We start from the raw sequence: 45,758 nt of genomic DNA on the forward strand, positions 1-45,758 counted from the left end.
ATAGAGAAATCGAGTATTGATTTTCTTGCTTAAAATCTGAATGACTAAAAAAGGTAGATTATTCAAAAATTACTTTCGATGAATTAAAAAAACTAATACACCAATACATAATTTGATATAATACAAAACGAATGCAATCTGTTTTAGATTGAAAATCACCTCAGCAATATGCAGAGATGATACAATATTAATTTTCTGTTAATTTTTATGTCCTTGTTTAGGTTGGATAACACTTATATAAAAAATAAGATTTTAGAAAATACAGCTAATGGTATCGATATTGATATAAGTGGTGTTAAGACAAAATCCGATTTATATATTAAAACAAGCATTATTTTTAAATCCATTTTATTTATTTTATTATTATGTTACTCAATATTATTTATAGTGATTATTGATCCAGATTATAATGTTTTAGGTATTTTAAAGCACCGAGTAAACTTTAATCCTATATGACTCTTTATTACATTAAACACTCTTCTCTTATTTTTATTTATCAGTTGGTTTTTTAGAGGCGGAAAGGCATCATTCAATATAAATGACACTTTTGAAAAATGAATTCAAAATAAATATAAAGATTTTTTTATAAAACAAAAGCACGATGAAGAACAAGAAGAATATTTAAAGTGAAAGCGTCCATCAGAAGATGAAAAGTTATAAAAACTTCCTACATAGGAAGTTTTTTACTAATTTACTAATTCTCTTCATCTAAATTTATTTATGCCAAGTTTTTTAAGTTCTTTGATATTAGAAATAAATACTGCAATACCTGCTAATAAACCAACTAATGCGATTGCTAATGCAATACTGATAATAATTCTATATCCTTCTAAACTAGTATGGAATCCGTTATATGGTGTGTATGCTTTTCCGATAGCTGATGACATTGGATAAAATCATGCATCTAATGAGAAACCAATAAATGACATAACTCCTACTGATGAAGTATAACTACCTTTTTCAATATGGATTTCATTAAGTTGAGCATATCTTAGTGTTGCCATAGCTCATGTTAGTGAACCAATAAACATAAATAATAGAATACTTAATACAATAATTAAGGTATTAGCATTTTGAATGTATCCAATCAAGATAATAACAACAATAGAAGCGATTGCTAATCCTGTCGAAATTACCAAAAACATAATATATGAACGTGTTTTATCTGCTCAACCACCAATTACTCAAGAAATAAAGATTCTAAATCCATACGAGATAATTCCGGTTAAAATAAATGAAATTCATCCTGGTGCCCCATATTCATTAACCAGCATTTGTAAAACATAATAAGGAAAAACAGTTTGGAAAGTGTACATTCCCATTAAAAACACTGATAATGCTCATAGTTTTCAATTCTTAAGTTTCTTAAATCCTTCTTTTAAAGATGCTTTAAATTTTACTCAAGAAAACTTTTCTTTTGGTTTGTTTGGATCTGCTACCACTTTTTCTATTGGTCGTTCTGGAACCAATAACATTACCAAAATTGCAACTAAAATCAAGAATGCTACTACAATAAAGATATAAACAGCAAATGGAACACCTGATGATGGAACTTGGTTTTTGCTTAATTTTCCAATTCAGAATGTTGCAATTAAGAATCCTAATGCTCAAATTAAAATAAATCCGATGATTCCGTTAAATGAACTTTCTAATCCATATGCATATCCTTGATTTTCTTTTTTAGCTTGTTGTGACACAAGCTTTCATAACGGACTTCAGAACACCAATGTCGATGTTACTCCTCAAAGTCCTCATATAACTGCATATTGTGCAAACAATGAAGCTCTCAATGCTGCTGTTTGTTGATAACTTCTTTGATTAAGCAACAAGATCGCAAACCACACTGCGATAATTGCTGTCGAAATAATCGCAATAAACAACAATCATCTGGAACTAAATTTGTTTGCTAAGAATCCGCCTGGAAGTTGGGTAACTAAAGTAACTATCCCGATGATTGCGATTAATATTGCAACTTGATCTTCTCGGATACCTAAATATAAGTTAAAGTTAGGAATAATATTTTTAAGATAGTAAGGTACTGCTATCACAAAAACATCAGCAGCGGCAAGAATAATTAATGCAACAATTTGCTTTCAGGTAAATTCTTTTAACCTATTTAGCATTTTACTCCTTTCTAATTTTATAATGAATTTTATTTAGCTAAATAAAATTCAGATAGAATGCTAAAGTATTTCACAAAGTCTTCTAAAAATGATACATGTCCTGTATTTTCAATAACTTTAACTGTAACATTTTTAGCATGTGCTAAAAAGTATGTTTTTGTTTTTTCACAATTAATAATCATATCATTTGATCCTAAAACCAATAATGTAGGAACTTTAATACTTTCGATTCCTGCTTCAACAGCATTGTGTAAACTTTCTTCAGCAAGTGAAAAACCTAGTTTCATTACATGTGGGTTGCTTGCTGCACCAGATTCAAAATATGCTCTTTGTTGTGCCTCAACACTAGGGTCTTGTAATGCTTGTAAATACACAGGTGATAAAGCACCTAACAGTGTCTTATATTCATCAAAGGTTTGTGGGGCAAACAATTTAAAGAATTCTTCTTTACGTTCTAATAAAGTCTTATTCATCGGTGAAACATAAATCATTTTAGCAAATAATTCCGGTGCTTTTTTGTATGCAAGTGAAATGGTTCCACCACCCATTGAATGTCCGATTAAAACAACATCTTTTAAATTGTTATCTTTAATGAATTTAATTAATAAGTCCGCAAATGAATCAACACTTACTTCATCACCATTTTTAGGTTCAACCATATTGTTGCCCGGAAATGCTAATGCATAGTAATCACTAAGTGTTCAGTGCTTCATAAATATATCGTGCAGTTCTGGATTTGAGTTAAATCCATGAACGAATATAATTGGGTTTTTTGGTTGATTATTATCCTTAACAACTAATGGATAATCATATTTTAATGTTTTCATAATCTCCTTTATAATTTAAATAACACATTTATGGAAATGTTTTTATAATAAACATAATTATTATACATTTTTTTAATAATTAGGTTGTTTATTTTTTATTTATTTTCTAAATATATTAATTATATTTTATTTTTTCCACACCTTATTGCAACTAAAAGAAAACTAGGTTAATAACCTAGCTATTAAATACTAATTTTCAAGTTTTCTTCATTTGTAATCTGTTTTACCAAGTCTTTTAAGTTCCAAGGTATTGCTTAAAAATACTATTACACCTGATAAAAATCCTAAGAATGCTACTGATAAAGCAACTAAGATAATGATACGATATCCTTGTAAACTTGGATTTGGTGTTCCATCGGTTGTAAAATGTTTTCCAATACCTGCTAAAATAGGTGAAAATCAAGCATCTGATGATGAACCAATAAATGACATAATACCAACCGATGAAGCATAGGTTCCTTTTTCAATATGAACTTCATTAACTTGTGCATAACGTAATGTAGCCATCGCTCACACACAGGTCCCAATTACAACAAATAATAAACTACTAATTCCAATTACCACAAAAGAACTTTTTATATATCCTATTAAAATGGTTCCTGCAAGCGAAATAAGTGCCAATGTAGTAGCGATAATTAAAAATAATGTATATGAACGGCTTTTATCTGCTCAGATTCCGACTATTCAAGAAATGAAGATTCTTAACACATATGCTATCAAACCAGTTAGTATCAATACCAATGTTTGGGGTGCATGATACTCATTTGTCATCATTTGCAGAGCATAAAATGGAACCACCGATTGGAAGATGTACATTCCCATTATAAAGAAAGCTAATGCTCATAATTTTCAATTGCGAATTGATTTTCAAAATGAAAATAATGATGATTTAAATTTTGCATATGTAAATGGTGTTTTGGGTTTATTTGATTTTTCTCTTGGTTTTTCAGGAACAAAAAATAAGGTAAGCACAGCAATTGCTAATAAAAATACTGCTAAAATAAACACAAAAACTGAAAACGGTACACCTTGATTGCTTGCTGGATTTTCTTTAACTACTGGGTATCATAATTTAATAAATAAAAACAATAACACTCATACAAAAATAAATCCAATAATACCATTAAATGAATTAACTACTCCATATGCAATTCCTTGATTTTCCTTAGTTGCTTGTTGTGAAACAAGTTTTCAAAGTGGTGCTCAAAAGATTAGTGTGGAACTTATACCCCATAATCCTCAAATAATTGCATATTGTATATATAATCCTTCATTATTATCATAAGTATAATTTTTAGTAGTTAATAATGCAGCCCCGAATCAAAATGAAATCAAAGCAGTAGTGACACAGGCTCCAAATAACAGTCATCTCGAACTATATTTGTTTGCTAAAAAACCGCCTGGTAGTTGAGTCAATAACTTAACTATACCTATAATTGTTATCAAATTAGCAAGTTGATCCTCACGGATACCTAAGGTTTGGTTAAAGTTTGGGATAATATTTCTAAGATAATACGGAATTGCAATAACAAATACATCAGCAGCAGCTAAAATCGTTAATGCTATTCATTGCTTAGGGGTGAATGATTTAAATCTCGCAAACATATTTTCCTTTCTTGTAAGAAAATAACATAATTTTATGTAAATGTTTCTATATATGCAAATAAAATTATATAGTATTTTCGAATATGTAAGATTTTTTGAGTTGATTATAATTAAAATTATGCAAAAACATTGCTTTGTGGTATTTTTTTGCATAATTTTATGGTATTTCTTTTCTTAGGATACCTTGTTTTTAAAACGAATTTTAAAACCAAAACAAACACATAATTTTTGAATATAAATCTACCTTATATGATATAATAAAGAAACTAAGGAGAAATATGACAATTAAAAACAAATTATTCTTTATTTCTTCAAGTGTTTCCGCATTAGCACCAATTGCTTTAGTTGTATCTTGCAATTCAGGAAGTCATAAAACTGGTGATGAAGCAAAAAGAGAAGTAGCAGATCAAATATTAAATAACTATGAAAATATTTATAAGAACAATAATACATTATCTTCATTAGGTGTAAGTGGAGTTTCATTTAGTATCGATGCTGAAACTAAAGAAGAAGTAAGAACAGAAGTGATAAAAGATTTAGCCGGTAAAGATGATGCTTTTGTGCAAAAACTTATTGAATATCTAAAAGATACAAAAGAAGCTACATCAGCTTATATATCAGGAAATACACCAAATGCAGCAAGTGGAGTAAGTAAACTTCAACAAAAATACGGGAGCGATGCTGTTCAACTTATGACAACAATATCTAATATATATCTAAAAATTACTCCAATTATCACTAAATCACTAACCAAAAATATTTCTGGTAGTTTGAATTTAGGATAAGTAAATTATAAATATTACTATTTAAATAAGGAAAATATGACATTAAAACGAAAATTTATTTCTTCTTTTACTGCTGCTTCTGTTATAATACCTGTTACTTTAACAGTTGCCTGTGCTCCGATATACAATAGTCAAGAAGCAAGTAAAAAGTCACATCAAGGAACTACAAACGAAGAAGATATTAGACAGATCGCTAAAAATAATGAAAATATTAATGTTATAAAGCAGAACCTTGCTCAAAAATTTACTACATTAATAACATCACAAAGTTCTAGTATTAATAATTCATTAGGTATTCATATTTCTTTTCCTGCTGACTTAACTAATGAAATGAAACAGGCTGCTCTTGAGGGGTTACAGCAAGTTAACGATATTAATGAATTAAAAAGATTGGAATCTTTTATTGAAGATACCAAAAGTTTATCTCATAAAATTACTTCTTCTGCTTTAACAGGTAATATTGACCTTAATAAAATTCAAAATGAAGCAAATGCTTTAGAGAAAAAACATAACACACCCGAAGATAAAAAAATATTAGAACTATATTTAAACATTATCTCTAAAATGAATTCAAGGGTGTCTCAATGAGCAAGAAGTAAATCAAACTCAATCCCTAATACTTACTCTAATATAAATAATTATGGTTCATATGGTTCAAATATTTATGGTTTAGATTACAGGTAAAAAACTGTTTTTTATTTATAAAAAGTAGTATTATATATAAGTATTCAGAGGTTGTAATGTCAACTAAAAAGAAGTTATTTTGAATTACTACATCAGTTATTTCTGCTGCAACAACATCAGCAGCAGTTATTTTTAGTATAAATTCAAATAACGAAAATAATTTTATTACAACAAAGACAAATATTTTTAATGATAAAGGAACTGGTGTTAAAAAAGACGATGAATCAAAAATGAAAGATTCAAAGGCTGATATTATCAAAAATCCTAAAAATACCGAAAACCATAAACTTCCTGATTTAGAACCTATTAATAAAAGACTAGAAGTTAAATTTACAACCAGAAAGGAAAATCTACTTGCTCAAATAAGTAGGACTTTACAACAACAGCTTGTCTCATACCAAGCAAATATTAATAATGAATCATCAAAAGATTTTTTAAGTGAAATTCACAGCAACTTAGTAAACTTAGAACCAAAAAATGTGGATAACTTAGTTAAAATTTGAAATAAATTAATTACTTTTATCAATAGCACGGAAGTTAAGACACCACAAAATCTAAACGATGAAATCACCAAATTAAAGCAAGAATACAATAATCTGTATAAACAAGAATTTGAAGTATTTGAGAATATTATAAGCAAATATAATGTTATTATTTCTTTAAAATATAAAGAGCAACAAAAATTACACAGTTTTCCTGTCGTTCCAGATAATCCTATTAGTGATACTAAACAAAAACAACCAAGCGACAATAAAAAGATAAATAAAATAACAAAAAAATTACACGAAGAAAACATCAAAGAATTTATAAATGAGTATTTAATCTTTAGAACTTACAACCATTTAGAATTACTTAAAAATTATAAAGAGCAAATTTTTATTACACTTATCAAAATTATTAAACAACTTGATGCAAATGATGTTATTTTAAAACAAGCAATAATGCTTATGAAAGAAATTTCAAATAATATTTCAAAAGTTGCTGATTCAAAAGATGCGGATTATAAAAAGAAAGAAAATGCTATTTTAGTTAATCTAGTTCAAAAACACCAAGAGGCATTTTTATTCTTACAAAAAATAAATCCTATTTATTCCAAAATAGTTAAAATTATTAATGAAAATCAGAATCCAAAAGATATAGACAAAATAAGTTAGATGAATTTAATCCATAGTTATAACTATGGATTTTTGTAAAAAATGAGATTTTATAAAATTTATCAACTTATTATGTTGTTTATTATATAACTAAGAAGAAAAGATTAATATAAAGTAAGACGCTGGGTTGGTACCACAACGGTGTCCTACTTTAGTGAATTTGGACAATAAATTGATATCAAATTATTGGTAAAGTTATATAGGCTGCACATATGTGAAGTTTTTAAAAAAAATAACAAGCAAACTTGTTATTGGTCAATTATTTGAAATGGAGCGAGTAAAGGGAATCGAACCCTCATAGTCAGCTTGGAAGGCTGAAGTTCTGCCATTAAACTATACTCGCATCTTTATTTACTATTTAATTATAGCACTAAGAGTTTTTTTTCAAAGAAAAAAATTATTTATTTTTTTAACTTGCTTTTTGTTAAAATATTTATATATTATCTATTATACATAATTTTAGGAGAATAATGGGCTTTTTTAAGAATTTAATCAATAAGGTTTTTAAACGAGATAAAAAAACAATTGAAGAAAAACAGCAAGAAATAGAGATCCAAAAACAAAAAGAAATTATTAATAGTGAAAAATTTAGAAAATACGAAAGTGGCCTTTCAAGTAGTTCAAATTTTGGTAAGCAACTTCTCGAGATTCAAAATCGACATTTAAAAATTGATGAAGATTTTTTTGACGAATTAATGGAGCTTTTAATAATGTCTGATATCAATTCTTCATTAGTTGATGTTATGCTTGAAAGAATTAAAAAGGAGGTTAAAACCAATAATATCGATGATCCAAAGCTTATTGGTGAAATAGTTGCTGATCAAATGTTTTTAATTTATACAAATGATTCAGTAACTAATACACAATTAGATTATCAAGACAACAGGCTAAATGTGTTTATTTTTGTCGGAGTAAATGGTTCTGGAAAGACTACTTCAATTGCTAAGATTGCTTATAAATATATAAATGATGGTAAAAAAGTATTAATCGCTGCTGCTGATACATTTAGAGCAGGTGCAGTAAATCAATTAGGAATTTGAGCCGAGCGTATTGGTGCAGATATTATCAAACCAACTAAGAATGGTGAGGACCCTGCTTCTGTTGTTTATAAAGCATTAGAAAAAGCAAAAAATGAATCATACGATTTATTAATCATTGATACTGCTGGACGCTTACAAAGCAAGGTAAATTTAATGAAAGAATTAGAGAAAATGGTTGGCATCATCAAGAGATTTGAACCATCAGCTCCACATGAATCATTGCTTGTTTTAGATGCAACTACAGGACAAAACGGATTATCACAAGCAAAAAGTTTTAAAGAAATTGCTGATTTAACTGGTATTATTTTAACTAAAATGGACGGAACTTCTAAGGGTGGAATTGTTTTATCTATAAAAGATGAATTTGGTTTATCAGTTAAATATGTTGGTTTAGGTGAAAAACTAACTGACTTACAAGAATTTGATTTAGAGTTATTTATCTATCAGATGACTAAGGATTTAATTAGTGTCTAAGAAGAGTTTAGAGAGTTTAACAAAATACAGTAAATTATTTGAAAAATATCGTAATTTTTTAACACAAAATCAACAACAACTGTTTCAGTTATATTTTTATCAAGATCTCTCGTATGCAGAAGTTGCTGAAATTGTTGCTACAACCAGAACATCAGTTTATGATACAATTAAACATACCTTACAAAAACTTGATAAACTGGAAGAAAAAATGCATTAAAAGCAAGGGAGCTTCTTCCTTGCTTTTATAATATTTAAACTGTTTTAATAACTACTTCTTTTGAATAATGTTCACCTTTAAGGTTGTCTCTTTCAACATGAATAATTTCAATTTTTTCATTTCCTTGTGTATGCAAGCCATGTTTTTGTCCACGACGGAAACCTTTAATTAAACCTTCTAATTCTTCTAATGAATTAGCTTTTGCAATGACTTCATTGCTAGATAATAATTTTGCTTTGTATTTATACATTTTATCTCCGTTTCTATGTATATTATATTATATCTTAGCAAAGATTGGATTTATAACAACAAATAATTAAGATAATTTAACTAAGATTACGAAAATAATATGAAAATAAAATTTTTGTTTGTGTAAATATAATATAGAATTTATCTATGAAAAAGAATAAACGAATATTTTGATTACTATCATCATTAGCAACTGCACCTATTTTAGCAGTTGCTTGTGCTAATAAAACGCAAGAAAAACCAAGAAAAGAAATTAAAGAAACTCCGATTGAAATAAAAAAACCTGTCGATACACCACCTAATCAACAACCCAACAATCCATCAAAAAAACAAGGTAATCCAGAAAATCATGAACCTAAAAATGATGAATCATCAACTCCTAAACCAAAAACCCCAGTTTCAGATAGTCAACAGCAGCAACAACAACCAATTGATAAACCAAAGAACGATGAGACTTCAAAAGATGTTAAAACACCAGATAACTCAGAAAACAAAACTAATACCGATTCAAGTAAGCAAAGCGAACAAGAAATAAGAGAAATCCAAAAGCACCCTGATACATCTAAAACTAACCCACAGCAATCAATAATGAAAAATGATTTTTCTGATGTTATAAACTTACAAAAAAATATCACTATAACTAATGCAAACAAATTCTACAAAGAACATGATTCTGCTGCAGCATGATTAAAATTAAAAACTGAAAAAAGCAATTTACTTAGCATACTAAATATTAATAATGAACTACAGAATAAATATAATGTAGCATTTACTGATACAAATAATGATTTTTATACAAACCAAAATAATGGAACAATAAATAATATTGCATTAACATTTACTACTAAAAATCCAAATATTGAAGAAAAAACTTTAAGATTCAATATAAATGGTTTTAAAGTAAATAATTCTACATCAAAAACAAACCAAAAAGAAAGTTTTTTAAGCAAAAAAACACTTACCGATAAGGTAACTAGACTATTTCCATCGTTGCTTGCTTATATGTTAATGTATTCAGAAGATCCAAATAAATATAATGAATTACAAATGCAGGCAAAAGAAGATGAAACAATTATTAATTTTGAACAACTATTTAATAAAAATACTAGCTTATTTACAAATGGGGTGGCTTCCTTAAATGATTCATTAAAAACACAGTTTTTAGAAAAAAATAAATCATTAGAAAACTTATATGAATATAAAATTACAGGTGTTAAATTCAACGATGAAGCAGGAACCTTAGGAATTCAAGTATTAATCAAAAATCAACATGATAATCATTCAAATGAAGCAAGTATTAATCAAGAATTTGAATTTAATGGTTTAAGAAAACTACAAAAAGATGTTAATATGCAAAACGATATAGTTTCTTACTTTATTACAGCAGCAGACTTAACATCAATTATTACACAAAACAATAATTTAAAACAAACAATTGACAAGCATAAAAATCCTAGTGCAGATATAGATATCACAAGTGAAATAGGTGACGTGCAACTTGCTCTTATCACTAAAAAGATATTTGATAAATTATTAGTTGATGTAACTGATCCATTAGGTGCATATAAAGTGAAGTATGCTTCATTAAACACTAAAAATTACATCGGTTTACAACAAGGATTTGTGTTATATCCATACTTTAGTAGACTTAATCAAAATATAAATAGTTCCGCATCTGATAAAACAATTCAAAATATGAAAGTTATAATTAAAAAATCAACTACAAATGGATACAATGTAACTTTTAATTTTGATGTTATCACACCTATAGGAGTAAGAAATTCATATAGTGATCTTTCTGATAACGGCTATGATGAAGAAAAAAATATTGTTCATCACGTAATTGGTTCAGTAAGATTGGATGCACTTGAAAAACGCTAAATCTGTCTTTTCAAAAAATACTAGTATTTTAAAATATTCGTTAGCTATTACTAATGTAGGTTTATGAACATCTGAATTAGATTTAGTTAATAAGTGATTTAGAAATAAGCAAGAAAATTTACTGGATTTAGGTTGTGGAGCAGGTAGAACATCATTTAATCTACAAGAATTAGGATATCAAAATATCTATGCTATTGATATTTCAAAAGAAATGGTTGATACAGCATTGCAAATAGCAAAATTGCTCCCTAATAATACAATTCGATTTAAATATATGGATGCTTGTGATTTAATTTTCCCAAACAACTTTTTTGAATATACTTTCTTTTCTTTTAACGGTTTTATCGGAATACCATCTGAAAAATCTCGTATTCTGGCATTAAAAGAAATTTATCGTACATTAAAACCAAACGGAATCTTCATCTTTACAGCACACCTAAGAGATGAAGAAAAATATAGACAAAGATTAAAACTAGAAAACATTCAACAAACTCAGGAATTTAAAATTGAAAGCAAAGGAGACTTAATTTTTAAAAACGAAGATGGTTTTTATGATTTCTTTCACCTTTATAATAAAGATGAACTGGTTAATTTGCTAACTGAAAATGGTTTTGAAGTCATTTCTATAATAAATAGAGATGAAAGTTATAACGAAACAAAAGAAGTTATAGAATTTGCTGATAATACTTACTTTTGAATATGTAAAAAAGTTTAAACCACTAGTGTGGTTTTTCTTTTATCGCTTGCTCATAGATATTTTCGATATCCTTAAGAGTTCTTGTAATTTTTAAATCCTCTAATTTAAAATCTACTTTATAACCTGATCCTGTTGCCCTTTTACTTGTTTGTTCTTTGCCTCTAAAATGAATATTTTGAATCTTACCATTAATTTTTACTGTCCCGTATTTTATAACTAAATCATTTTTAACTTTTTGCAAACCAAACTTAAAATCATCTTTATGGATAAAACTTATATATAAGTCATTTGGTGCAATATCCAAGAATGCTATAACATCCCAAGACTTATTTTCTTTAATCCCTTCATGTTGAAATTTCTTACTAACATCCAAGGTAGCGGTTTTTATTTCGATTTTAACTCCATCTACTACTATATCTCAATCACCGAATCCATCTTGTTGATAGATAACTTCCTTATTTAATTCCTTAAATATAGTTGTAAAAAACTTTTCTCCAACTCTACCTCTTTGATCAATTTGGATTTTTCTTATACTTGCAAATTTATCCGTTAATTTTCAAGGATGCTTATTAATTTCTTCATCAATTAATTCAATCAATTCTTCATAAATACTTTTAATCATTTTTTATCCGTTCTTCAATAGCATCAATAATAAGTTGTGTTCTAAGATTATTAGCAGAGTTTGTCGATTTAAAACTTTTAGATTTTCAATCAACACTTTCAATTATTTTTTGTATTCTTTGTTTTTCTTTTAAAATAACAATACCATATCCTCGATTATGTGGTAATTTAGAAAAACTTGTTTCTAAACTAACTTCTGAAAATGTTGTAGATGGTAGATAATAATCACACTTATCCAACATTTTAACATTTCTTTTTGAACTCGGTGTAGAGCCATTACTTAAAGAATATACTTTTATCCAGTCACTAACTTTTTTGGGTGGTTTAATTGGTTTTACACTATGAGATGGTAGTTTTGTTCATATCTGAAAAATACTTTTAACATTAATAATCTTGTTATTTGGATAATGAAATTTGTCATCATTTACCTTAAATTCTGCTGCTAAATAAAAATTCTTGTTTATTCTTAGCATCGGTGATCCTTTACCATTAGAATTAAAGAGTGGAGGTAAAATAAAACATATAAAGTCACAAAATTTTGCTGCATGATTGATAAACTGTAAAGCAAGTTGTCCACGAAGTCCAAAGGGTGGATTTCCAATAACAATGTTTCTTTCGTTTTTAGGATAATATTCTAATCAATCCTGTTTGATAATACTCTCTATTTGTGGTTCAATATCAAATGCATAAGTTTGATTAAATAATTCCTTAGGAAAATTATTAGAAAAACTCCCATTTCCAGCCGATGGTTCTATTAAGTCATATTCTTTTAAGTCTATATCATAGTGTTTTTTAATAAATTTAACCGTTTTTTCAATCATTTGTTTAGCAACCTTTACTGGCGTAAAAAACTGATCCATATTTTTATAATACTGCTGCTCATTAAAATCAGCTTGATATTTATGATTTAAAAGTTTATTTATATGGTTAAAGTAGTTGCTTGGTACTTCTTGCTTTAAAATTCAACGATTTATTGTCCCAGTATGTAGGTTTCATAACTTTGCTATATCATTTATCGAATGTAAATTCAATATTTCGCTTTTGAATACATGGTATAAGTGTTTTTTATCCATATTATTTTAATCCTAATAATTTATCCACACGATCTAGCAAAGAATCTAAATCCTTTTCTTTTTCTTTAACTTTTTCTTCAGATTTTTTTATATTTTCATCGTGTTTTTTTATTGTTTTAACACTAAAATCACTTAATGGATCAATATTTTCTTGTTTCTGAATATCATTGATAAAAATATGCTGAATATTATTAAGATCAATATAACCTGTTTTTTCTTTTGATTCTATATATCCTAAGTATCTAATTAAATTATGTTCTATGGATTGGATTAGTAATTCTTGTTTTCTGCTAATATTTGCAACTTTGATATTAGCACCTAATTCCTTGATTCCTGCTATTTTTTTTCCTTTTATTGATTTAGATGTTATAGGTAGTTTTGAGCCCTTTATTTTGCTTCAATAACCTTGTTTTGAAACAAATAAATATTCATCTTCTAAATTAATTATTCTAAAATCACTAACTTTATCACTGAGTGACAAGTAAACACCTTTTATCCCTTTTGCTTTGGTTCCATAAGTATTAATTTCTATTTCAGGATAGCAAGTTATTAGTGATTCATCGGAAACTATTAAAAGATGGTTTTGGTTATTTGATAAATAAGCACCAAGCATAATATCATTATCAATTAAAGACATTGCTACATAAGTTTTATTAACTCTTTGGACAGCAAAATCACTTAATTTGGTTCTTTTGAAAAATCCGTTTTTGCTTCCAGTGACAATAAATAAATCAGAATTTCAATCTGCTACTTCAATCACAGAGATAATCTTTTCATCTATTTTAAGGTTGAAAAGTTCTTTTAAAGATGTTCCATAATCTTTTCATTTATTTTCAGTTATTTTATGAATAGGTAGAATTATGTAATTACCTAAATTAGTAAACACTAGTAAATTATGCATTGTATTCATTTTAGATATATGAATAATGTTGTCATCTTCCTTAAGATAATAATTGCTTAAATTATTATTTTCTTGTGTTTTTTGACTAAATCTTTTAATATAGCCATTTTGCGAAACACAAATATAAACATCTTCTTCTTTAATTAAGTCGGTTTCTTTATGTGAAAAATCAAAACTTTCAGTTTCTATCAAGGTTTTTCTCGGACTAGCAAACTCTTTTTTAATTTCATTAAGTATTTTTATAATAAAATTATTAAATTTTTGTGGATCACTAAGCAGTTGTTCAATATGAGCAATTTCTTTTTCTAAATCTTCTTTTTCTTTTAAATATGCCTGTTTATCTGTCTTACTTAAACGGTATAATCTTAACTCAGCAATTGTTGTTGCTTGAATTTCACTAAATGCAAAATAATGCATCAAATCTTTTATCACACCTGCTTTTGAACCTTCTGATTGACGGATAACTTTAATAACTTTATCTGTAATTTCAGAAACTTTAATAAAACCTTTAACAATTTCTAAACGTAATTTGTTCTTTGTTAAATCATATTGCAATGTCTTGGTTTTTATATTCTTAACTTGCAATGAATAACTTTCAAGCATATCTAATAGAGATAAAAGTTTAGGTTGATTGTTTTGAATTACAGTATTATTATATGAATAAGAAACCTTAAGTTGTGTTTTTTGGTATAAATATGATAACACACTTTGTTCATTAACACTTGGGTGCATCGTAATAAGAATATTTATTCCATTTCGATCAGATTGATCCTTAATTTCAATTACCCCATCGATTTCACCTTTGTTAATTAATAAATCAATTTCATATACCAATGCTGATTTAGCAACTCCATAGGGAATCTGTGTAATTTCTATATACTTATAATTATCTTTTGTATATAAATTACATTTACTATATAAATGTATTTTTTCTTTTGGATTATTACCAAATTCAAAAGCATCATTAATCCCTTTGATTCCTTTGATAATCCCACCTGTCGGAAAATCTGGTCCAAAAATGTATTTTTGAACTTCTTTTAAGGTTATATAAGGCTTTTTGATTTTTGCAATAGTAGCATCAATGACTTCACCAAGATTATGTGGTGGTAAATCAGTAGCCATACCAACAGCAATTCCTTTTGCTCCATTCACTAATAATGTAGGGAAAATTGATGGTAGCACAGCAGGTTCTTGCTCACTATCATCAAAGTTAGGAATAAATGCAACAGCATTCTTTTTTAAATCATTTAAAATATATTGACATACTTTTGATAATCTTACTTCGGTATAACGCATTGCAGCAGCAGGATCATTATCTACTGACCCGATATTCCCATGCATATCAAGTAACGGAATATTTGATTTTCAAGACTGTGACATATTAACCATCGCTTCATAAACCGATGAATCACCGTGTGGGTGGTATTTACCAATAACATCACCTACTACTCTAGCTGATTTTTTATAAGGTTTATCATAATCAAGACCTAATCCATACATTGAATATAAAATCCGTCTTTGAACGGGTTTTAACCCATCTTTAATATCCGGTAATGCTCGTTGTTGGATAACATATTTTGCATAGCGACCAAATCTTTCTGCCATTATTTTATCTAATGATTCATTGATTATTTTATCTATAATTGCTTTTTCAGTTGCACTCATATAACTCCTTAATTCTTTAATTATATAATTTATTCATGTATTTTATTAAAAACAACAATTCCATAGAGTTGTTGTTTTTATGTAAGTCTTTGCTTAATTTTTATCTAGGTTTTTTCTTTTACCTAAAAAACCAAAGATCTTTTTCATTCAACTTGGCATCGATTCTGCATTTGGATCTGGTTCGCGAAGCAACAAGGTACCAAGTACAGAAATCAATCCAAAGACAATAATTAAGATAAACTGAATTATTGAATATTTAAGTGTATTTGGATCAACTTGTCCTGCAGCAACTGGATTTACACTCTTACCAATTAATGTAACAGCTGAAATAATAATTAATCCAACTGTAAACATTAAGTATCCAAATCCTCAAATTAAACTAAACATTCAACCAATGGTTTGTGGATCACGTTCTGGATATTCGTGTGGTAGATTAAGCATAACGCCTTGAATTCCTCAAAGACATAATCCAGTGATAAATGCAAAAATGTAGAATATTACTTGTGAACCAACACTACCATTTGAAGGAACAATTCATTTGGTAAATACAACCATTGAGAATATGTAAAATAATATTCCGAATGTTAGAGCAAATACTTGATAAAGTTTACGTTTTAATTTAAATCTTGATCAAAGCCCGATTGTAATAGGACCTAAAAACACTGCTGCTCAATAAATAACTAATCAAATATTTATTAGTTTTTCTAAAGGAGCAGAAGCAATTTCTTTTGTTGCTTTATCAAAGTTTCTAAGTGTTGTTAAATCAATAAATAATCTTTTAGATAAAACTTGTGGAAGTACTACTGCGCATAATCATCCACCATAAACTAAAATTCAAATGTATGTTTGCTTTTTCTTCAAATACATTCATAAAAATACGAATGGATTAGGTTCTTTTGCTCGCTCTTGTGCTGTTTTAATTCCGAATCTAGAACCAACAAAAATGAAAATAAGCAATGGTATAATGTTTAATGCACTAATTACAGTAAAAATGATTTGTCATGCACTTTTTACATCATTAGGATTTGCTGCCAAAAATGTTACAACTGTAATAATTGAACCAAGAGGGAAGAATCAAATTCCAAATTGTGAAACTATTGATTTAGTTTTTGTATTAAAGAATCTAGCAACAACTGGCTGAGTAAGAATTATCAACATTGTTCCACCGATAGCCATCAAAGTTCTAAAGATAACAAAACCTACATATCCACCTTGAGAAGCCGGAAAAATTCATTGCGCTGGAATACCTATTAAAGTCAAAATAAATGCTATAATAACTGTCCAACGATGTGCTAATCTAGTTAAAATAACAGCAACTAATATTGAACCAATCCCGCGACCTATCGTAATACCTCAGTTAGTTGCTTGATTAGTTAGCTGAAATGCAGCATTATTTTCTATATTAAAATGTCCTAGAACTCCAGGTGTGCCTTTTCCGCCGCCATTGAGCAATCCACTAAAACCAAAATTTACAACAAACAGTGTATAACCAAAAGAAATTGAAATTCATAATAATAATCCATAGAATAACTTTTTCTTAGGTGACATACTTTCGATGTTATCTAAATGTAACATCTTTAATATCGTTTGCATAATACACCCTTTCTGAGTCTTAAACTCTATTAAATTATAAATTGAAAATTATAAATTAAAATATTTTTACATATTTATAATATTTATTTTGCATATAATGTAAAAATATTTGCACATTTATTAGTCTGTTTTATTTTTAAGACTATTATTTAGCAAAAACTGGATTTAATGTGGATAACTTCAAAGTTATTCACAAGTTGATTCAATTTATATGAATATAATTTAGATAAAATAAATTATTGTATAATTAAACAAATATAAGGTAAGGTATCAATGAAATCGAAGCAAAAATTATGATTTTTTATTACATCAGGAATATTATTATTTGTCTTAATAATTGTCCTCTTAATAGTCTTTATTAAATTGCAACCACAAAAATGACATCTTATTTTAATAGTTATTGCTCTTTTCTTTTCTTTAATCTTAATTACTTTGATTTTATATTTTGCAATTATTAACTTTGCAAAATCACGTGAACTAGTAAAGCATTCCTTTAATCGTTTTGTTGAAAAAATAATGACTAATAACTCAATTGGTTTAATTATTTATGATACCTCTGCTGAAGTAATTTGGATTAGTGAATTTATTAAAAATAACTTTCATAATGATTTCATTGGACTAAAAATTACAGATGCAATCGAAAAAATTGATGCAAGTGTTAAAGGTAAAATTAAATATAATAATCCAGAAAATATAATTTTACAAAACAATAATAATTATTATGAAGCACAATTTTGACCATTAGATAACACAGTTGTAATACGAGATACCACTATTAAAACATTATACAAAAAAGAACTACACGAACAAAAACCAGTTATCGGTGAATTGGAAATAGATAACTACAGCCACTACCAATCAGTTTTCTCTGAAGAACAACTTTTTAAAATTAATAAAGTTATTATTGATGCATTAAACGAATCGGTCGAAAAATATAATTTAATTTATCGTCAATATACAAATGGTAAATTTATTATTCTGACTAATGAATTATCTTTAACAAAACTTAAAGAAACAAATTTTGAAATTTTTACTAAAATCAATGATCGACTTATTGATAAAGAAGTTACAAAACTTTCTGTTTCTTTAGGCTTAGCAGTAGGTTGAAGTTCATTAGAAACAAAACTTTCACAAGCAAAAAAAGCACTAGTACAAGCTCAATCACGGGGAGGGGATCAAGTTGCAATCTTCTCTGATATTAGTAAACCACAGTATTTTGGATCATACACCGAAATATTTGCAAATAAAAATCGAACCAGAATTAGTGGTTTAGCACAAATTATCGCAAATAAGCTTAGCGATGATAAAATTAAAAATGTTGTTATTTATGGACATAAATGAGCAGATTTAGATGCAATCGGTTCTGCTTATGGAATATATACAATTGCAAAAGCTTTTCAAAAGGATGCATATATTTCTATTACGACTATGGATAATACAACAAAAAATTTCTTACAAGCAACCAAAAAAAATAATTTATTTATCAAATCTACACAAGCAAATAATTTAACATCTGAAGATTCATTGGTTTTCCTAGTAGATAACTCTGACCCTGAAAGAACAGATAACATTGATGCATTAGTTAATACAAATCGTGATAATGTTTTTGTTTTAGATCACCATAGACTAGGGAAAACTATTGATTTTTGTCCAAAAAGCAATCTATATGTAGATACAACTGCATCTAGTGCATCCGAAATAGTCACCGAAATATTAATGTTTTTATCTTATAAAGTTGATGTTAACAAAGAAGTGGCACAGTGGCTTTTAAATGGTATTTATTTGGACACATCACAGTTTTCTAAGTCAGCATCAAAACGCGCTTTTGAAGCGGCTGCATGATTAGAATCGAAAGGTGCTGAACCAAATATTAGTGGTGAACTTTTAAAATATGATGATGAAACAGCAAAAAAAGTAAAAGCATTATTAGAAAACATTCTTGAAATTAAAGATGGATATTATCTTGCTTATTCAAATCAAGAAGCATCCAACGATGTTATTTCGATAGCCGCAAATGAAGTACTAAAAGTGCGTGGTCGTCGTGCTTCATTTGTAGTAGGTAAATTACCTAATTCTAAAAGATATAAATTAAGTGCGCGTGGAATTGATACAAATGTGCAAGTAATCGCTGAAATGGTTGGTGGTGGTGGACACTTTACAACCGCGGCGGCTGAATCTGAAGAAGATTTAGAAACATTCGCAAATAATATAAGACATGCAATTACCGTTGCTGAAAGGACATAATATGAAAATAATTTTATTAAAAGATTGTAAAGATGGTAAAGCTAACACTATCATCGATGTGGCACCCGGATATGGAACAAATTTTTTAATCCGTAAAGGATTAGGTGTTGCATTTAATATTCAAACACAAGCACAATTAGAAAAGAGACTTAATGATTTAGTTGCTAACGAACACGAAAATCGCACCAATGCATTAAGACAAAAAGAAAAACTTGAAGATATTACTTTAAAATTTCAACTAACAGCAAATATTGATGCCAATTCAAGCTTAAATGTACATGGTTCAGTTTCTACAAAAGATGTTGATAAAGAACTCAAGGAACTAGGATTTAAACTTCCGAAGCATTCATTACAAAAAATTCATTTGGTTTCCGAAGGAAGTCACGAAATCGATGCTATCTTATACAAAGACATTGTTGCTAGAATAAAAATTCAAATTATAATCAATGTTAAGAAATAAATTTAAAAAACCTTTTTATAAAAATTTTGAAGATCTGAAAATTAAAGCCTACAATAATACATTATTTGCTGATAAGAGCGTTGAACGTGAAACGCTTGCACTTATTTTAACAGATGATGAAAAGCAACATTTGGGTTGTGATTATTTAGATATTGACGACTTTTTTATTCCTGAGCATAAGCAACTTTTTGACTTAATCAAATACAAACGTAGCAAATCTTCTCCTCATCCTACTTTTTACGGTTACATTGAATTGACTGAAACATTAGAATCTGATGTTTCACTAAGAAATCGTTATTCATTAGTAAATGAAACCTTATTAAGTTCCCTTTCTACACAATTTAATAATCAATCTAATTTTAATTATAATGTTGAAAAACTAATTGAATTAACCCGTTTACGTGCATTAGAAGTTTTTTATGGGGAAAGTTTACAAGCATTTAAAACTAATAACGAAATTTCTTGGGAAAACTCATTAAATGACTTTGAAACATTTATTCTTACACATAATGAGCGGGGATTAAAAAACAGTTCGTTTATTTCATTAAATGATGCAACAGATAGTTTTATTGAAAAACTTGAACAAATGATTCAAAGTGGTGATGTTGATGCAGCATCAGTTTTTAGTGGTTTTGATGCAATTGATCAATATACCAAAGGATTCAAACCAGGTCAATTTATCGTATTAGGAGCCCGTCCGGGGGTAGGAAAGACTGCATTAGCATTAAACATTGCCAAAAATATTACAAAAGACCCAAACAAATCATGTGCTTTTATTTCACTGGAAATGCCCGTGCATGAATTAGTTTCACGTTTTTATGCATCTATTTCAAATATCGAATTGAATAAATTACAAAACCCTAAATTTTTAAAGCACGATGACTTTATGAAATTACGAAATATCGCTGCTATTACCAAGGAACAGTCTAATTTATATTTTGATGATGTTGCTACAAGCAAAATTCAGGATATCATTTGAAAAATAAAGCAACTGAATAAAGATTTAAATGGTGGTTTAAGTTTTGTAATTGTTGATTATCTGCAACTAGTCAGCAGTGATGGTCATGGTGGTAATCGTAATACTGAAGTTTCTGCTATTTCTCGATCATTAAAAACAATGGCATTAGATCTTAAAATCCCGATTATGGCACTATCACAACTTACTCGTAATGTAGAAAACAGAGAAGATAAACGTCCACAATTAATAGATTTACGCGAATCGGGTAGCATTGAACAAGATGCAGATATTGTTATCTTTTTATCTCGTACTATCTTAGATAAAAAGAAAAATCAAAATAGTAACGATATCACCGATGCATACAAATTAACTGAAGTAACAATCGCAAAAAACCGTAACGGTTCACCTGGTTATGCAGAATTATTATACGAAGGAAGAATTGTTGCTTTTAAGGAACACGAATTTAGAAAGGACGAATAATGGACCCATATTCCACTAGTCAGAATCCTTATATAGGAGTATGATGCATTTTATAGTTTTACCATTTTTACTGCTTCTATTTATTCTATCAGCAATTTATAGTGGTTGCGAAACAGCTTATTCTACTTTTTCAAAAGCAAAAATCTATGAAATGGAAGAAAATAAAGAGCGAGCAAGCAAACTTATTAGCAAGCATACTAAACGTTATAATCGGATTCTGACAACTATTTTAATCGGAAACAACCTAGTTAATGTTATTTCATCAATTCTGACATCGTGATTTTTATCACAACTAATTCCTAATAATAATACTTTATCAATTATTATTTCAACTGCTATTGTAACACCTTTGCTAGTTATTTTTGGTGAAATTACACCGAAATTATTAGCAAAAAAATATCCAAAAAAATACTTACAACTTTTTAGTTGATACATCGATGTATGTTACTGAGTTTTTTGAATTTTAACTTGGCCGATTTCGAAAATTTCAAAACAAGTTTATGTAACAAACTCTGAAGAAGATTTAAAAAATATGATTAACCTTGCCCAAAGCGAAGGTGTGCTACAAACTGGAGAAAGTTTACTTGCTAAAAAAGCATTAGATCTAGATTCTACCAAGGTTTTATCTCATTATATAAAACTTAAGGATGTAACAATACTAAATTATCGGTCAACTGTTTCTGAAGCAAAACAAGTATTTAAAGAAACAAATTATTCAAGGATACCAGTTGTCAAAAAAGATGAATTAATAGGAATAGTATTATTGAAAGATATTTTTGATATCGAAAAAGGTCGGATTGAAAAATATGTAAAATCTGTTCCTTTTGTCTCTGCTAATTCAATATTATCATCCGCCCTAGAGAAAATGCGTGCTGCCCGCGCACATATGGCATTTGTTGTAGAAAATAATAATTCACCTGATATTGTAGGAATTATAACTATTGAAGATATTATTGAAGAAATTATTGGTGAAATTTACGATGAATATGATGATGATGAAGAAATTTATGAAATTTCACTTGAAAAATCAAGAGTAAAGGGTAATGTCGTAATGCACGATCTTTTCAAACAACTTGAGCTTTCTGCTGATTTATTAAATGAAAACGAGAAAGAACTTACTTTATATAAATGATTTTCTCAAAAAATACATCGAGATCGTCTATATAAAAAATCACGTTTTGTTTTAGAAAACAAAGTTGTTTTTAAAGTAATTGAAGCACAAAAAGATGATGAAAAAACATTAATAGAAGTGTCCATTATTTAGCCAGCTTTGCTGGTTTTGTTTTTAATAAATAATTTACACTAAATTAATAGATTAATTTATAATATAAAAACAGAGGTATTTTATGTCAAAATTTATATTTATCACAGGTGGTGTTATTTCAGGGTTAGGCAAAGGTGTTGCGGCAGCATCAATTGGAAACCTGCTCAAAGCAAAAGGTTATAGTATTTTTGTTTTAAAATTAGACCCGTATTTAAATGTTGATCCAGGGGTGATGTCACCATTTGAACACGGTGAAGTTTATGTTACTGAGGATGGTGGAGAAACTGATTTAGACCTAGGACACTATGAAAGATTTATTAATGAAAACTTTTCAAAGGATTCGAATTTTACCAGTGGACGTATATTTCAAAACATTCTTGAAAAAGAGCGCAAAGGTGTTTTTAAAGGTAAAACTGTTCAATATGTCCCGCATGTAACTAATGAAATAATTTCTGTTATAAAAAATATAGAAAAAAAATATAACAGTGATTTTGTTATCATCGAAGTTGGTGGTACTGTTGGTGACATCGAATCAAATCCTTTTATTCATGCTTTATCACAAATGGGTTATTCAAATTCTAACGACACTTTCTTTATCCATGTTACATATGTTCCTTTTTTAAAAACATCAGGTGATTTTAAAACAAAACCTACACAGTTTTCAGTATCAACTTTAAAAGGTTTAGGTGTTAAACCTAATATGATTTTACTACGTTCTGATGATTCGCTTCCAAACGAAATAATCAAAAAAGTTGCATATACTTCTTTATTAACCGATGAATATGTGGTTTCTGTCCCTGATTTATCAAATATTTATGATATTCCTTTATATTTAAATAAAAAAAATGTTGCTTCGAATATCTTAAAATATTTTAATATGCAAGATAATCAGGCAAAATTAGATGATTGAAAAGCATTTGCTCGTAAGGTTGCAGCTAACAAACAAAAATCACTTGTAATAAAAATGCTAGGTAAATATACAAGTTTTTCAGATGCATATAAATCAATTAATGAAGCACTAAAAATTTCTGCAATTGATTTAAAAATAGACATAAACTTAGAATATGTTGATTCAAGCACCCTGAACGAAGAAAATATTAAGCAAGTATTATCAAATGCAGATGGAGTTGTTATCCTTCCCGGTTTTGGTATCCGTGGGTTTGAAGGAAAAGTTTTAGCAGCAAAATACACAAAAGAAGAAAAAATCCCTACTTTCGGGATATGCTTAGGAATGCAGGCTATGACAGTCGCACAGGCACGCAAACAAGGTTTAACCGATGCTACTTCTCGAGAATTTGCACAAGGTGAAAACGAAATTTATGTGCTCGATTTTATTAAAGGGAAAAGTGCTAAAGATAATTTGGGTGGAACCTTGCGTCTTGGTGCTTATGAAACTGTATTTAAGCCTAATTCACTCATTAGTAAATATTATAAATCGGATTCTATTTGAGAGCGTCACCGTCATAGATATGAAGTTAATTCAGCATATATAAATAACATCCAAAGTGATGACTTTATATTTAGTGGTTTTCACCCTACTTTAAAACTTGTGGAGACCTGTGAAGATCCAACCCAAGATTTTTATATCGGGGTGCAATATCACCCAGAATTCACTGCACGACCATTACAACCACATAAATTATTTACTCGCTTTTTGCAAAGTGCAAGTAAATTTAAAGATAAAAATGTATAAAAAAGATGCTTTAGTTGATAAGACTAAAGCATTATATGTACATATATATGGAATTAATTTTTTACAAAATATTTATTACAAAATTACTTTTTTTAAATTATAAGTGATAAAAAGTTTGATAATTGTATAGAAAAAAATATAAGAAGTTGTCTATAGTATATGAAAGGTTTAACTATAAACGATTAAAAGCTTAAAAAAATAAAAAATATTATAAATTAAAAATTAAATTAAAATTAAGAATGGTGCACGAGGAGGGACTCGAACCCTCATGCCGTAGAGCACTAGAGCCTAAATCTAGCGTGTCTGCCAATTTCACCACCCGTGCAAGGGTAGTTTTTGTGTAAAAAAACTCGCTTTGGTGCCGTCTATAGGACTCGAACCTACGACCTACTGATTACAAGTCAGTTGCTCTACCAACTGAGCTAAGACGGCATATGGTGGAAGATAAGGGACTCGAACCCATGACATTCGCCTTGTAAGGGCGACGCTCTCCCAACTGAGCTAATCTTCCAAAATGGCAGTCTGTACGGGAATCGAACCCGTGCATGCATGGATGAAAACCATGTGTGTTAACCGCTTCACCAACAGACCATAAATGGCGCCGATTATTGGGATTGAACCAACGACCAACTGGTTAACAGCCAGCTGCTCTACCGCTGAGCTAAATCGGCATTTGCATTTAATAAATTGCTAACTAATTATAGCACAATCAAAAAATAATCAAAATTTGTTTTTTATTTTTTGTCCAATCCTTTGTGTTTATATATTATAACAATAAAATCATTTTCTTTAAATTTTTGATATAGTAAAACACACATAAAATGTGTGTTTTGATGTTATTATACATTTGAAAAAATTGCTCATAGAATCAACACAATAGCAACACCTACAGTTAATCCTATAATCAAAGGTCAAATTAGTCTTACATTTGCTAATTTATTTTTTTTATTTACTTTTTGAATTTCTTGTTTTTCCATAATTTATCCTTGTTTAAATATTATACATTATTTTTGGATAAATACATTTGAAAGAAATTTTTTTGTTTTCTTCTTATTCGCTAATCACTTACTAGTAACAGTCGCCATTGATGCTGCACCTGCTAATAAAAAAGCGTTTTCACTATTTTGATTCTTTAAATAACTTGCAGCAAATATTGAAATCATTGTATCACCTGCACCAGTTGCAGAAACTAAGTCAACCTTTTGTTTAATTTTTAGAGTATAAAAATCTTGCTTTGAATCTAATAAATATGCACCTTTTTCACCATTTGATACTATTACATTTTCAGCACCTAAATTTTGTAATTGTTGCATAGAATGTTTTATATCATGAACTGAATCTGATAAACTAGCAAATATCATCTTTAATTCATCTATATTGGGTTTAATTAAAAATGGTTTAAATTGCAAAAAATTAATAAAATTTGAACTCTCTATATCCAAAACAACCTTTATATTCTTTGAAGAAACAAATTCGAGTATCCTCAATAACAGTTCTTCATCTGCTTTACCCATAAGCATTAAAACATCATCCTTAGTAATTTTATCAAGTTCTTTAAATAACTTGTTTTCTTTGTCTGCATTAATCAATGTTTTTGGTCCGTTGAGTTCAAAATCAGTTGTTTTTCCATAGTATTTAATATTAATGCGAGTTTTTTGTTCTGTTGCTATATTTAAAACATCAAGTTTTTCTTTTGAAAAAGTATCTTTTTGGAACATATCAAAAGTTTGTGAGTCAAAAAATGTTATTGCTTTATTATCAAAACCGTGTCTTTTTAATACTACTGATGCATTTAAACCCTTACCACCAGGTAAAAGTTCGAATTCACCATAACGGTTCACTTTCTTTAAATCAAAATTTTCAGATGTAATGAATAAATCTATTGAAGGTGATAATGTAAGTGTATAAATCATTAATTTACCTGTGGTTTTTTAGGGAATTTTTTATTAATATAACTTGCAAGTCAAATAGTACCAGCTGATGCGAATGAACCAGCGATTAATGCTAATAAGAAAAATACTATACCTAATCCTATTGATAAACCAATATTATTACCAAACAATGATGAACGTGCTAAGAAGATAACGAAGATTCCACCGTGTGGAGCAATTATATTAACTCCGAGAGCTGCTGTAATTAAACCAGCAACAACTCCACCGACAATATTTGCAGGAATCATAACCTTTGGATTTTTTGCTGTATACGGAATTGCTCCTTCTGAAATAAACGACAATCCAAAGAGAATGCTTGATCATTTACCTGCATCACGATCTTCTTTTGATCATAATTTCTTGGTAAGAAACATTGACACTGATATTCCAAGTGGAGGCACCATTCCGGCAGCCATAGCGGCAGCCATTGGTATAGAACTTGTTCCTCCAGAAATTGATAATACCCCGAAAATATATGCAGCTTTATTTATTGGCCCACCTAAATCAACAGCCATCATTGCTCCAATGATAATTCCTAATAATCAAGCTAAATATGGTTTGCTTTCAAATAATTTTAAGAATAAATATAATCCCAAGTTAATGTAAATTAAAACTATATTTACACCTCAAAAGATAATTGAAATAGCAAATGTTGAAATTAAAGGCATAAATAAGATGTTCTTAATCCCTTTCATGCTTTCTGGTAATTTACCAAAGACATATTTAGCAAAAACAATTACCATTGCAGCAGCAAAGAATGCACCTAATATTCCACCAATGAATCCGGACCCTGTTTCAAGCACTTTATCTGCATCTGCGCCTGCTGCTTTAATACTTTCACCTAAGAATCCGTATGTTTTAGCAAGTTGCCCACTTGCTATTGCTCCAACTACAAATCCAGGTAGCAATCCTTGACGACCTACAATTGAAAAAGTTATATATGCAGTTAAAATAGGAACTGCCAAACCAAGCCCAATTTTACCAATTTGGAAAATAATATTTGATACTGGTGCATTAAATCCGAAACTTGATAAAAATTCTTTTGAATCAACATTAGTTCCATTTGATGAGCCAATAATTAAGTCAATAATGAATGCAATCGCAAGCATAATACCACCAAAAATAATAAATGGTAGCATATGAGAAATCCCAGACATCAATGAACGATACATTTTTTTAGCAAATCCATCAAAAGTCATTGCTGCTTCAGTTTGGTTGCTTGGTGCATTTATTCCTTGTAATTTATTTCCTTGCTTATCAAGTATCTTCTTAATTTGTTGCTCTGGTTTATGAATAGCTTTTTGAGTTGATATTTCGATAACATTATCACTATTAGCAAATCTTGATTTTTCAATTTCGCGATCTACTGCTAAAATCACACCTTTAGCATTTTTGATATCATCATCAGTTAGTTTATTATCAATCCCATCAGCTCCTTGTGTTTCAATTTTAATTTTTACATTCATTTGCTTAGCTTGCTCATATAATTTTTCTTTAGCCATAAATGTATGTGCAATTCCAGTTGGACAAGCTGTAACAGCGACAATATCGTAAATATCATTATCTGATTTTGTATCAGTTTGTACATTTTCAAAACTATCAATTAGGTTTAAAAATTCATCTGCAGTCTTTATTTGTTCTAGTTTATTTATAAAATCTGCTTTAATTAACAAACTTGATAAATTAGCCATAATTTGCATATGTTCGCTTGAACGATCATTTTTAGATAAAACTATTCCAAAAATATATTTGATATTTTGATTATCAATAGAATCTCAATTGAAATCTGAGGTTCTTATAAAAACAAGGGTATTTTTTAAAACAATATCATCTCCTATATGTGGCATTGCGATATGGTCACCTATACCTGTGGATGCTTGATTTTCGCGTTCTTTAAATAATGCTAATGCTTTATCTTTATCCGATACATATCCTTTTTGATAAAGTTCATTTGATAAAAATTCTAATGCTGCATCCTTATTAGCAAAACTTTGATCAAAAAAGATAGTATCTTTTTGTTCGAATAATTTTGTGATTTTCATTTTTCTCCTTTCTTTTTTGTATATTAAATAATAACAAAAAAGCAAAAAGATGTAATTAATTATTCAAAAATTTGGTGTTTTAACTTATTAGCAAATTTATTTTGTTATATAATTAACAAGTTATAAATAAAGGTATATAAATCGTATATTTACTTTTATATCTATATCATAGACTTAAAAGTAGAATATATAATTTTGTTATTTTTATAATAAATTAATTTTATACCTTTAAATTTATAATAAATAAAGTGTATTTATAAGGAGAAACTATGAAAAAACCAATCTTAACACAAGAGCAACAACTTGATATTCTAAAGCAACAAATGCAATTCTTTATAGATTATATTTTAAGAAGCGAGTTATATAGTTATATTAAAAATAATCGGAAAATCCAGGTATCAAAAAATTTTAATTCCAAAAATGGTTTTTACGAGCGTACCCTGAATACACAAATAGGTAAAATAAAAATTTATCATCCTAGACTAAGAACAACTAGGTTTGTTTCAGTTTTTATCCAAAAATATAATCGCGAAAGTCCTGCTTTTTTACCTAATATTTTCTATTCATATGCACACAATGTAAAGAGTTCTGATAAAATAGAATATTTATCTAATATTATGTCTAGTTATGACAAGGAAATTCAAAATAATTTTGCTCATGCTGTTATAAACAATGCCTGCGATTTTATGCAAACACCAATAGAAAAAGTTTGTGATTCGCTTTATTTAAATAAAATAAATATCAAAAATGACTTTGATGATAAATTTAATGAATATTACTATTTAATTACTAAGAACTCTAATAATCATCAGATTATATGTATTTGATTAAATGATGATAAAAACGAAAACTACTGAACAGTAGTACTAAACGACTTAAAACAACGAGGTTTACAAAGAATTAAACATATTTACAGCAATAATCATAGATTCAATAATGAAGCTGTAAATATCTTTGGAAAAGTTGTTGTCCATAATAATTTAGAATAATAAACTACCTAACTACCTAGGTAGTTTATTATTCTAACATCTTTAATAAAGTGTTTTTAAAATTCTGTGAAAGGGTTTGACTAAAATTAAAGAATTCTACTTTTCAGTTCATCTTATTAAGCAAATTATCTTGATTCTTTCAAAATGGCCCATCTGTTATCAAGATAAAATTTACTCCTTTGCTAACTAATTCATTTTTTCTATTTATATAACTATCTATAATCTCAATTGGTTTGGAACCAGAATTTAAGAAGAAATTAACTTCAATATTTAAAATTTTTTCATTTTTAATGAGCATAAAATCACCTATTTTATGTAAAGATTTTATGCTATTTATCTTTTTAAAATTCTGCTGTGAAAACAAATGAACATTATATTTTAAACATATCTTTTTTAGTTGTTGATAACATCTTGCTTCAAATCAATTTCCACTTCTATTTTTTCTACCATTAGAATCTAAACCGACTAAAATACCTGTAACATAGTCAAAAACAGAAAATCTAAGTATATTTACAAAAAGATTTTTTAATCCTGTTTTGTTAAACAATTCAAGGTATTCATCTATTTTGCTGTCTGTTAATGTTATCTTTTCATTAAAACTATATTCTTTTATAAAATCAAAATCATCTATAATTTTAAAAACCTTGTTTTTGGAAAGTTGTTCTCTTTCATTTTTGCTTAATGCTAATAAAAGTGGAAAAACTGAAATGATGTTTGGATTAGTATTTAAAAGTTGCTTAAAAACTTCATTGAAATTAGGGTTTTGAATTAAAACATCCATTTTTTTTAACAAATCCTTATACTTATCTATTTGTAAAACATTATCTCAATTTGTAAAAAATAAAAAATTTCTGTTAGTCACTAACAAACTGCTTTTAAACTCTTCAATATTAGTCATATTAATAATTAGTAATAATAATTTCTTCCCCTGTTCTTTTATTTTTATCCCTGTTTATCGTTCTTTTAACAACTATTACCTCCTTGTTAAATCCTTTATATAACTGATTTATTAAGGGTGTATTATGATTTGTAATCATAAACAGACATCCTTTTTTATCTAATTTTTTAACTTCTTCTGAAAGTCGAATATGATCATCTTTGGTGAATCCTGTTTTATTATATGCTACAAATATTGCATCGCCTACTACATCATAAGGACTATCAATAAAAATAAAATCTCCCTTTTTTGCTTCATTTAATACTTCTGCAAAATCATGATTCATTATTTTTATCTTTCGATTTAAAAATAATGAAACATTTTTAATGTTTTCTTCGCTAAAAGATGGGTGGTTTTGATTTCCGTTGAATGGAACATTAAATTGTCCTTTGGAATTAACCCTATATAAGCCGTTAAAGCAGCGTTTGTTTATATATACAAACATAGCTGCAAGTTGCATATCATATTCATTTTTAAGCAATTTCTGGTTATATTTTGCTCTTATGTAATAATAATCTTCTTTACTGGTATATTTTTGATCATATTTGCTTAATTGATTAATAAATAACTTGTAATTGTCTTTGATGTTTTTATAAACATTAATTAATGCAGTATTAATATCATTGATAAAATATTCTTTTGCTTCAATTGTAAATAATACAGCACCACCTCCTACAAAGGGTTCAAAATAACGATTTATATTTTTTGGTAGTTTTTGCTTTATTTTATTTAATATTTGTCTTTTTCCGCCTGCTCATTTTACAAAAGGGGATATTTTTAGAGAATCCATAATTTAATTTTATTATATTTACTCACATCACATCTTAAATTTAAAAAATTTATGATGTGATGTAAAAACATCCCAATAGAGATGTTTTTTATTATTACAATCCTAATTCTTCATCTGTTGGAATTTGCAGATTTGAACCTACATATTGGAATATTTCTGGACTTTGTTTGATGTATTTACCTTCTAAAATCCGTATTACACTATCGACAGTATCTTCTAAGGAAACATATTGACCTGGTGCTTTAGTAAAGTGTTCAGTCATAAAGAAATTTTGGGTAAAGAAGTTTTCAAGTTGTAAGGCTTTTTTAACAATTGTCTTAGATTCTTCATCTAGTTCATCAAAACCAAGAATTAAAATAACATCTTCTAAGTCTTTATATGCTTTCAAAATTCTTTTGGTTTCTATAATTGCATCAAAATGTTTTTTACCAAGTAATTTTTCATCAACTGAGTTAGATTGTGAAGCGAGTGGGTCAAAAGCAGGGAAAATATTTTTGGCTGATTGCACACGTGAAAGCACTAAACTTCCATCAAGGTGGTTAAATACAGCAACTGCTGATGGATCAGATAAATCATCCATAGGTAAGAACATTGTTTGAAACGATGTGATTGAACCATTTTCGTTTTTATATAAACGATCTTGGATATTAGCAACATCTGATTCTAAGGTTGATTGGTATCCACCAACTGATGGTTTTTTACCTAAGGTTGCACTAGTTTCGTTTTCAGCTTGTAAAAAACGGTAAATATTATCGATAAATAACAACACATCTTGATGTTCAACATCTCTTAAGTATTCAGTAGCAGTTACCCCGATTGGAACAATTGACATACGAGCACCTGGTGATTCGTTCATTTTTGAAATATACATTGCAGAACGATCCATTAAGTTTGAACTTTCAAGTTCATTAAATAATTCGATGGCTTCACGAGAACGTTCTCCCGAACCGATGAAAACATTTGATGTATTAGCACTGTTTTTGTTAACATTAAAGATAATTTCTTTCATTAACACAGTTTTACCAACTCCAGCACCCCCAAAAATACCTAATTTATATCCTTTGATAATCGGGATAAAGAAGTCAATTGCTTTAATTCCTGTTTCAACAAGTTCAATTTCATTATGTAAATAACGATTTGGATTAATTGTTGAATCCATTTCAATGTATTTTGGATGGGTATCACGATCTAATAAAGGTTGTCCACGGAATGAATAAATGTTATTTAATGATTGCAATCCAACTGGAACCATAAAACTTTGTTTAGTATTAATTACAGCATCATCGATCGATATTTCTTGAGAGTTATAAATTATAATAGCACGAATAGTAGTATCATTTAGTACTCTTTTTACTAGCAGATAGGTTTTTCCATCATGTAAAGTAAGCAGTTGATTTACTTTTGGAAGATTGTCTTTATCAAATTCTACTTCTATAACATCTGAAAATAAATTAATAATTTTTCCTGGCATTATCTATCTCCTAATTCTCTAGCAACTTGTTCTAATATCGCAGGTTGGATTTTGAATAAATCATCTGTTTCAATTTCTCAATTTAAATTATATGTATCTGAATATTGTTTCAATGCATTAGCAAAAAATGATTTATGTAAATTATCATCGTAGTTTTCACCACTCATTACAGTATTATATGAATTACGCGCTTGCTCATCAACTTGAATTAATTTATCAATAAAAGCGATTGCTTTTTGTTCATCTTTAACACCTTTTAAAATAGTTCAACTGATTAACTTTGATGAGAACAAAATAAGATCTTGGGTATGTAACGAAAATCCTCTTTGGGTAAACATCTTATCAATCATTTTTCCTTTATAAATTAATAACGAAGTTTCTTTATTAAAATCATAATCTAGCATCGCAAGCTTTAAATGACGTTTATATTCTTTATATGCTTTACCAATTTCAGCAGCAACCTTAGTAACAAGTCTACTTTGCACACTTGAACCAGTTCTGGATACTGATAAGTTAATGTTTATTGCTGGTAATACCCCTTGTGAGAATAAATCAGCACTTGTAACAACTTGTCCATCGGTAATTGAGATAATATTTGAAGCAATTAACGATGTAATATCACCATCAACAGTTTGCAGAATTGGTAATGCTGTAATAGTTTTACGACCTACAAACGAACCAGCTCTTTCGAGTAGTTGTGAATGTGAAAAGAATGTATCTCCAGGCATCGCTTCTTTTCCTACTGGTCGATCTGTTAATAAAGCAATTTCACGGATAATATTAGCATGCTTGGTTAAATCATCAAAAACAATTAATACATCATCTTCATAAGAAATATTTTCAGCATGTGCCATACCGATATATGGTGCTAAATATTGTTCATATGCACTTGTTGATGGTGCATCAATTATTATAGTATTTTCTAAAGCATCATATTCTGCTAAGGTATTATAAATTCTGGTAATAGCTTCGCGTTTTTGTCCGATCGCTACATAAACACATTTTACCCCGTTGCGAGCTTGGTTAATAATCGCATTTAACGCAATATGAGTTTTTCCGGTTTGACGATCACCGATGATTAATTCACGTTGTCCTTTACCAATTGGGATTAATAAATCGATTGCTACAATACCGGTAAATAATTGTTCGTTTAAGGTTTTAACGGTGGTTAAATCATGTGCTAGTTCAAAGATTTTTGCTCCGAGTGGAGTAGGTTTATATGTGTTTTCTGCAGTTGGTAAAATCACATTCCCTTCGATGTCAATAACCTTACCAAAATAATTTTGAAAAGTATCAATTCTTGCTTCATCGTTTTCTAAAACAACTTCTGAATTAATCCGTAATTGTGCATTTTTGGTATTAGCAATCAAAAAGGCACGGGTTTTGCTTGCATTGATTAACATAAGTTTTAACTTAGGATTTTCCTTAAGGTGATAAAACTGTCTCTGTTTATAAGGGAATTCACCAGATACTTCAACTATGTAATCAAAAATTGATGTAATTTTTGGGTTATTCATATTAAATTCCTTTCAATCCTATTCCTAAAAATACTGAACCGATAGCTAGGAATAGAATAATTGCTACGATTGCGATAATGTAAATAGTTTTAAGTTGATTATTTCTTTTAAGTCTATTAATAATAGCACCAACAGAATTCAATGCAACTAAAATACTTCCTGTGGCTAAAAATAATATTCCTAAAATTGTTAACAGATTATTATCAGGTTGTTTAAACTTCTGTAATTGACTATCAATTAATTGATAGTGTTGTTGATATGAATCAATTGTTTTTTGACTTTCTTTATCTGCATCACTTTGATCTTCTTCGGGTGGTGTAGGTGGTAGTTTATTAGCAATAATTAATTGCTTAAGTGCTAGCATACCAGGACCTATTTCTTTTACTAAATTAACATAATTATCATATCAAGCGATGATATTAAAAGTAGGTTGTTGTGATTGTGAATATTGTAATAATTTGTTAATGTTAACTTCTGTCTGTTTAATAAAATCATTAAATATTTTGGTATTTGCTTTAATTTGTTTAAAGTTTTCTTCAACTGTTTTTCTTACTTGGTCATTTTTTAAAGCAAGAAGAATAAAAGTTAATTCATCTTTATATGCTTGTGCAAGGTGAGAAAAATATGGACCATTATATCTTTTTGACTCAACTGATGAACCTTTAAGATTTCTAAATAAAAATCCCATAACTGCTTCAGAAGAAGTTTTTATTGATTGTGCATTTACTTTGTCATAATCTGGAGTATTTATAACTGTAAATTTTGGATCATTTAACAATATTTCACGTTGGATGTTGAATGGTTTTTCGGTTGCTGTAAATTGCACCCCGTAAGCTACCATACTAAAAATTGCTGTTCTAACATCTTTTAAGAAATTTAATTTATCATAGTCTAAATAGAATGTTTTAGTTACTTCATTGTCACCGTCTTTAACTGTATCTTCGTATTCAATACCTACTGCTTTATATAAATCTTCGAATTTTTCTTTTAGTGCTTTTATTTCACCTTGATATAAGAAATTGAATCTCTTGTGAGTTTCATCATCAGTGGTATCAAGGTATTTATATTTTGTAGAACTTGGAGCATCTTTATCAGCATCTGTTTTATTTGCATCCGAATCAACATGTGCAACTTGATATTCACGTTTTAACTTAGGATCTAGTAAGTCCTGAATTTCAATAGTAGGTATTAATGAATTTCTAGCATTATCGGTAGGTTTTTCAAGTTTTACAACTCGATATCTATAACGAATGTTAATCGGATTATCAAAGAAGAATAAACTATCTTTTACTTCTTGTGAAACATTTTGGTCATTGAAAACCCTATATAAATAATCTCCCAAATCTTCTCCATCATTTCTTGCGATAGGCAGATTTTGATCAACAGGGTTATAAAGTTTATAACTGATATTCGGAAATAATGGTGGTAGTTGCAAAATTAATTCTTGAGGATTTATCGGAGGATTTAATGCATCATTGGGTTGTTCAGGTAAATTCGGATTTGTATTCGGTGCAGCCGAATCAGGTGGAGTGACTTGATTGTTTTGTGGGGGCTGTTGCTTAGGTTCTATCTCAATATCTTTGTTAGCTTCTAAGTCAAATGCTGTATATCTTGGTTTGATCTTATTTATAAAGTATTCATCTCAAGTTTTAAATCCTTTAGGTGGTGTAACAGTATATGAATCGGTTTTAGGATCATATACAACTTCAACATCCTTACCGATTTTAGTGATATCATCAGGATTCATAAAGATTTCTGGAATCTTATCTTTTAACTTATTGATATACTTATTTAAAGCTGTATCGAGTTCAGTTTTATTAATGGTATTTTTTTGATCTTTACGTTTTTCATCAATATTAATTTCATTTTGATCATTACCTTCAATAGCCTTCTCATAGTTTGTCGGATCACTTTTACCGACTTTTATATTTGTATAATCCTTACCATTGAACTTAACGGTTGCATAATCATAATATTTATCCCGAGATATTACCTTTGGAAAGATTGCATTCATTCCGTATTTTTCAGGGTTAGCAGCAATATCATCTTTATGATCACTAAAGAATTTAATTAACTTATCTAAGTAAGTTATTTTACTTCGATTTCCACGATAATCATCTTTTGGTTTTTGTTCTTCACTACCTTTTCCTGGTTCTTCCCCAGGATTGGATGGTTGTTGTTGACCACCCTGACTGCCTGGATTTGATGGTTGTTCATTACTTCCTTGATCCCCTGGATTTTGGGTATTTCCACCAGGTTTTGTTTCAGGTGTTGTTGAAGATGGATTTACAGCAGAATCAGCAACTTTTTGTTCTTTATCTCTTTCGTTCTGTAAATATTGAATAAGATTATCTAAAAAAGGTTTTAAGTCTGAATGAAACTTATCATCTGCTTCTGTCCTAAATGTATCAAAATCAGGCGATATATCTCTAGGTTTATTTTGCTTTGGATTGCGAGGATCCTCTGGTGGATTATTTGGATCGCTAGGTGTCCCAGGATTATCTGGAGTACTTGGATTTTCTTCACCATCTGTTTGCTTAATATCTAACTTTGCTTTGTTTTGTGTAGAAAGCGAAATTATAGGTGTCATTGTGGCAGTTGCTAACGAAAGAACATTAAGAATTTTTTTTCATTTTTTACTCATATGTTTCCCTTTCTGTTAAATTCAACAACTGCTTTAATTCTAATTCATATAAATCATTTTTCAAGTCATCTAATAAGATGGTTTCATCAATGCTTAAACCGACAAATCGCAAGGTTTTTAAACGAGATATTTGATATTTAAGTGGATCAAGTTCTTTTTTGTATTTTTGCTTTGTTGCAGCAACTTTGAAAAAATGGATATTAGAAAATGATTTTACTAAGGTTTTATCAGGTTTTGAAACTATATTAACATTCTTTAAAAACATAAAGAAAGTGTTTTTGTTTTGTGGATTAACTAATTTAATTAACATTCTTGGATATGCACCAATAGAGTTATCAGAAACTTTAATTCAAGTATTTTCTTGATAATGATTAATATATAAATCATAATTTTTAATTCTTAATTTCTTATTATCCAAGAAAATCATTTCAATAGGTTTACTCATACTCATTTCGACCTTCTTCAAAAATAGTTTGTTTTTTCTTAGTTAATAAAACAATTTCTTCTATTTGTTTTTCTTGTTTAATGCGATGGATCCGTTTAGTAACTTTAAGAAGTTCTTCATCGAGTTGTTTTACTTTTTTATTAGCAGCAACCAAAGCATTTTTAGCATTATAAAACGATGATTCGATAATTAATGAGTTAATTGCATTTTCGATGAAAATAGTAATTTGATTATCAATAAAACTTTCAATGTTTGGATAAATTTTATAATCTTTAATAACCTTATCAAACTCATTTTCTGGATGAATGTTTAGTAATTTATCAACATCAAAATTTGACATCGGAAGCAATGTATAAGGTTCTTTATAGTTTTTATTTGAGTTAATAACTAGATGCACATTTTTGTATTCACTATCTAAATATAAAATCTTGGTTAGTTGTGCTAATGTTCTTGCAAGGTTTTTTTCTGCAGAACTTTTAAATGTTTTTATTACATTTAAATTATTACTTTTAGCAAAATTTAATGCACGGTTTCCGATAGTAATAAAATCAACATTTTTACCTTTAATTTTATTTAAAATTGTTTTTTCATAACGAGTATATGAATCGGTTCCATATTTTTGTTCTTCAGTTAAATAAATATACAGTTCTTTTTCTTTAATAAATGATTTTTTTAGATTTCTTAAAAAACTATTATTTTTAACAAATGAAATATCTTCAATAAAACTGTTTTTGATGTTATATTTATTTTTAAGTGCTTGAATTAACTGCACATTTAATAAAGCATTATCAACATAAAAAGCAAGTTTTCGTGTTAGTTTAACAATTGTTATTAATAAAATATTTTTATCATTATTAACTTTGATTTTAATATTTTCAAAGTTTTGTTTTTTCTGAATGATATCTTTTAAATGCATTTTATTCTTCTTTTAAAATATTATTATTAAAGAAAAGTTTTAAAGCATTGGTATATTTTGAAATAAATAAAACTATGTTAGGTAGAATTTCAACAACATAACCACCTAGTAGCAACCTTAATAAAGATAAATTCATTTCGTTTAATAAAATTTCAAATTTATCTTCATTTTGGTTAGGATTTTCAGTTAGATAAACCTCTCCGTCAACTTTTTGATATTTAGCAATTTCTAAATTTAATTCATCTATATTTTCATCTGGGTTAACAACCAAATCAAAAGATTGTGTTCTAAAACTTATTGCTTGATTATTAGATGATTCATATTTAGCTAACATCGGAACTAGTTTGTTAAGACTAAATTTTGGATTTAAATTAAAAGTAATTACAAATTTTTGAAAAAGTAAATCATATTTATTTTTAAATGCCTTTTTAACTTGTGCCTCAAAGTTTTCAAATTCCTTTGAATTAAAACTTGAATTAAGTTTTAACAAAACAGAAGCAAAGAATTGTTTGTAACTGACGAATTTTGATTCTGAAACAAGTTGGTTATATGAGTTATAAACCTCTAAAAGTTCAGGTGTTTCAACTAGTATAGTTTTATTTTTCATGAGTAATTACTCCTTTATTTTTAGATGCAAAATTAATTTTTTGTAATCAAACATAAGTGTAAATAAGAATTGAGATAAAGAACAATCCGACAACAATTAAATTAATAATGGTAAGTATTTTAAGTAAGGATATTGGGGTAGGTGCAGATATCAACATAAAGTTATCTTGAGCAACTAACAAGTGATTTAAAGCATAGATAAAGATTAATGAACTATGTAAAAATAAGGAACTAAGAATTGCAAAAATTGATAATCGATTTATATTTTTATGACGAACAATATAATGAATATAAATTGCTGCAGAGAAGATAGTTATCGCAAAGACATTATATACATAATCACTTGGACTAGAAATAACAAAGATTGAAACGGTTAATAACATTCATAATAATCCTTGTGTTAATGACATATAAATAGTAAATAATGCTGTATTTTTATTTTTTCTAAAGAAAAATTCAATCCCAACAAAATATCCTGTAGTAATTAAGAATCCAATTACTATGAATAAAATGTATAAATAATTATATGAATCACCACCATCTAATAAGGTAAGACGATTTCGCAAATTGATAGTCATTGTTTTAATAACTAATAACAATAAAACACCTATAATAGCAAAATATAAAACAAATTTATCTTTAGAAGCATTATCAGAAATTTCATTTTCACTATAACGAAGTACTTTTTTGATATTTGCTCCTAAAATAGATAAACCAACTAAGATAAATAATAAAATAATGATTACTAGGTTTTTAGCAGCTTTAACATTAAATAATGCATCAACAGCTGCTCAATAAGAGTTTTTGCTTGAAAATAATAAGTATTCTGAACCTTTTATTAATTCGTTACCTGGGACTGTTGCTCTAATGGTATCTGGATTTTCTTGTGTAGGTTCAGGAAAATAAGCATTTGCATCTCATAAAAACATATTAATTAAGGTAAATAATAACAAGATAGTATGTGAAACTATTTGAATTACCAAAGGTCATATTGAAGCATATAAAAGTGGTTCTGATTTACGTTTATAAATATAAGTATATATTTCATACGCAACATTAATTAAAAATAGCGGAATTAATAAATAATACAAATTAAATACATCGTGAGCGATTGTTGTGGTATCTTTGGTTAATGCAAAAAAGAGTGAAAACAATGATATAAGCGATAAAGTGAAATATAGTAAATAAAAAATTAAATAGGTTGCAATACGTTCTTTTTGTTGTTCTATAGATTTGAAGTTTTTAAACACCGAATAAAAGAACACAAATACAAGTGGACTAAAGCGCAGCATTATTACAGCATTATCTTGCCTTGAAATTACTGAATTAAAGTTAAATAAATCTGAATATGGTTTATCCGCAGCAGATTGACTAAGTAATGATGTAAGGAAAATAGATTTATCTAGCAAGATGACAACTACTAACATCGAAATTACAAAGAAAGAAACTAAAATATATTTATAAATAGTGCTTCATCAACTCTGCGATTTAGAATTAAGTCGATTGCTATAATCATTATAAATTTTACGATTGATTATGACTTTATTAATTTTGTTCATTATTTTCCTTGGTATTTTGATATGTTAATATATTATTAGTAAATTTAAATTGTGTCGGGATGTTTTCGCTTGCAAATCCATTTGGAAATAAGTTAGTTTTACCGATATTTAACTTAGACATTGCTTCACGATATGAATTCTTTTGATCTTTTCCACCACCATAAATTAAATCATATTGTGGTAAATTATAGCTTCCATATAATCCATTATAACTGTATCCTTCGGATCTAAATGCTGCTGCTAAACCGGTTCTTGCTGTTGGATTAGAATAATGATAAATTCCAACTAACTCGTTTTTTTGGTTTCGAACCGACGAACCAGATGCACCACCACCTGGAGCATATCAACGTGGCATGTATTCTAAACCAAAGTTGATATATTGCTTATTATCATCAGATGTATATAGGTTTTGTAATGGACTTTTTCCGTGAGATAAAACAGGTGCAGATAAGAAAGCATCAGTAAGACCAGGTTTATCAATAAAGGTGCGATATGCTAAATCGTATGATAAACGGTTCCCACGAGCCAGTCGTTCTTGGGTTTTTTGATCTGAATCGTTTTCTCCTACCTTATAGTCATAAAAATCAGGATCAGAATTAATTCATAAGGTCCGATAATATTTTGCTACATTAATTTGGTCATCATCAATATATCTTTTTAGATAAAAATCTCTTCAACTACCTGAATTAGCTAACGGGAAACCTAGAATAAATAATTGATCGTATTTATTTAATGAATTTTCTTCGTTTTTCTTAACTGCTAAGGGGACATTAATCTTTTGATAATCTTTTAAATACGAATTAGGTAAGAATTTAACTTTTTTATCATCTGGTAAGTCCTTATAATCATTAGTAACCAATTTTGCTAATGCTGCAGCATTGGACGCTTCATTAGTATTTATCAAAACTTTTGATAAATCTGCTTTTGCAAAATCTATTTCTACTACCGCAAAATCCGCAAATTCTTCAGCATTTTTATATAAATCTTTTTGTGGTTCTGCTAAATAATCTGATGGTTTAGTATTAAGAAAATCACGTGCATCAAAAACTCTACGAATTGCTTCCTTGTTAAATCCGAAAGTTCTAAACATTGCAGGACTATTTAATCCAACTAATTTTAAGGTATTTAACACAGGATTAACATCCTTATTCATTCTGGTTATTCCAAAACCAACAAACCTTCCTTCTTTAATCGCATCAGCAACATGTAAATTAGTTCCAAAATAAAACTTAGTTGGGTAGCTTCCATCATCTGGAATTTGATAATCCATAATTCACATTGTTCCACCAATATTATCTTGTTGTTTAGCAAAAATAGGTAGGGTAATTAATGAATTATAAGCAACAGATGAATTAATTTCATTTAGAACTCTTTGCTTTACATCAGCAGGGAAATTTGCTGCTTCAAGTTGCTTGCGCATTGGTGCTTTATAAATTTCTAAATAATCATTTACAAGTTTATTAACTTTTGTGTAATCATTATTATTTTCTTTAACAAGTTCGTTATAAACTTCATCACGAACATATTCTTTTCATTGCGATCCTGGATTTTTAGTAAGTCTTTCAGTGTAATATTTAACTCTTTGTGGATCACTTAATTTTTTTATAAATTCAGTTAAATCTTCTTTGTTTTCAAGTATTTTAGCAACTTGATTACGAATATTTTCATCACCGGAAACTAAGAAGTTCCCAATATTAATTGCATATGTTTGTTTTGCAATATCAACATATGTTTGATTAGGTAGTGTACGAGCTAATCCGGTTGTTTTAAACGGTTCTTTCTTACCATATGAATCAACTCAACTCGGTTGTGCTGGTTGTGATTCTTGGTTGATATATAATCCATCCACACTTCCATCTGATTTATAAATAGGTGTAGAAAATCCTTTAACAACGCTGCTACGATAATCAGAAACACCTACCGATGCTGCTTTTTGATTAAAACTTGTTATTTCAGATGCACTTGTTTTTTTGAAAAGTCCACCTCTTAAACTTTCTCATGAACCATCTGCAGATGCATATCTAACAAATGAATCAGTATATTTTTGATTATCATAATCATATCTTTGTTTTAAATCTTTATTAAAATATGTTCTGAATTCATCATTAGTTGGAGCAGGGATATGGATTGTTTCTTCCATACCTTGCTTAAATCCACTGATATCATAACTTTTAACAATGGTATCTTTTTTATTAGTAGGATTGGTAAATTCAACATATATAGTTAATTTACCTTCTTGATTCGCCTTAGCACGGTTATTTCCATCTAAGGTAGCATTAGTTAAAACTGCCTTAAACTTATTTATGTAGTTATCTTTAACCTTAATACTTCAATTTTGTAAGTTATCAAAAACTTTTGTAGGAAGTGTATTTTCTTTTGTGGTAGGAACCAAAGTGTTTGTAGCAACTAATTCAAATTGGTCATCTGGTTTTAACGAATTTACTATTGTAGCAAATTCTGCTTTTGATATAGGTTTAACTTGTTTTTGCTCACCCACTGATTGCCCACCTGAACTCCCAGAAGAACTTGAACCCCCAGGATCGCTAGAACTTTGTGTTCCATCTTGATCAGAAGAACTTTTTGCTCCACCTGAATCAGTTGAACTACCTGAACCACCTTTTGTCTCTGAATCATTAGTATCTTTTTTGTCTTCTTTTGTCCCGCAAGCAACAGCAATTGTTGCTGGAATTAATAAAGATGCAGATAAAATACTAAATCACTTTATTTTCTTCATATAACCTCCTAAGTTAATGTAAGATCATCTTCTTGTTGACTATACACAGCAACTGTATAACCATTTGATTCAAGTTGTTTTTTTAACTCTATTGCTTGTGGTTGTACATAAATGGTTGTTTTATTAAGTTGTTTAGCTAAATCAAATAAATCCTTTAAATAACCCAATCCACGTGATGTTAGTTGATCAGAACCAGTTAAATAAACATATTTAGTTGTATTATTGTTACTAAATATTATTTTTGCATCTGGTGGACCCGGTTCTCCTTTAGCGATGTTTTCAAAACCTGCATCATTTAATTCTTTAGAAGAAATGTTAAAGTATTCTGAATCATTAAATAATAATAATCTTTTAATTTTTCTTGGAGCATTTGATGTTTTAACTACATCTGAGAATACTAAACCATGCAATGAACGAATTGATGGTGCTCTAGAAAAATCAAGACCTAACGGATAACTGTTTCCACTTTCATTGTTATCGGGATGGTTTCCACCTCCGCTTTGTCCTTCAAATATTTTTTCATTATTTCTAGTTCAATATGCCATTCTTAAACCATCATTAATTCTTGAATATGGATCAGAAGTGTTCTTTTTTATATCACTTTCTTCAAAAGCAAGAGAGTAAAATACAATTCTAGTAGCTATATTTGAATTCGCTGGATAATCTCTACTTAAATTAGAATCTAGTGTATTAACCCAAGCGGTTTTACGAAGAGCTAACGGGTTAATTGATCATTTTTCTGAAAGTGCATTTCCGGTTGTATATAAACCTAATTCATCGATTTCTTTGTATTCTAGCTCTATTAATGCAGATGTATTTGCAGCAGATGCATCAAAGAATAATTCTAATTGAGGAATTTTTTGAGGTAATAAATCTAAAATTTCTTTAAATTTCTGATTCGCCGATGCTGCACCCATATTTAAGAAACGATATGAAGTAATATTAATATTATCTTTTTTAAATCCTTCCAAAAGTTCTTTTGTTTTAGCATATGCTTTAGAATCAAACATATTAATTTCTAAAACAGTTCCTTCATTAAGTTGTCCATCAACTTTTTGCTTTGCTGTAAGTTTATAAATATTAATACCTTTTATTCCTTGAATATCATATTTAGCAAATCTTGCTTCATATTTTATATCAGTTTTATTTCAGTCTTTATAATTACCACTTAAAATTGAATCACCATCACGGCCAAATGGTCCTGAGATCCTAAAGGTTCTCCTAGTTTCATTATCTCTTGTTTGTACACCTAAAACTGAGTTAAATTCATCTGGTTGACCAAATACATGTGAGTTAATTTTTCCATCTTCAGTGATATAAATTTCTCTCGGATCTAAAACAAATCCTTTTTGTAATTCCGAATATGCACTTGGATCTATTTGGGTAAATTTAGAAAAGTCAATATTTTCTATTAAGAGTCAATCACGAACTGTTTTATCAGGGTAATTTTTAAATTTTTCATAATCAGCTGGATTCTTTAAAAAATACTTGATATTAGGTGAATCTATTAATCTACTGTATTGATATCGTTTTTTTTCTCAAACTCATGGTTGTTGATTAATATAACTTTGAATATTAGCATCGCGTTCAGTTTCTGTTTTATATTGTTTATCATCAAAAATTTGCTTAATAAGCCCTATTGTATCATTCGGATTATCATGTATGGTTTTAAATGCTGCAACTGCATTAGATAAAACCCTGTTAGTCAGTTGGTCTGTAACTGTAATACTATTTAGAACCTTATTTATTTCCTGTGAATATGGTCTTCGATTAGCGATATCACGTTCTACATCATATTGAGCAATTGTTCTTCCTGGATTTTGTGTAACATCTGCATCAACAGGTACACCTTGAATATATATTTTATTCGATTGTTCTTGTTTAGGACTAAAGTTTTCTTGTTTTTTTACTTCCTGCTTTGGAGGTTGAGCAATTGGTAATTCTTTCTTTTCGTCTTCTTTTGGTGGGGTTATAACGATTTGTTTTATTTTTTGCGCTGAAGCAGGTTCACTCTTCTTTATTTCTTGTTTTGTTTCAGGTTTTGGTTCATCTTTTTTCTTTTCAGGAACTTGTTTTAACTCTTGTTTTTCTATCGGTTTTGGTTTTTCAATTTGATTTAAAATAACTGTTTCCTTAGTTTTTGTCACTTCTTTGTTTTCATCAACTTTTTTAGTTGTCTTAACAGTAGGTTCATCTATTTTTTTAACCTTTTCTTTTGGTTTAGGTAAATTTAAATCAACAACTGAACTAATGCCAACTGTTATATCAGTATGATTTATATTTTCTAAAACTGGTTTATTAATTGATTCAGGTAGGTTGCTACTATTATCTGACGATGAGGTGGGTGAAAAATTATACAGGACTGATCCAGTGACACTTGAAACAAGTGATGTACCAACTACTAAACCACTTAATATCAAATATTTTCGTTTTAATTTTATACTCATATGACACTCCTTCGATTGACACGTATATATATATATATATAT

The 45,758-nt window shown here is 28.4% G+C and carries 37 protein-coding genes and 6 tRNA genes; 15 read left to right on the top strand and 28 right to left on the bottom strand.

Going from position 1 to position 45,758, the window contains the following annotated elements; genetic code table 4:
• Together ACXYRO_RS02715 and ACXYRO_RS02720 are read left to right on the top strand one after the other, a co-directional pair.
• The coding region (locus ACXYRO_RS02715; protein ID WP_458614234.1) for an IS3 family transposase at nucleotides 1-191 on the top strand (191 nt) is incomplete at its 5' end.
• Nucleotides 192-207: 16 nt separating this feature from the next.
• Nucleotides 208-660, top strand: a complete 453-nt coding sequence (locus ACXYRO_RS02720) for a hypothetical protein (protein ID WP_458614235.1) — start codon at nucleotides 208-210, stop codon at nucleotides 658-660.
• A gap of 26 nt (nucleotides 661-686) precedes the next feature.
• Here ACXYRO_RS02720 and ACXYRO_RS02725 read toward each other — a convergent pair whose 3' ends face one another.
• The 3 genes from ACXYRO_RS02725 to ACXYRO_RS02735 form a co-directional block, all read right to left on the bottom strand.
• Entirely contained in the window at nucleotides 687-2,123 is a 1,437-nt protein-coding gene (locus tag ACXYRO_RS02725; RefSeq protein ID WP_458614236.1) for an MFS transporter, read from the bottom strand.
• 29 nt (nucleotides 2,124-2,152) lie between these two features.
• Nucleotides 2,153-2,950 carry an alpha/beta hydrolase gene (locus ACXYRO_RS02730; RefSeq protein ID WP_458607747.1) on the bottom strand — a complete coding sequence of 266 codons (798 nt, stop codon included), beginning with the start codon at nucleotides 2,948-2,950 and terminating at the stop codon, nucleotides 2,153-2,155.
• Between the two features lie 189 nt (nucleotides 2,951-3,139).
• The gene (locus ACXYRO_RS02735; RefSeq protein WP_458614237.1) at nucleotides 3,140-4,555 is read right to left on the bottom strand and encodes an MFS transporter; all 1,416 of its coding nucleotides are present in this window, start codon (nucleotides 4,553-4,555) and stop codon (nucleotides 3,140-3,142) included.
• 278 nt (nucleotides 4,556-4,833) lie between these two features.
• Between ACXYRO_RS02735 and ACXYRO_RS02740 the strand changes: the two genes are divergently transcribed.
• Genes ACXYRO_RS02740 through ACXYRO_RS02750 form a run of 3 tightly spaced genes read left to right on the top strand, consistent with a single transcriptional unit; the run spans nucleotide 4,834 to nucleotide 7,178 of the window.
• Nucleotides 4,834-5,340, top strand: a complete 507-nt coding sequence (locus tag ACXYRO_RS02740; protein ID WP_458607749.1) for a hypothetical protein — start codon at nucleotides 4,834-4,836, stop codon at nucleotides 5,338-5,340.
• A 36-nt stretch (nucleotides 5,341-5,376) separates the two neighbouring features.
• Entirely contained in the window at nucleotides 5,377-6,024 is a 648-nt protein-coding gene (locus tag ACXYRO_RS02745; RefSeq protein WP_458614238.1) for a hypothetical protein, read from the top strand.
• 56 nt (nucleotides 6,025-6,080) lie between these two features.
• Nucleotides 6,081-7,178, top strand: coding sequence for a hypothetical protein (locus ACXYRO_RS02750; RefSeq protein ID WP_458614239.1), 1,098 nt, complete (start codon nucleotides 6,081-6,083; stop codon nucleotides 7,176-7,178).
• Between the two features lie 269 nt (nucleotides 7,179-7,447).
• On the opposite strand, the gene ACXYRO_RS02755 is transcribed toward ACXYRO_RS02750, so the two are convergent.
• Nucleotides 7,448-7,521: transfer RNA gene (locus tag ACXYRO_RS02755), tRNA-Gly, on the bottom strand.
• A 127-nt stretch (nucleotides 7,522-7,648) separates the two neighbouring features.
• Between ACXYRO_RS02755 and ftsY the strand changes: the two genes are divergently transcribed.
• Both ftsY and ACXYRO_RS02765 read left to right on the top strand, forming a co-directional pair.
• Nucleotides 7,649-8,692, top strand: a complete 1,044-nt coding sequence (ftsY, locus tag ACXYRO_RS02760) for a signal recognition particle-docking protein FtsY (RefSeq protein WP_458614240.1) — start codon at nucleotides 7,649-7,651, stop codon at nucleotides 8,690-8,692.
• The gene (locus tag ACXYRO_RS02765) at nucleotides 8,685-8,909 is read left to right on the top strand and encodes a sigma factor-like helix-turn-helix DNA-binding protein (RefSeq protein ID WP_458614241.1); all 225 of its coding nucleotides are present in this window, start codon (nucleotides 8,685-8,687) and stop codon (nucleotides 8,907-8,909) included. The genes ftsY and ACXYRO_RS02765 overlap by 8 nt, the downstream gene beginning before the upstream one ends.
• A gap of 34 nt (nucleotides 8,910-8,943) precedes the next feature.
• Here the strand turns inward: ACXYRO_RS02765 and ACXYRO_RS02770 are convergent, their stop codons facing one another.
• A complete protein-coding gene (locus ACXYRO_RS02770; protein WP_435130013.1) occupies nucleotides 8,944-9,159 on the bottom strand; it encodes an MAG6790 family protein in 216 nt (71 codons plus the stop codon).
• A gap of 146 nt (nucleotides 9,160-9,305) precedes the next feature.
• On the opposite strand from ACXYRO_RS02770, the gene ACXYRO_RS02775 reads away from it, so the two are divergent.
• Both ACXYRO_RS02775 and ACXYRO_RS02780 read left to right on the top strand, forming a co-directional pair.
• Nucleotides 9,306-11,039 carry an LppA-related lipoprotein gene (locus ACXYRO_RS02775; protein ID WP_458614242.1) on the top strand — a complete coding sequence of 578 codons (1,734 nt, stop codon included), beginning with the start codon at nucleotides 9,306-9,308 and terminating at the stop codon, nucleotides 11,037-11,039.
• Complete coding sequence (locus ACXYRO_RS02780) at nucleotides 11,026-11,754, top strand: class I SAM-dependent methyltransferase (RefSeq protein WP_458614243.1); 729 nt, start codon at nucleotides 11,026-11,028, stop codon at nucleotides 11,752-11,754. Before ACXYRO_RS02775 ends, ACXYRO_RS02780 begins: the two co-directional genes overlap by 14 nt.
• Before the next feature lie 4 nt (nucleotides 11,755-11,758).
• Here ACXYRO_RS02780 and ACXYRO_RS02785 read toward each other — a convergent pair whose 3' ends face one another.
• From ACXYRO_RS02785 to ACXYRO_RS02800, 4 genes are all read right to left on the bottom strand, one after another.
• Complete coding sequence (locus tag ACXYRO_RS02785; RefSeq protein ID WP_458597630.1) at nucleotides 11,759-12,358, bottom strand: hypothetical protein; 600 nt, start codon at nucleotides 12,356-12,358, stop codon at nucleotides 11,759-11,761.
• Entirely contained in the window at nucleotides 12,351-13,430 is a 1,080-nt protein-coding gene (locus tag ACXYRO_RS02790; RefSeq protein ID WP_458614244.1) for a hypothetical protein, read from the bottom strand. The genes ACXYRO_RS02785 and ACXYRO_RS02790 overlap by 8 nt, the downstream gene beginning before the upstream one ends.
• Nucleotide 13,431: 1 nt before the next feature.
• Nucleotides 13,432-15,996: a DNA topoisomerase (ATP-hydrolyzing) gene (locus ACXYRO_RS02795; RefSeq protein WP_458614245.1), complete on the bottom strand. Its 2,565-nt coding sequence runs from the start codon at nucleotides 15,994-15,996 to the stop codon at nucleotides 13,432-13,434.
• Between the two features lie 93 nt (nucleotides 15,997-16,089).
• Nucleotides 16,090-17,589 carry a hexose phosphate transporter gene (locus tag ACXYRO_RS02800; protein WP_458614246.1) on the bottom strand — a complete coding sequence of 500 codons (1,500 nt, stop codon included), beginning with the start codon at nucleotides 17,587-17,589 and terminating at the stop codon, nucleotides 16,090-16,092.
• Between the two features lie 273 nt (nucleotides 17,590-17,862).
• Here ACXYRO_RS02800 and ACXYRO_RS02805 point away from each other — a divergent pair, with 273 nt between their 5' ends.
• The 5 genes from ACXYRO_RS02805 (at nucleotide 17,863) to ACXYRO_RS02825 (ending at nucleotide 24,688) form a co-directional block, all read left to right on the top strand.
• Nucleotides 17,863-19,833, top strand: a complete 1,971-nt coding sequence (locus ACXYRO_RS02805; RefSeq protein WP_458614247.1) for a GGDEF domain-containing protein — start codon at nucleotides 17,863-17,865, stop codon at nucleotides 19,831-19,833.
• Between the two features lies 1 nt (nucleotide 19,834).
• Nucleotides 19,835-20,293, top strand: coding sequence for a 50S ribosomal protein L9 (gene rplI, locus ACXYRO_RS02810; protein WP_458597635.1), 459 nt, complete (start codon nucleotides 19,835-19,837; stop codon nucleotides 20,291-20,293).
• Nucleotides 20,280-21,731, top strand: coding sequence for a DnaB-like helicase C-terminal domain-containing protein (locus ACXYRO_RS02815; RefSeq protein WP_458614248.1), 1,452 nt, complete (start codon nucleotides 20,280-20,282; stop codon nucleotides 21,729-21,731). The genes rplI and ACXYRO_RS02815 overlap by 14 nt, the downstream gene beginning before the upstream one ends.
• A gap of 43 nt (nucleotides 21,732-21,774) precedes the next feature.
• The gene (locus ACXYRO_RS02820; protein ID WP_458597637.1) at nucleotides 21,775-22,995 is read left to right on the top strand and encodes a CNNM domain-containing protein; all 1,221 of its coding nucleotides are present in this window, start codon (nucleotides 21,775-21,777) and stop codon (nucleotides 22,993-22,995) included.
• Nucleotides 22,996-23,077: 82 nt separating this feature from the next.
• Nucleotides 23,078-24,688 carry a CTP synthase gene (locus tag ACXYRO_RS02825; RefSeq protein ID WP_458597638.1) on the top strand — a complete coding sequence of 537 codons (1,611 nt, stop codon included), beginning with the start codon at nucleotides 23,078-23,080 and terminating at the stop codon, nucleotides 24,686-24,688.
• A gap of 240 nt (nucleotides 24,689-24,928) precedes the next feature.
• Here ACXYRO_RS02825 and ACXYRO_RS02830 read toward each other — a convergent pair.
• The 8 genes from ACXYRO_RS02830 to ACXYRO_RS02865 form a co-directional block, all read right to left on the bottom strand.
• Nucleotides 24,929-25,013 (bottom strand) — tRNA-Leu (locus tag ACXYRO_RS02830).
• 31 nt (nucleotides 25,014-25,044) lie between these two features.
• Nucleotides 25,045-25,120 (bottom strand) — tRNA-Thr (locus ACXYRO_RS02835).
• Nucleotides 25,121-25,123: 3 nt separating this feature from the next.
• Nucleotides 25,124-25,199 (bottom strand) — tRNA-Val (locus ACXYRO_RS02840).
• Between the two features lie 4 nt (nucleotides 25,200-25,203).
• Nucleotides 25,204-25,279: transfer RNA gene (locus ACXYRO_RS02845), tRNA-Glu, on the bottom strand.
• Between the two features lie 5 nt (nucleotides 25,280-25,284).
• Nucleotides 25,285-25,359 (bottom strand) — tRNA-Asn (locus ACXYRO_RS02850).
• Nucleotides 25,360-25,527: 168 nt separating this feature from the next.
• A complete protein-coding gene (locus tag ACXYRO_RS02855; RefSeq protein WP_435129979.1) occupies nucleotides 25,528-25,665 on the bottom strand; it encodes a hypothetical protein in 138 nt (45 codons plus the stop codon).
• Between the two features lie 27 nt (nucleotides 25,666-25,692).
• Nucleotides 25,693-26,601, bottom strand: coding sequence for a 1-phosphofructokinase (locus ACXYRO_RS02860; protein WP_458614249.1), 909 nt, complete (start codon nucleotides 26,599-26,601; stop codon nucleotides 25,693-25,695).
• On the bottom strand, nucleotides 26,601-28,661 hold the full coding sequence (locus tag ACXYRO_RS02865) for a PTS fructose transporter subunit IIABC (protein WP_458597640.1): 2,061 nt from the start codon (nucleotides 28,659-28,661) through the stop codon (nucleotides 26,601-26,603). Before ACXYRO_RS02865 ends, ACXYRO_RS02860 begins: the two co-directional genes overlap by 1 nt.
• Nucleotides 28,662-28,930: 269 nt before the next feature.
• On the opposite strand from ACXYRO_RS02865, the gene ACXYRO_RS02870 reads away from it, so the two are divergent.
• On the top strand, nucleotides 28,931-29,650 hold the full coding sequence (locus ACXYRO_RS02870; protein ID WP_458614250.1) for a transposase: 720 nt from the start codon (nucleotides 28,931-28,933) through the stop codon (nucleotides 29,648-29,650).
• A gap of 28 nt (nucleotides 29,651-29,678) precedes the next feature.
• On the opposite strand, the gene ACXYRO_RS02875 is transcribed toward ACXYRO_RS02870, so the two are convergent.
• From ACXYRO_RS02875 to ACXYRO_RS02925, 11 genes are all read right to left on the bottom strand, one after another.
• Entirely contained in the window at nucleotides 29,679-30,548 is an 870-nt protein-coding gene (locus ACXYRO_RS02875; protein ID WP_458614251.1) for a DpnII family type II restriction endonuclease, read from the bottom strand.
• A gap of 1 nt (nucleotide 30,549) precedes the next feature.
• Nucleotides 30,550-31,377, bottom strand: a complete 828-nt coding sequence (locus ACXYRO_RS02880) for a DNA adenine methylase (protein WP_458597643.1) — start codon at nucleotides 31,375-31,377, stop codon at nucleotides 30,550-30,552.
• 94 nt (nucleotides 31,378-31,471) lie between these two features.
• Nucleotides 31,472-32,848 (bottom strand): MSC_0618 family F1-like ATPase beta subunit, encoded by a 1,377-nt coding sequence (locus ACXYRO_RS02885; protein WP_458597644.1) that lies wholly within the window; start codon nucleotides 32,846-32,848, stop codon nucleotides 31,472-31,474.
• On the bottom strand, nucleotides 32,848-34,365 hold the full coding sequence (locus ACXYRO_RS02890) for an MSC_0619 family F1-like ATPase alpha subunit (protein ID WP_458614252.1): 1,518 nt from the start codon (nucleotides 34,363-34,365) through the stop codon (nucleotides 32,848-32,850). The genes ACXYRO_RS02885 and ACXYRO_RS02890 overlap by 1 nt, the downstream gene beginning before the upstream one ends.
• A 1-nt stretch (nucleotide 34,366) precedes the next feature.
• Nucleotides 34,367-37,009: an MSC_0620 family F1-like ATPase-associated subunit gene (locus ACXYRO_RS02895; RefSeq protein ID WP_458614253.1), complete on the bottom strand. Its 2,643-nt coding sequence runs from the start codon at nucleotides 37,007-37,009 to the stop codon at nucleotides 34,367-34,369.
• Nucleotides 37,002-37,454 carry an MSC_0621 family F1-like ATPase epsilon subunit gene (locus ACXYRO_RS02900; RefSeq protein ID WP_458597647.1) on the bottom strand — a complete coding sequence of 151 codons (453 nt, stop codon included), beginning with the start codon at nucleotides 37,452-37,454 and terminating at the stop codon, nucleotides 37,002-37,004. The genes ACXYRO_RS02895 and ACXYRO_RS02900 overlap by 8 nt, the downstream gene beginning before the upstream one ends.
• Nucleotides 37,447-38,370: an MSC_0622 family F1-like ATPase gamma subunit gene (locus ACXYRO_RS02905; RefSeq protein ID WP_458614254.1), complete on the bottom strand. Its 924-nt coding sequence runs from the start codon at nucleotides 38,368-38,370 to the stop codon at nucleotides 37,447-37,449. Before ACXYRO_RS02905 ends, ACXYRO_RS02900 begins: the two co-directional genes overlap by 8 nt.
• A gap of 1 nt (nucleotide 38,371) precedes the next feature.
• The gene (locus ACXYRO_RS02910; RefSeq protein ID WP_458614255.1) at nucleotides 38,372-38,977 is read right to left on the bottom strand and encodes an MSC_0623 family F1-like ATPase-associated protein; all 606 of its coding nucleotides are present in this window, start codon (nucleotides 38,975-38,977) and stop codon (nucleotides 38,372-38,374) included.
• Nucleotides 38,967-40,535, bottom strand: coding sequence for an MSC_0624 family F1-like ATPase-associated membrane protein (locus ACXYRO_RS02915; RefSeq protein WP_458614256.1), 1,569 nt, complete (start codon nucleotides 40,533-40,535; stop codon nucleotides 38,967-38,969). The genes ACXYRO_RS02910 and ACXYRO_RS02915 overlap by 11 nt, the downstream gene beginning before the upstream one ends.
• A complete protein-coding gene (gene mip / locus ACXYRO_RS02920; RefSeq protein WP_458614257.1) occupies nucleotides 40,522-43,269 on the bottom strand; it encodes an Ig-specific serine endopeptidase MIP in 2,748 nt (915 codons plus the stop codon). The genes ACXYRO_RS02915 and mip overlap by 14 nt, the downstream gene beginning before the upstream one ends.
• Nucleotides 43,270-43,277: 8 nt before the next feature.
• Entirely contained in the window at nucleotides 43,278-45,716 is a 2,439-nt protein-coding gene (locus ACXYRO_RS02925; RefSeq protein WP_458614258.1) for a putative immunoglobulin-blocking virulence protein, read from the bottom strand.
• Nucleotides 45,717-45,758: the final 42 nt, after the last annotated feature.

Source organism: Mycoplasma sp. 4013 (assembly GCF_054353875.1).